The organism is Loktanella sp. M215 (assembly GCF_021735925.1).
Taxonomy (GTDB): Bacteria; Pseudomonadota; Alphaproteobacteria; order Rhodobacterales; family Rhodobacteraceae; genus Loktanella.
Genome location: NZ_WMEA01000001.1, coordinates 3,130,735 through 3,188,174, shown reverse-complemented (window position 1 = coordinate 3,188,174; position 57,440 = coordinate 3,130,735). Strand labels below are relative to the sequence as shown.

The window sequence follows — 57,440 nt, the reverse complement described above, 5'->3', positions numbered from 1 at the left end:
GCAGCACACCTCCGTCGCAAAATCGCAGCGGGGGTTGAAGGCGCAGCCCTGCGGGATCGCGGTCAAGCCCGGTGGCGTGCCGTCGATGGACAGGAGCATGCTGCGTTCCGTCCCGGCCTGCGGGATCGAGCCGAGCAAGCCGCGCGTATAGGCGTGGCGCGGCTGGGCGAAGACCTCTCGCACATCGCCTTCCTCCACGATCCGGCCCGCGTACATCACGGCCATGCGGTCGCAGGTGGCGGCCACGACGCCAAGGTCGTGGGTTACCAGAACGACGCTCATCGCCAACTCGTCCCGCAAATCAAGGATCAGGTTCAGGATCTGGTCCTGAATGGTCACGTCCAGCGCCGTCGTCGGTTCGTCCGCCAGCAAAAGCTTGGGGTCAGAGGCGAGGGCGATGGCGATCATCACCCGCTGGCGCATCCCGCCCGAAAACTGGTGCGGGAATTCGTCCAGCCGCCGGGCGGCGTCGGGGATGCCGACAAGGTCCATTAGCTCTTTCGCGCGGGCATTGCGGCCTTTGCGGTCAAGGTCAGTGTGCGCGCGCAGGTTTTCCTCGATCTGCACGCGGACCGGCAGGACGGGGTTCAGCGCCGTCATCGGTTCCTGAAAGATCATCGAGATCTGGCCGCCCCGCACGGCCCGCAGATCGGTGTCGTTCATGTGCACGATGTCACGGCCGTGCCACAGCACAGAGCCGCCGACATAGCCGCCCACAGGCAGCAGCCGCAAAAGCGACCGCAGGGTGACGGACTTGCCGGACCCGCTTTCGCCGACCAGCCCAAGCACCTCGCCAGGCATGACGTCGAAGGAGACCTCGTTCACGGCCCGCAACGCGCTTGCCCCTTGTCCGAAGGTCGCCGTCAGGTCGCGCACGCTCAGGATCGGATCGGTCATTTGCGCCCCCGCAGGATTTCGGCCAGCCCGTCGCCCAGCAGCGAAAACCCTAGGCCGGTGATGACGATGGCGATGCCGGGAAACACGGAAATCCACCACGCTGTCGCCATGAAGTTCTTGCCATCCGCGATCTGCACGCCCCATTCGGCTGCTGGCGGCTGCGCGCCCAAGCCCAGATACCCCAGCGATGACCCCAGCAGGATCGCCAGCGCCATGTCGGTCATCCAGTAGACGACGGCGGGGGTGATCGCGTTGGGCAGCAGATGGCGGAACACGATCCGCGTGTGTGTATAGCCCATCGCGCGTCCCGCATCGGCGTAGTCGAGGCGCTTCTGCACCTTCACCTCTGCCGCGATGATGCGGGCATAGAACACCCAGCCCACGACGCCGATGGCGATATACATGTTGATCAGCCCCGGCCCCAGCACCGACACGATGGCGATGACCAGCACGAGGAAGGGAAAGGTGATGACCGCATCGACGACGCGGCCAAAGATGCTCTCGGTCACGCCGCCGACGTAGCCGACGATGGCCCCGACGATGGTGCCAAAGATGAACGGAAACAGCGTCGCAAACAGTGCGATCTGCATGTCGATGGTATAGGCATGGATCACCCGGCTCAGCACGTCGCGGCCAAAGTTATCGGTGCCGAAGGGATGTGCCGCACTCGGCGGCGCCAACAAGTTCACGTAGTCCATCAACAACGGATCGTAAGGTGCGAAGACCGCAGGAAAAGTCGCGATGACCACCGAGGTGAGCAGGATCGCCGCGCCGAACAGAAAGGCACGCGGCAGGCGGCGCAGGCGGGACATGGGAACGACGGTCATTTCGTCACCCGCGGGTCAAGCCAGGCTTGCAGGATGTCGGTCAGCAGGAAGGTGACCGACACCAGCACCGCAAGTGCGATCGTCAGCCCCTGCACGACCGGGTAGTCGCGGCCATAGATGCTGTCGACCATCAGGCGGCCGGCACCGGGGACGGCAAAGACCGTCTCGGTGATGACGGCTCCGCCCAGCAGGGTGCCGATCGACAGGCCGAACAGCGCCAGCGTTGAAATCAGCGCGTTGCGCAGGATGTGGCGGAACAGGATCAGGTTGGACCGCAGCCCCTTGGCCCGGGCAAAGGTCACGTATTCCGCGTCCACAACCCCGATAATCGCCGACCGCAGGTTGCGCATCAGGATGGCGCTCAGCGACAGGGCAAGCGTCACGGCGGGCAGGAACAGGTGATAGATGTGGTCAAGAAATCCGTCTCCGTAACCGCCCACGGGGAACCAGCGCAGCTTGGCCCCGAAGACGGTCAGCAGGATCAGGCCGACGTAAAAAACTGGCATCGACAGGCCGACCTGAAACGCACCGCGGATGGCGCTGTCGGGCAGGCGGTCCCGCTTGAGCGCCGCGACGAAGGCCAGCGGCACAGCAAAGACGATGGCAATCACCGCTGCCATGAACGTCAGCAGCATCGTGATCGGCAGCCGGTCCCGGATCAGTTGGGTCACGGGGATCTTCATCGCGATGGAATTGCCGAGGTTGCCGGTGAAGACCTGTTTGGCGAAGGCCACGAACTGCACCGGCAGCGACCGGTCAAGGCCCAGTTCCCGGTTGATCCTCTCTACATCCGCGTCGAGCGCCCGGTCGCCCAGAACGGCACTCGCGGGATCGCCGGGCAGAAGCCGCACCAGCACGAAGACGACGATCAGGATGAAGATCAGCGTCGGCACGAGTTGCAGCAGGCGACGGCCAAGAAACGCGGTCATCGACATCAGGAGGCCTTTGATGGGGGGAGGGTCAGTCGGGAGGTGCGGGGGCGGATGCCGCCCCCGCAGGTCAGCGTCACTCTTTTTCGAGGTAGGCTTCGCGGAAGATGTTGTTGCCCAGCGGGATCTGGTTGAACCCCTTCACATTGTCCTGCAACGCGACCGGATAGGGGGTCTCGTACAGTAGCACGGTCGGGCCGTCCTGGTTGAAGATCTCCTGGATGCGGGCGTATTGCTCGGCCCGCTTGGTCGTGTCCAGTTCGGATTGGGAGGCTTCGAACAGGCTGTCGACCTCTTCGCTTTTCCAGCCCGAATGCAGCGCGTCGATGGTCGGCGAATAGGCAAAGTAGGACGTGATCTGGTTCGGGTCGGCGATGTCGTTGGTCCATGCACCTGCACGCATGTCGAACGTGCCTGCGCGGTACTGGTCCGTACGAGTCGCGTTGTCGACCTGCTGGATTTCCAGCGTGATGCCGATCTGGCTCCACATCTGCTGCAGCGCCGTGGCGATGCCCAACTCGTCCTGGTTGCCGGCCAGCGTCAGGATGCTGGCGCTGAACCCGTCCGGGTAGCCGGATTCGGACATCAACTGCTTGGCCTTCTCCAGATCGTAGGGGAAGACCGCGCCTTCGCCGGTATGCAGCGGCGTGGTGGAGGACATGAAGGACGACGTTGGCGTGCCGACGCCGAAGGTCACGACCTGAATGATCGCGTCCTTGTTGGCGGCATAGTTCATCGCCTGACGCACCTTCACGTCGGACAGCGGGTTCGCCTCGCCGGCCAGTTCGGGGCGGACGTTGATGATGATGTCGGCGACACGGGTCGACGGGAACAGCTCCATGTTGATGTTCGGATCGTCCTGCAGTTCCTTGACGCGGGCGAAGGGGATCAATTCGGCCCCGTCGAGTTCACCTGACTGAACGCGCAGGATGCGGGTGGCGTCGTCGGGGATGACCTCGAATGTTACGCCGTCAAGGTAGGGTAGCTTCTCGCCGTCTTCACCGTCGGCCCAGTAATGCGCGTTCTTCACCAGCTTCAGGGTCGATCCCCGTTCCCAGCTGTCAAAGACGAAGGGGCCGGAGCCGATGGGTTTTTCCGCAAAGGCGGTGGCCTTTTCAAGGTCGGTCTCGCCGGGCATCGCTTCGAACGCGGCCTTGGGCATGATCGCTGCGTTGAACACCGACAGAGCGGGCAGGATCGCGGGATCGGGTTGCGCCAGCTTGATCTCGATCGTCTTGTCGTCGGGTGCTGTCACTTCGGACACGGCGGCCAGCAGGAAGTTCCAGATGCCGTTGTCGGGGTTGCGGGCGCGGTCCAGCGACCAGATCACGTCATCGGTCGTGATCGGTGTACCGTCAGAGAACATGATCCCGTCGCGCATCGTCAGCGTGACCATCAGGCCGTCGTCGGACACGGACCAGTCGGTCGCCAGACCCGCCTGCACCGACTGGCCGTCATCGGTCGGCAGCAGCAGGGTGTCGTACATGTTCGACAGGATCCAGATGTCGACGTTGGCGTCGTTCAGGACCGGATCAAGGAACATCGAATCGGCGTAACGACCGTAGGTCATGATGCCGCCACGCTCTTGCGCCTGCACCAGTGCCGTCGTCGACAACAGCACGGCGGCCGTGGTCGCAATCAGTGAAAGTCGGGTCATGGGTTATCCCTCTGCTGTTGATAGACTGTTATATTTTTGGAAAGACTTTCACCAAGCCCGTTACAAGTCAACAATACAATTTTTCGAAATTATACTGGGCAAAGCGCAAAGCGTGCTGCAATATGAGGCATAATCAGTAACAACCGTCCCTAATTCATAGCACACTTGTCGGACAGATCATGGACGTAGAGATTGACCGAGACAGTTCGGTTTCCGCCCGCCAGCAAATTCGCGCGACCATCGTCGCCCAGATTGCCTCCGGCGCGCTCCGGACCGGAGAGCCCTTGCCGTCGGTCCGCGATCTGGCCGACCGGTCGGGCCTTGCGCCGATGACGGTCACGCGGGTCTATGCGGACCTTAAGCAAGGCGGGCTGATCGAGGCGCGGGCCGGGTCCGGCACTTTTGTCGCCGAAAGCGCGTTGACACGGCTGGGTGCGGGCGGGGCTGCGGCGGGGATCTGGCAGGCCATCGACGATCTTGTCGCGGACGCGACAAGGCGTGGTATCAGCGTGGGCGATCTGTTGTCGCTGGTCGCATCCCGCGACCGTGCCGCGACGGCCACGGTCAACGTCGTCATGGTCGGCCTGTTCATCGCGGCGACCCGCAGCTATGCGGCCCGGGTCACGGCGCAGACCGGCGTAGCCGTCGCCGCCGTGGCGCTGCTGGACGAGGAGCCGTCCGACGCCGATCTGACGGCGCGGCTGGCGGGTGCGGACCTGATCCTGACCTTCGACAACCTGCACCCGCGGCTGGCGGCGCTGGCGCCGCAGGCGCGGATCGTCTCCCTGCGGTTCATCCCGGCCGAGGCGACGCGCCTCGCCCTTGCGGGCCTTGATCCATTGGCCAAGGTCGTCGCCGTGTCGCGATTCGAGGATTTTTTGCCAGTGCTGACCGCCGGCATGCGCCGCTTTGCAGCCCATGTGCCGACGGTCAGCGCGCGAGTCATGGGCGACGCCGATCTGTCGGATCTGCTGGCCGGTGCGGACGTCGTCGTCATGTCCACCGGTGCCGAACGCGCCGCCGATCAGGCGCCCGCGGGGGCCACCCTGATCGAATACCGCCACGTGCCGGACCCCGGCGACATCGACCGACAGGTCGCGCCGCTGCTCGGTCTTCTCCCTCCCTCTGCGCGAAAGGAAGCGTCTTGAAAATCTCTGACATGAGTTGGCAACAGGTCGAGGACTACCTGAAGACCGATGACCTCTGTGTCCTGCCGCTGGGCAGCACCGAACAGCACGCGGGCCTGTCCCTGTCCGTCGATTCGATCCTGGCTGAAAAGATGGCGCTGGATGCGGCAGAGCCGCTGGGTCTGCCGGTGTTCCCGGTGCTGGCCTATGGCGTAACACCCTACTTCATGGCCTATCCCGGCACGATCAGCCTGCGGGTAGAGACCTACGTCGCAGTCGTGCGCGACATCCTCGACGGTCTTTACCATCAGGGCTTCCGCCGCATCTTTATCGTCAACGGCCACGGCGGCAACGCCCCCGCCGGGTCGCTCGCGATCGAGTGGATGGCCGATCATCCCGGCACCTCCGTAAAGTTCCATAACTGGTGGAACGCGCCGCAGACCTTTGCCAAGGTGCAGGACATCGACCCGGTGGCGAGCCACGCCTCCTGGATGGAAAACTTCCTCTGGACCCGTCTGCCCGGTGATTTACCGACGCAGCAGAAACCGATGACCGACCTCGTCGCCATGCGCGCGATGGACCCGGCCCAGACGCGGGCCTTGCTGGGCGACGGCAACTTCGGCGGCTATTACCAGCGCGACGATGCGGAGATGCAGGACCTTTGGGAGACCGGCGTGGCCGAGACCCGCGCGCTGATGGAAGGCCCCTGGCCGCAGGTGAAGAAGTGAGCACGCAGATCCTGATCTGGGGTGCGGGGGCCATCGGCGCCTCGCTTGGGGCCGCATTCCAGCGCGCGGGCGAGGATGTGCTTTACGTCGATGCCGACGCGACGCATGTCGCGGCGATGAATGACGCGGGGCTGACCATCGAAGGCCCCGTTCATCCCGACCACAGGGCGGCCCGCGCCGTCACGCCCGCCGATCTGACCGGCACGTTTGATCGCATCTTTCTTTGCGTGAAGGCACTGCACACGGAAGATGCGGTCGCCGCACTGGCCCCGCATCTGGCAGCGGACGGCTACGTCGTCTCGGCCCAGAACGGTCTGAACGAGGTTGGCATCGCACAGGTCGTGGGGGCAAATCGGACCATCGGCTGTTTTGTCAACTTCGGCGCCGACTACCTGTCGCCGGGCGTCGTCCATTATTCCGGGCGCGGTGCGGTCGTGGTCGGAGAGTTGGACGGTCAGGATACGGACCGCATCCGCGACCTGCACCGTTTGATGCTGACATTCGACGACCGGGCGGTCACGACCGACAACATCTGGGGCTACCTCTGGGGCAAGATGACCTATGGCGCGCTGCTGTTCGGCACGGCGCTCACGGACGATTCCATCGTCGATGTGCTGGACGGCGCAGACTGCCGCGCGGTGCTGACAGCACTGGGACAGGAAACCGGGGCTGTCGCCGCGTCCCAAGGTGTCACGCCTGTCGGTTTCAACGGCTTCCACCCCGAGGCCTTCGCGCCCGGCGCGCCGCAGGCGGCGCTGGATCGCACGTTTGATGAGATGGTGGCCCATAACCGCACCTCGACTAAGACCCACTCCGGCATCTGGCGTGATCTGGCGGTGCGCAAGCGCAAGACAGAATGCGAGGCGCAGCTGGGCCCCATCGTGGCGACCGGGCGGGCCAATGGCGTCCCGACGCCGCTGACGGAACGCCTCATGGCGATGATCGCGCAGATCGAACGGGGCGAACGCCCGCTGGCGCGCGAAAACCTGAAGGAACTGGCAGAGGTCATGGCATGAAGATCGCATTTGACGGCAAGACCGTGATCGTTACGGGGGCGGCCCAAGGCATCGGGCGCGCCATAGCACTGGCCTTTGCTGACCTTGGTGCGACGGTCCACGCGGTGGACGTGGACGCGAACGGGCTGGCGCAGACGGCCGCGCATGACGCAATCACTGCCCATACCCTCGACATCGGCGACCGCGACGCGGTGCAGGCGCTGATCCCCGGCCTCGACGCCGATGTGCTGGTCAACTGTGCCGGTGGCGTGCGCGGTCAGGTGGGCCGACCGATCGAGGACATTTCCGCCGCCGACTGGCAGACGATCTTTGACGTGAACCTCTCTGGCACCTTCTTCATGGCGCAGGCCGTGGCGCCGGGGATGAAGGCCAAGGTCCGCGGGCGGATCGTCAACATTTCCTCCGGTGCCGGGCGCACGATCAGCCTGACCGGCATTCAGGCCTACGCCAGCGCCAAGGCGGGCCAGATCGGCCTGACGCGTCAATTGGGACACGAACTCGGCCAGTTCGGCATCACCGTCAACTGCGTGGCCCCCGGTTTCGTCCGGTCCAACCCCACGACAGAGCGTCAGTGGGAGGCGATGGGCGAGGCGGGGCAGACCGCCCTTCTGAACAACATCGCGATGCGCACGTTGGGCAAGCCCGCGGATATCGCCAACGCGGTGCTGTTCTTTGCCTCTGACCACGCAGGTTGGATCACCGGCGAAACCCTTGGCGTGGATGGTGGCAAATGACGAAGGACGTCGAAAACTGGCTGGCGGCACAGGATGCTGCCACCATCGAAACGCTGAAGGATTTCTGCCGCATCCCCAGCGTCAGCACCGATCCGGCCTTTGCCGCGGACGTGCGCCGTGCGGCACAGTTCGTCGTGGACCGGCTGACAGACGCGCAGTTGCCCACCGTCGAACTGGTCGAAACCGACGGCCACCCCTGCATCTTTGCGGAATGGATCGTCGATCCGGCGAAGCCCACGATCCTGATCTATGGCCACTACGACGTGCAGCCGCCCGATCCGCTGGGCAAATGGCAGACGCCGCCGTTCGAGCCGGATATCCGCAACGACCGCCTCTATGCCCGTGGCGCATCCGACGACAAAGGCTCGCTGCTGATCCCGCTGATGGTCGCGCGCGCCTACGCCGCCGTGCATGGCGCGCCGCCGCTGAACCTCAAGTTCCTGATCGAGGGCGAAGAGGAAAGCGGCTCGCCGCATTTTGCCCCCACGGTCGCCGCGATGGCAGACCGTCTGGCCTGCGACCTCGTCGTCTCGGCCGACGGAGCGATGTGGCGCGCCGACCTGCCGTCGATCACCGTGGCCAGCCGCGGCATGCTCGCGATGGAACTGACGGTCAGGGGGGCGTCGAAGGACCTGCACTCTGGCCGCCACGGCGGGTCGGCGCCCAATCCGGTGCGCGCACTGGCGCGCATGATGGCTAGCCTGCACGACGACGATGGCCGCGTGACGGTGCCCGGTTTTGCGGATGCCGCAACGCCGCCGGACCCCGCGATTATTGACGCGATCAACGATGTTGCCTTTGACGTTGCCGATTATTTCGACAGCATCGGTGCGCCACGACCCGATCCGCTGCCGGACGGACCGGCGCTGCTGACCCGCCAATGGCTGGTCCCGACGCTGGAGTTCAACGGGATTTCCGGCGGCTACGCGGGGCAGGGAACCAAGACGGTCATCCCGTCAGAGGCCGCGGTCAAGATCACCTGTCGCCTTGTCGCGGGGCAGGACCCGGATGCGGTCTTTGCCGCGATCCGCGATCACCTGACCGCCGTACGGCCTGCCGGATACACCATGGACCTGCACCGCCACGGACCGGGGTCGAAGGCCTTCGCGCTGGACCCCGACATGCCCGGCCTCGCCGTGGCCGAGGAGATCCTGACGGACATCATGGGCACGCGCCCCCTGCGGGTTGCGATGGGGGCTACGATCCCGATCGGTGCGGTCTTCGCGGCGCATCTGGACGTCGGCACGATCTTCTTTTCCTTCTCGACCTCGGACGAGGATTATCACGCGCCGAACGAGTTCTACCGCCTGTCCTCCTTACGCAGCGGCCAGATCGCCTGGGCGCGGCTCTTCGACCGGCTGGCGCTATGACCATCGCCGACATGGCTGCGGCCTATCGCCGGGGCAGCCTCGGCCCGGTGCAGGTCGTGGCCGAGGCGCAAGCGCGCATCGCGGCCCGCAACCCGGTGCTGAACGCCTTCGCCGATCCGATGGTGGCCGCCAGCCAAGCGGCGGCAGAAGCAGCAGAACGCGCCCTGGCGCGCGGTGCCGACCTTGGCCCGCTGCACGGGATCCCCGTCGCGATCAAGGATATCATCGACGTCGCGGGCGCCCCGACAGCTTGGGGAACGCGCGCGGAATCGCCCCGGATCGCGGCAGCGGATGCGGTCCTTGTCGCGCGCCTGCGCGCCGCTGGGGCCATCATCCTGGGCAAGACCGAATGCCTTGAATACGCCTACGGCGTGGCCCATCCGGAGGTCGGCCAGACGAACAATCCGCTGGACCCCGCACGCACCGCCGGCGGGTCCAGCGGCGGCTCCGCCGCTGCGGTGGCCGACGGCATCGTGCCAGCCGCCATCGGCACCGATACCGGCGGGTCGATCCGGATTCCCGCCGCCTATTGCGGCATCGTGGGGATGAAGCCCAGCTTTGGCCGCGTGCCGCTGGAGGGCGTCTTTCCCCTGTCGCCCGCTCTTGACCATGCCGGGCCGCTTACCCGCACCGTGGCTGACGCAGCCTTGGTGCTGGCCTGCATCGCGGGCAGCCAGATGTCGTGCGATCACACCGGGCCGCTGCGCATCGGCATCCTGCGGCAGCACTTTCCCACCGATCCAGCCAACCGCCCCGTCGCGGATGAGATCGAGGCCGCGCTAGCCTGCCTGACCGACATGACCTTGCGCGACGTGACCTTGCCTGCGCTCGACGACGCCAACGCCGTCCTGATGGATCTGCTGCTGCCAGAGGCGGCCTTGATCCATCAGGCTCTGTCCCACCGCAATCCCGCCGGATACGCCCCCGCCACGCTGGCGCAGATCCGCGCCGGGGCCGTCGTGCCTGCCATCCGCTACATCAGGGCAAAGGAACGCCAGACCGCGATCCGCGAGGCCGTCGATATGATGTTCGACACCTGCGACGTGTTGCTCTCACCGACTGTGCCATTCACCGCACCCTTCGAGGATCCGCTGATCGAAGACGGCGGCGACAGCGAGATCAGCGCCACGGGCTTTGCCAATCTGACCGGGCACCCGTCGATCGCGCTGCCCTGCGGCCGGGTGGATGGCCTTCCGGTGAGCCTGCAGGTAACGGGTCCGCGGGCGGGCGACGCGTTTCTGCTGTCTGCCGCGCAGCGGATCGAGACCGCGCTTTCAGTCAGGCTTGGCCTGCACTGAGATTTGACCGTCGGGTGTCTGGCACAAGGGCGAACGTTCAGACGGGTCCAGTCCGCTCATCTCAGGCGCAAGGCCATGACCCGGCAGTGACGCATCGACCGGTGCGCAGGGACTGACCTTGCCGCCAATATGGTGGCGCGATCAGTACCGGCTGCCCTGATCTTTACGCGCCCTATTCTTTGGCGTTCACGAACGAAATGACGGGCCATTCCTGTTGCCGCACGACAGATTTTGCCATCCAGCCGGTTTTCCCGCCGAAATCCGCCCGGCACCAGATGCCGTCGGACGTGGTTAGGCAAAGATTCACGACCACATTGGAGTCCTTGGGGACGGTGCCGATCAGCGGCGCCGCCCGGCGCGGCTGGCTGCGCACATTGAGCGTGACAAGCACCTGAACGGCCGCCTCTCCATCCGACAGATCTGGTGCGGCCGTTGCGTCCGGTGCGGCGCAGACACTTTGATATCCAAGGTAATAGCATTTGTGTTTCGTGATGGCGGCCACAAGCATGGCTTTCGCTCCGCTGCCTTCATTCCGCTCCAGCACGATTGCGCCAGGAGGGGCTGCAAAGTCTCCGGTCAGGCGGTTCGGATCACCACCCAATTTTGCGATATCCGCACCACTTTCGGCGCGCAGATAGATCATCCCATCGAGAATGCGCCAGACGACGGGATCCTGAAGCGGTGCCTTGCAATTTTCGGATATGTCGGCCTTGCGCCAGTCCGTCGACCCTTCTGTGGCGAAGTCCTTGGCAAGCGACAGGGCAGGCAGGTTCAGCCCGACAATATTGCCGTTACCCGAAATGGTAATGCTAGCCGAATTGGTCCTTTTGAACTGAGCGGTAGGTAAGCCAGAATTGATGATATAGGCTGTGCGCGGGGGACGGCTTTCGACGTCCTGTGTCTACACGGCCTGATCCGGTTCTGCAACCGCAACCATTGAATTGCTGGCGGCATTTTTATCGACGACCAGCGTATTGCCGGTGGCACCGATGATCGGATTGCCCTGATTAATCACGATCCTGTTGTTTGGCGCGATGGCAGGCCCGTCACCTGCAAAGGACACCAGAAGTGCGCTTGGCAAGACCAAAACATCTCGCACAAACGTTATCAACCCTCCTCCTAGCAGACTGAAATTGAAGTCACCATTAGTGCTTGGAAATGACGACCATGTTCTGCAAACCGGACTGCGTGACGCTCGCCGAATTGAATTGCGCGAGCAGACCGGAGCGTTCAACCGTGTCGCGCTGATCGACCAGCTTGCCAACAACAACGCCTATGACGCGGACAACCAGATAACCCTGCGCATGACGGGGGGCCGCAATGGGCAGATCGGGTTGTCGGGCGCTGCGGCTGAAACCATTGTGACCGACAATGGCATCGTCCAAGAGGCCGGAAACGGCGACATCCGCAGCAACGGCAACCGCGTAGATCTGCTGATCACCGGCGATTTCAACCGTTTCGGAATCCGGCAGGGCGGGCGCATGAATGACGTGGGCTTCATCACCATAAACGGCAACGAAAACCAGCTGGGTCTGCGTCAGGATGGCACGGAAAACGATATCGTCATTGCGGCACCGATCGAATGCGCTTTCAATATTATCGGTATCGACCAGCTGGGGACGAATGCGGCCATACTTTCTTTGGACATGGCATCTGCGGGTGATGGGGGCGCGCAAAGCGACCGTAACAGTGTTTTCATCCGTCAGGACGGCACCAATGGCGTGACGTTCGATCTGAAAGGCGATGACAACGATTTTCGGATTGACCAGGATTATGACAGCGTTGGGCGTGGCGGAAACAATGTGGCCGCAATCTCGGTCTTTGGGAATGGCAATATTGGCCTGGTCCGGCAATACGGCGGCAATTTGGCGACGGTAGAGATTTTCGGCGATAACAATAACAATCTTGCCGCCAGCGCGACCGCGATTTTGCCTGTTGCCTCTGTCGGCGAATTTGTGCAGGACGGCAAGGGAAATGAAGCATCGGTCTTTGTGTTCGGTGATACGAATATCATGGGGACGTTTCAATCCGGCGACGATCACCGCCTTTTCATGACTATTATCGGATCTGGAAATTAGTCCGCGATATCTCAGTCAGGGGCAGCCAATATCGGCAATCTTGTCCAGAATGGAAAAGGAAACGCCGCGTCTATTTTGCAGCAGTAATTGCGTTCTGCGGCTCGTTTACGCAAATGGACATACTTTGACTGGATCGGCCCATGCCGGCTGTGTCGGCATTCCGGTAGGGGGCGGAATAGATCACAGGATGTCATGCAGCACAGGTACACCTGCGGTGTTGCATGACAGGGCTTGGCTGTTCTTTGCGTGGCGTCCGTGCTGCAAGTTTTGTCGTGAACCCGCCGGTGCCTGGACCGCCGTGTCAGTGAAATCTGAAAGACATGTCGCGCATGGCGATCCGGAACGTTTGGCACCGGATCGCCCCCCTCTTTCAGCGTTCTCTGAAGGCGTGTGCGAATCTGTCGGTGATGGGTTTGATGAGGTATGATGCGACGGTGCGGTCTTGTGTTGTGACGAAGACTTCGACGGGCATGCCGGGGATGAGGTGGCTGTCGTGGAGTTTTGCGATCTCTCCGGGGGCGATGTCGACGGTGGCCTGGTAGTAGGACTGGCCGGTCGTGCGGTCGGTCGTGGTGGCAGGAGAGATGTGGACGATGGCGCCGCGCAGTTCGGGGGTGACGCGCTGGTTGAAGGCGGGAAAGCGCAGGCGGGCGACCTGGTTCAGGCTGACCTGCTCGATCGCGGTGGGCGGCAGCTTGATGTCGACGCGCAGCGGGCTGTCCCGGGGGACGAGGGTGACCAGCACCTCGGCGGGGGTGACGACGCCGCCTAGGGTGTGGATGTTCAGCTCGTTGACGACGCCGTCGATGGGGGCGCGGATCTCGGTGCGGCTCAGCCGGTCGCGGATCGCGATCTCGCGTTCGGTCAGTTCGGCCAGCCGGGTGACGACGGTGCTCAGCTCGCGCTGCGCCTCGGTGCGGGCGGTGTCGTCGATGGCGAGGATCTGCAGGCGGATCTCGCTGGTGCGGGCGGCGGCGCGGGCGATCGCGGCCTCGATCTCGCCCATCTCGCCGGCGAGGCGGACGCGCTCGCGCTCGACCCCGTAGAGCCGCGAGACCTCGATCAGCTTGCGTTCGGTCATGGACCGGGTGCGGTCGTATTCGGCCTCGACCAGCGTGGCATCGGCGGCCTTGGCGGTGCGCTGGCCCTGCAGGCCCGCGATTTCCTCGGTAATCTGCGAGATGCCCAGTTCCAGCTGCTGGCGCTGGCTGTCGCGGGTCTGGCGCTGACCGTCGAAAAGCTTCGTCTCGCCGGCGATCATCTCGGCGGCCTCGGGGTGGGCGGCGATCCAGTCGGGGTCCAGCGCCAGCCGGTCGCGGCCGTCGCGTTCCGCCGTCAGCCGGGCGCTGCGCACTTCCAGTTCGGTCGTCTGGCCCTGCACGATGGCCAGTTCCGACGTCGTCTGCGCGTCGTCGAGGCGGATCAGCAGCTGCCCCTTGGTCACCACGTCGCCTTCGCGCACGGCGATGGCCGAGACGATGCCGCCGTCGCGGTGCTGGATCGACTGGACGTTCGCCTCGACCACGACCACGCCCTGCGAGATGACGGCACCGCCGAGTTCGGCCGTGGCGATCCAGCCGCCGACGCCGCCGATCAGCGCCGTGGCCAGCACGAGGCCGGTCAGCATCCGGGGCCAGAGGCGCAGGGCGTCCTTGTCTGCCGAGAGGGCCATCGGGGCCGTGCCGGGATAGGTCATCGTCATCGTGTCTCTCCGTTGGTCAGATCAAAGGGCATCGTGCAGGATCAGGACGTGGTGGCCCGTCAGGGTGATGAAGGCGTCGAACATGTCATCCTCGTGGATGTCGATCCGGGTGGTGTCGCCATCGGTGCCGGTCTCGTAGCTGAAGCTGAGGTTGAGCGGCCGCAGCGTGTCGGGCGGTGCTGCGCCATCGAGGCGCAGGCCGCCGTGATCGTCGCGCCCGTCGTCCTCGAAGAAGCGCCAGATCCGCGTCTCGATCGCATCGCCGATGCCGAAGTCGGTGATCGTCGCGGTATTCTGCGCGATGCCATCGACCGTGTTGAAGCAATAGACGTCGTCGCCAGCACCGCCGGTCAGGGTCACGGACCCGTCGCCGATGATGAACCGGTCGCCGCCTGTGGTGCCGATGATGACCTCGAAGCTGTCAAAGCTGTCCGCGGGGCCGGTGACGCCTGCGACGCGCCCGGTGCTGAGGTCGGCCACGACGGGGCCCTCGATCTGCGACAGATCCAGCGTATCCTGACCCGCACCGCCGTCGAAGCTGTCCGCCGACATGTCCTGCGTGACGACCATCCGGTCGCGGCCCTCCGCCAGCGTGACGGTATCGCGGCCCGCGCCGTCCACGACGGTCTCGTCTGCCGCACTGCCGCGGATGACGTCGTCGCCGCGACCCGCGATCAGGACCTCGAACCCGGCAAAACTGTCGTGCCCGCTGTCGGTGCTGTCGGCCACACCTGTGGTCATGTCGATGGACAGGGGGGCGGTCACGGCGCTGAAGTCGAGCGTATCGACGGCGCCTGTGTCCGGTGCGACGCCCGGTTCGGGTGCGTCGCCCTGGAAGGTGTCGTCGGCGCGGTCCGCGCTGACGATGACGGTGTCCGACCCCGCACCGCCGGTCACGATATCGGACCCGGCCCCGTCGGACAGGACATCGTCGCCGGTGCCGCCGAACAGCGCGTCATCGCCGGCCCCGCCGGTGATCGCATCGGCGCCGTCTGCACCGTATATCACCTCGTCCGCCGCACTGCCGCGGATGACGTCGTCGCCACGGCCCGCGATCACGACCTCGAACCCGGCAAAACTGTCGTGCCCGCTGTCGGTGCTCTCGGCCACACCTGTGGTCATGTCGATGGACAGGGGGGCGGTCACGGCGCTGAAGTCGAGCGTATCGACGGCGCCTGTGTCCGGTGCGACGCCCGGTTCGGGTGCGTCGCCCTGGAAGGTGTCGTCGGCGCGGTCTGCGCTGACGATGACGGTGTCCGACCCCGCACCGCCGGTCACGATATCGGACCCGGCCCCGTCGGACAGGACATCGTCACCGGTGCCGCCGTCCATCATGTCGGAGCCCGCGCCGCCGAACAGCGCGTCGTCGCCCGCGCCGCCGGTCAGGACGTCGGACCCGTCGCCACCGTAGATCATGTCGTGGCCCGCGCCGCCGTCGATCCGGTCGTGCCCGGCCTCGCCATAGATGATGTCGTCGCCCGCCCCGCCATAGATCAGATCGTCGCCGGCCCCGCCAAGGATGCGGTCGGCCCCGTCGCCGCCGTAGATGACATCGTCGCCGCCCTGTGCCGCGATCTGGTCATCGCCGCGGCCCCCGGCGATCACGTCCACGCCATCGGTCCCTGTCAGGACGTCGGCTGCATCCGTGCCGTCCTTGCACACGGGGCGGATGTTCAGGTGCGCCATCTGCGCGACCGCGGCCTGACCGTCGCTGACCTGATAGGCAAGTTGCACGACACCGGCATAGCCGGGGTCCGGCGTATAGAGGAACCCGCCCGCAACCGGGATGAGCGTGCCTGCGGAGGCGGTGATGTCCACGACCCGCAGGACGTCGCCGTCCGGATCGCTGACATGTTCCAGCAGGTGTGCGGTGCCGATCAGGATCGCGCCGGTGCCCAGAATGTCGTCAAGGGTCACGGACCGCAGCCGCACCGGCGCCCGGTTGGGCCGGGCCGGCGGGACCGCCGGCGGTGCCGGCGTGTCGGTCACGGGGTCCCTGGGGGTCCGGGGTCTGGATGTGTGGTGTCTGGGCGTGTGGTGTCTGGGCGTGTGGCGTCTGCGGGGCAGGGGCCGGACGTGGCGCCTCATGCCCGCCGGGTCCTGCGACGTCAGCGCCGCGGTGCAGGCTGTTCGCGTGCGGCGCAGTGCCGCCGTGGAAGGTCTGGACCCCTGCGGCCTGCGGGACGGTCCCGCCGTGCAGCGCGCCCGGACCCGCCCGGTCCAGCGCCACCGTGTTGTGGAACAGTGACACGACATTGCGGCCGGTGCTGATCGACAGGGTCGCGATGAAGGCCGTGGCATCGGGGTCGACGAAGGGGGCCTGCGCCGGTGCCGCATCGGCCTCGGCCGCCACGGGTTCCGCGCCGACCTGCGGATCCTCTGGCGCCGCGGGGCGCGGCTGGTCCGGCCTTGCGTCGGTCTGGGGCCGGGCGGCTTCGGTGTGCCCGCTCACCATTGAGCGCAGGTAGAAGGCGACCGACAGGACCGCCATGGCGATCGCCTGCGGCAACCCGCCCTTCGGTGCGCCGTCGTCAAAGCCGTAGGGCTGCGACGGGTCTTTCTGATCCGCATCGGACCGTGTCTTCTTGACCTTGATCATGCCGTCACCCGGTGTGCCGGTTGCAGGACCATCGGCTGCGGCTCTGCCGCCGCGGGCCTGTCTGTGGCGGGCCTGTCTGCTGCGGGTCGGTCTGCTGCGGGTTGCGGGACGGGCTTGGGCCCGATGATGTCGTCCTTCGGGCCGAAGGCGGTCAGACGCCCGCCCTGCACGACGGCGACCATGTTGACCGCGGCCAGCGCCGTAGGGCGGTGCGCGATGACGACGACGATGCCGCCGCGCGCGCGCACCTTGGCCACCGCTTCGGTCAGGGCCGCCTCGCCCTCGGTGTCGAGGTTGGAGTTCGGCTCGTCCAGCACCACCAGGAACGGGTCGCCGTAAAGCGCGCGGGCCAGTGCGATCCGCTGCCGCTGACCGCCCGACAGGGCGATGCCGCCCGCCCCCAGACGCGTCTGGTAGCCGTCGGGCATCTTCACGATCATCTCGTGCACGCCCGCGGCCAGCGCTGCCGCGACGATCGCCGTCATGTCCAGATGTTCGGCAAAGCGCGCGATGTTCTCGGCAATCGTGGCGTCCATCAGGCTGACGTCCTGCGGCAGATAGCCTGTGTAGCGGCCCAGTTCGGCCTCGGGCCACTGGGGCAGGTCGGCGCCGTCAAGGCGGACCGCCCCGCGCAGCACCGGCATGATGCCGGTCATCGCCTTGACCAGCGTCGTCTTGCCGCTGCCCGACGGCCCGATGATCCCCAGCGCCTGACCGGCCACCAGTTCCATCGTGACATCCGCCAGCAGCACCCGGCCCGATCCGGGGGCGGCCACGGTGATCGCGTCCAGCCGCAGGGATCCGACCGGTGTGGGCAGAGACAGCGGGGCGGGGGGCGCTGGCCGTGGCGATGGCCGTCTCCTTCAGGCGGGCAAAGGCGGCGCGGGCGCCCACGACCTGCTTCCAGTTGCCGATCGCCATGTCGATGGGCGCCAGCGCCCGCGACGAGGCGACGGACGAGGCGATGATCGCCCCCGCCGACAGATCGCCGGTGATGGTCAGATAGGCGCCCAGACCCAGCAGCGCGGACTGCAGGATCATCCGCAGCACCCGCGACAGCGCGCCGAAGGTGCCCGAGATGTCGTTGGCCTTGGTATGCAGGTCCAGATGGTCGCGGTTGGCCGCGGTGAACCGCTCCACCGCGCGGCCGGCAAAGCCCATCGCCTTGATGACATCGGCGTTGCGGGCGTTGGATTCCGCGATGGCATTGCGCGCGATCACGGCCGCCTGCGTGGCCCCGGTCAGGCGGCGGGTCAGCAGTTCGGTGACGACGGCGATCATCGCCAGCACGACCATGCCGCCCAGCGTCAGCGCGCCCAGAAGCGGGTGCAGCATGTAGACGAAGATCAGAAAGACCGGCATCCAGGGAATGTCGAAGATCGCGACCGGCCCCTGACTGCCGAGGAAGGCGCGCACCGTATCGACGTCGCGGCCCCGCTCCAGCGCCTCGGCGGTGCTGTAGCCAAAGCGCGGCATGTCGACGACGACGCGGTGGGCGAGGGGGGCGATCTGCCGGTCCAGCCGCGCCCCGACCCGCACCAGCAGCTGCGAGCGCAGGATGTCGAAGAGCCCCTGGAACAGGTAGAGCCCGATCGCCAGCGCCGACAGCGTCAGCAGTGTCGGAATGCTGCCGCTGCCCAGCGCGCGGTCATAGATCTGCAGCATGTAGATCGACCCGGTCAGGGCCAGGATGTTGATGATCCCCGACAGACCGAAGATATAGACCAGCACGGACTTCAGCCCGGCGGTGATCTTCTGCACCTGCTTCATCTTGATGTGGTCTTTGGTGTCCCCTGCGCGCATGACGCTTCCCCTCAGGTGATGTGACTGACGTGTGGGGGGCCCCGGGCGGCGTGACGCCGCCCGGGGCCTGCGGGATCACAGGCTGAAGTCGCCCGCGGTCAGGTGATGCGATCCGCGGATCGCGATGGTGAAGTCGGCCTCTGCGTCATCGTCCGCCGTGCCCTGCACCAAGGTGAAGGTCTGGCCGTCGCGCACCTCCTCCGAGATCAGGAGTTGCCCCGCACCGGTCAGCGCGCCGCTGGTGATGGTGAAGGCCTGATCCCCGGCCTGTCCGGCCATCGCGTCGATCTGCGACAGATCGATGGTGTCGCCGGGCTGGAAACTCGACAATGTGTCGCCGTCCGCCGCCGCCGCACTGGTAAAGCGGAAGATATCCATGCCCGCCCCGCCGTCGATCACGTTGACGGCCGTGCTTGCGGTGATGACATCGTCGCCGGACCCGGTCACGACATTCTCGATGTCGTAAAGGATATCGGTCCCGGTCCAGCCGCTGTAGGCACTGCCGCGGCTGTTGCCGTCGGTCCCCAGATCGACCGTGACGGCCAGCTTGATCGCCGCCATGTCCAGCGTGTCCGACCCGCTGTCACCCCCCAAACCGTCGCCATGATAGATGTCATCGCCGTCGCTATAAGTCGCCACGAAGGTATCGTCGCCGGCCCCGCCGAAGACCAGATCCGTTCCGGCCCCGCCGGTGACGTAATCCGCCCCGTCGCCGGCAAAGATCCGGTCACTCCCGCCGTCGCCAAAGACCATGTCCGCCCCAGCACCCGTGATGATGTTGTCATCGCCGCCGCCGCCAAACACATGATCCGCCCCGGTCTCGGTCACCAGAGTCTCCCCCGCATCCGTCCCCGTCAAAACCATGTCCACAACCGCAGGAACCAAAACAACAGGATCCGAAGACACAGGCTCAGACGTCGCGTCGTCACCCCCGTCGTCGTCAACGGACCCCTCATCGTCCGACCCGCTGCCGGTTGCACTGCCGTCATCGGATCCGTCTGATCCGTTGTCAGCTCCGTCATTGCCGGAATTGTCCGCGCCATCGTCACTGCCGCTTTCACCGCTGTCGTCGTCATCCTGATCGGTGTCATCGGTCGTGCTGGTCGGAACCCCGACGGGCGCATCGGGCAACGGGGTGTCACCCATGTCGATCACGTCCTGCGGGCGCGGCGTTCCGATCACCGTGTCGTGGCCGCCGTTCGACTTGAAGACGATCCGGTGGGCCGAGGTCAGGGCCGAGATATCGACCGTATCGTCTCCCGAGCCACCGTCGATGTGGATCGTGTTCGGGCGCAGGCTGGTACCGGTAAAGTCGCCGATCACCTCGATCCGGCTGCCGTTGATGACGCCGTTCGGCGTCAGCGGCGTCACGCGGGCCAGATTGACCACGATCTCCTCGATGTTATCGAGTTCCGCGATGATGCGGACATCGAAGGATAGGTTGTTGCCGCGTGTCACGACGATCTCGGTGCCCGGTGCCAGACTGGCTTCCGTCGCACCGGCCGCGATGGCCTCTGCGCGTGTGTAGATGCGGTAGAGTTCCGAGATGTCGGACCGCCCGTTCAGCACGAAGGTATCGCCACCCGCATCGTTCGCGCCACCGTCGATGACGTCGTGACCATCGATGCCGCCGCCGTTGCGCGACGTCCAGACGATCCGGTCGTCACCGTTGCCACCGAAGATCGCGTCGTTGGCCTCGTCACCCATCAGAGTATCGTTGCCGTCGCCGCCAAAGAGGTCATCGACCCCGCGACCACCGTAGAGGCTGTCGTTGCCCAGACCGCCGAACAGTTGGTCGCGCGCAACCTGACCGAACAGGGCATCGTTGCCCACGTTGCCGACGATGACATCCGCACCGTTGCCGCCATAGCCCACGGCATCGCTGGCCGTAGTGAAGACGATGGCATTGTTGCCGTTGTCGCCGGTGGTCAGCACGAAGGTCTCGGTCCGGGTCAGACCATCGGGGGCCGTCACCCGGATATCAAGGGTATAGGTCGTGCCTGCGTCCAGCGGTGTGTCGAGCCGCGACACCTCACCGCTCGGCGAGACCGCGAACCCGACGCTGCCACCCACCAGTTGGTAGGTAAAGCCGGTGATCGCATTGTCGTCCGTGGTGGACAGCGTGCCCAGAAGGCCGACATCGGGCAGGGTATCGCCTGCGGCCACGACATTCAGTTGAATGTCGGTCGGTGCGACGTTCACCTCTGCCACGTCGTTCAGCAGCACCGTCAGCTGGCGCGTGTCGATGATGGTGCCGTCGCGGATATCGGTGCTTTGGACCACGATCTGATACTGGTTGTCGACCGTCTGGAAGGCATCCTGCATCTCGTAATCCATGACCGGCGCCGGGTCCGCGACCACGATGGAATAGCGCGGTGCGCCGTTGGGATCGAGGCCGTTCGTCACGATGGCAAAGCGCCCACCGGCATCCTGACCCGGCACGATGGCGTGACTGATGTACTGGCTGGGAACGAGGGCACCCGCGGTGTCGAAGGGAACGCGGTCGATGACCACGGTGCCGGCTGGCGATTCCTCGTTCACGAACAGGGGGCGTTCGACCAGATCCGTGGCCGGACCGCCGATCCGCTCGGTGATGCCGCCCGCAGTCTCGAACACTGCGACCGCCCGCATCAGCTGCCCAGCAGTGCCGGGCTGGACCACATAGGTCAGGCCGGTGCCGATGGTCTGCCAGCCGGTGTTTCCGTTTTCCAGCTTCTGCTGCCATTCGAAGGTCAGCCCGACCGGGTTGCCGTTCGCATCCAGCGGCGCGGAAATCGAGGGGTCGAGGGTCAGGGTCGCCGTCAGTTCCTGCCCGACATAGGGCGTGACCAGAATGGTCGTGCCGTCGTCAAAGGGTGTGGGATCGTTGATCGCCACTGTCCCGATCCCAAGGATCTGGTCAGAGCCGACGACAAGGGTGCGGTCCGTGAATTCAAGATGTTCGATGTTGCGCAGCTTGTCGGTATCGTCGACCACCAGACTGCGGCTGATCAGCGGGGTGCCGTTGACCGTGGCGCCGGTGATCCCGTCGTCGAGGTCCATTATCGAGATGAAGCCATCGTTGTTGGCGTCGAAGGCATAGCCAAAGAAGCCCTGCACCTCCAGACCGTCGATGATCATCGTGTCGGCGCCCTCGATCAGATATTCCGCGCGGGTGCCGCGATAGATGGCGGTGTCGATATTGTCGTCCGGCGTTTCGTCATACAGGATTTCCCGCACGATGCTGATCTGGCTAGGCTTGATCGTGCCGTTCAGCATGTAGGGGACCAGTTCTGCCAGGCTTTCCGCCGTGGTGACCGGAGCCTCCACCCCGTTGGCATCCGGGCCGATGGCCAGACGCACGTTCATCCAGGCGTCGCCGTCGAGGATGTCGTAACCGCCATTGCCCTGCAGCCGGTCGTTGCCGTCACCGCCCAGCAGGATGTTGCCGTCGCGGAAGGACGCGCCCGCCACGCCTACGACATTTAGCAACTCGGCCAGACCTTCGATCCGGTCGATGCCCGCCTGGTCCAGCTGGTGCTTTTCCCACACCGCATCGATACCGAAGTCGACACGGGTGTTGCCGCGGTCGTCGCCGGCGATCACGTCGTCGTATTTCCAGCCGGATCCGCCTTCGACCAGATCGAAGCGGTCGCGCAGGATGAAGCCGGGGTCGTTCACGAAGAGCGGGATGCCGAAGTCGAAATCGACGCCCTGCGTGTCGTGCTTGGCGATGGCCCAGTCGAAGCCGAACATCCCGTTGAAACGCTGGATGCCGGGGCCCGACAGCATGATGTCGTCGCCGCTTTCACCGTCGTAATCGGTGTCGTTGCCCTGGCCCCACATCACGTCGTGACCGACGATGGTGGAGTTGAAGAACAGCTGAGAGTTGTCGCCGGCCAGCGTGTCGAAACCGTCGCCGCCTTCCAGCCAGTCGTCGCCTTCGCCGCCCTGCACCAGCTCGTTCCCGGTGCCGCCCAGCATGAAGTCGTTGTCCTCGCCGCCGAAGCCTTCCTTGTCGTCCATCCCCATGATGATGAAGTCGCTGCCCTCGTCGCCGAAGATCAGGTCAAGGCCGGAGCCGGCGCTGATGACGTCGTCACCTTCGCCGCCGCGCAGCACGTCGTCGCCGAAGGGATCCTCGATGATGTCGTTGCCGGCACCACCAAAGACGTTGTCGGATTCCATGCCCGCGTTCAGATAGTCGTCGTCGCCGTCACCCCACAGGGTGTCGATGCCCTTGTCGCCGTAGAGGCTGTCGCGGCCTTCGGTGCCGCCCAGCACGACATGCTCGCCGCCAGAGAACCGGATCGTGCCGCCGTAATCGTGGCCGTCGATGGTGACCGTATTGGAATAGTCGCGCTCGACCTTGGGATCGATCATCTGAAGGAAGGGATCATCATGCGTCGGATCGACGGTGCCGTGCCGCTGTGCGATGCCGCGGTCCAGTTCGAAGACGAAGTCCGGCGTGACGAAAAGCGACCCGTTCAGGTGCGTCGCATGAGGATCGGACAGGTCAGAGTTGCGCATCACCAGATCGGTGAAGGTGTTGGGTTCCAGCTGGTTGAGCAGGTTGGTGCCCTGCGTGCGGCTCAGATAATAGAAGCGGTCGCCGGTCTGCAGATGCTCCATCTGGTATTCGAAGATGAAGTTGAAGGTCGATCCCAGCATGCCGCCGAATTCGTTCAGCTCTTCGGCCAGACCGCCGATCCACAGGTCGACGTTGTTCATGCCGCCGAGGGCAGCGGTGGCGTAGGTCCCACGGGCATTGAGGAAATCGAGTCGATCGGCGATGAGGGGATTGGCCGAAGGAACGCCATCCAGCGTTGTGCCGGTGATCAACTCCCAAGCTGCGGCGCGCTTCTCCTCCAGCGTGGTGGCGCCGGTGATGGCGGCGTGGGTGCCGTAGGCCGCCACGAAGTTCACCAGCGACTGCGGATGCTTCATGTGCTGGGCGAAGTCGATCCAGCTGGTGTAGGGCTTGAGGTCCGCGTGGCCATAGTCGTTGTAGAGCTCCTTGCGAATCTCGTTCAGGGACTTGATGCCGGTCTCGCGGCCGCGGGCGATGTTGATCGCAGCGAGGTCCAGCGGCAGGCCCAGCAGGTTCGACTGCAGGGCAGGGACCACGAATTCGTCGATCTCGTTGCCGACGTCACCGACAGCACCGCGCACCACGTTGGCGATGATCTCGCCCACGTCCGCACCGGAGGCCGCGAACATCTGCGGGTTCAGGAAAGCCTCGATCAGCGTGGCATGGTCGCCACCCAGCGGGTTCAGGTCATTGTCCAGCCGGTCGACCGTGTCGTTCAGCATCGAATGGCCGAACCGGTAAACCGTATGCGCGAACTCCGCGATGATCGACGGGTCCATGTCTGGTGTGTTGGTGAACACGAAGGGATCGACGTTGGGCTGGATGCGGCGGGCGAACTCTTCGAAGACAAGGTGCTGATACTGCATTTCGGTCACGAAGCGCGCGGCCTGGAACATGCGCTCGCCGTCCCACACCAAGGTAGAGGTGTCGGCGGGCACCTCGGTCACGTCGGCCAGCAGCCATTCGTTCAGGAAGGTCACGTCGCCACCGGCGGCGGACTCGAGGATCGTCAGCTTGTTTTCCTCGACCAGCCGGTTGTGCTCGGCGTGAAAGACCGAGTGCACGGCGGTCAGCGCGATGTTCTCGTTGCCGCGGCCGTCGCCGGACAGGTAGTGGGCGTCCAGCATCTCGTCGTCATACGTCAGCGGGTTGTGGTCGTCGGCGACCAGATCGGCGGCGTCGATGACACCGTCAAGGTTGACGTCCGCCAGATCGGCCACGTCGATCACGCCGTCTCCTGTCACATCGGTCAGCCTGCCAGCCAGCAACGTGACATCGGCCGCGTCAGACACGCCGTCGCCATTGGCGTCGATCATGTCGAAGTCGGCAATCTGCGCCACGGAATTGTCCGTGCCCGGATTATGGTCGGGGTCCACGATCCCCGGACCCGCATGGTGCGCGATATCGACCAGGAACTGGTGGCCGGTTGCCACCGCACCCGCGGTGGTGATCGGTGCGGCGGGGTTGCCTTCCTTCAGTGATCCGTCGGTCATCACCATCATGGGATAGCCATTCGGCCCGCGGACGAATTCGCCGTATTCATCGGTGACCAGCAGCGGTGCGTTGTGCACGTCGAAATCGTTCAACGCGATGCCCAGCATGCTGGCCGCCTGCGCCTTCACGTCGGCCCAGGTGGCGATCGTGCCGGGCTGCTGGCCGTCGAGCAGGTGACCGGTGGCCAAGGGGCGCTCGCCCTTGCCGTCCATGGCGTTGCCCATGACGTATTCCCGCAGAAACACGTGGTGCGACGGATGAGAGGTATAGGTCTGGTTCTGGTCGATGAAGGGCGTCGTCGTGTTCTCGGCGTTGCCGTTGGCATCGACCTTAGCGCGTGTGACGGCCATGAACTGCAGGTGCGGCGGCAGATCGTCCGCCGTGCCAAGGATTCCGTCATCGCCCTTGATCAGCGGATCGTCGGGGTTCAGCGGGATATAGACCGTGCCGTTGTCCGCCTTTGTCACCAGATCCAGACCGTGGTCAAAGAACTGCCCAAAGAACGTCATCCAGGAGTTGAACCCCGGCGACAGGCCGATGTCCGGCGACTGGTTCGGAATGGTGGCAATATCCGCGTTGTCCAACGGCACCTCGTTCGCGCCCAGCGCCGTGGCCGCCACGTTGTCGATCAGGAACTGGTTTCCGCCGGTGTTCACGATTTCCAGCCGTACGCCCAGACCGTTCGAGGTCGCAGGCACCGGACCGCTGTCGAGGGTGACGCTCGACCACTGACCGTCGGCGGGTTCCGGCAGGATGGCGGTGGCCAGCACGACGCCATTGGCGTCCACAAGGCGCACCTCGCCACCGGTCCACGCGATGTCCGTCCGGTCGCCGACATTCAGGCTCAGTGACACGGATCCGCCGGTCTGCAATACGACGCCCGACAGGTTCTGCGACAGGCTGCCGCCGCCCTGCAGATAAGCGACGTTGCCGCCTGTGTGGCCCGCGGCGCTGGTCGTCGTGGCAGCGGGGGCGAACAGGCCACCACCCCCTGTCAGCGTCCAGCCCGCCGGTGCGGCTGTGGTAAAGTTGCCCAACGGGTTCGATATGACCCCCGCCTGACCATCGGCCAGGGACGTCGCCTCGAAGCTGGGATCGGTGATGGCGACGATCGCATCCTTGGGATCAATGGGTTTGGCATTGGGGCCGTAGCGTTCGTGGAACGCGTCCAGCGCCAGCGGATTGGAAAACCACGCTGCGATCGCTGCCGGATTGTCGATGGTCTGGTTGACGATCAGGTTTGAAATCGTGCGCGGGTCCGCGTCCACCACGTTGCCTGGTATGCCGTAGTTGCCCTGCACGGTCGCGGGCTGGCCACCGGGTCCGTCAAAGTCAATAGAATCCCCGTCTGGGTCGTTCACGAAGGCCGGGTCGGTGATCCGCGGAAAGGGCGTATCCGCCGCACCAAGCATCTCCTTGCCGGGGGCGAGGTTGTTGTAGACCCCCGTGACGGTCCGCAGGCCCGCGGGCAGCAGATTGGCATCGTTCGCGTCCACCCCGTAAGCCGCCTGAATGGCCGCCGTCAGGGTCATGCCGCCGGAATGCGCCTCGGCGACTTTGATGTTGCGCAGGATAAAGGCGAGGTCGTCTTGGTTCACGTTGAAATCGGTGGTGGCCATGTCGGTGTCCCCTTGGCTTATGCGTGGCCCTGTCGGCCACCGTGAATTGGTCTGTTGCGGAACATGGCCAGCGTGCAGCCCCTGCGGCTGACAGCACCTTGTTCCCTCGGTACTGCAAGCAGGCTACGGCAGGCGCGCCCGTCCGGGCAGGACGAGAGGGGCAGCGATTTCCTGCGACATTCTGACCGGGTCGGACTGGGACCAAGGTCTGATGATTGTGCGGCGCGCCACAGGCAAAACTTGACCGGTCTGGAAACGCGCCATAGCGTGATGTCATGCGAAATATCTTATAATAAAGGCTTTTCACCGACCGGATGGCCCGGATTACACGCTACGGCCATTGGTCCGACACGCAGGACGCTTTCGATGACGCCACTGCCTCTCCGTCGACCCCTTGGTCTGAACTTCGATCTGCGCCGGAACCTGCGGCGCAGTTCCGTGGGGCTGATCTTGGGCGTCGCGCTCAGCATGGCGATCCCGCTTGCGCTCGCCCTCTACGTCACCCGCGAATTCCGTCAGGCCCAGCTTTTGGATGCGCAGGCCGCCGGTGAGTTGCTGACAGAAGGGTTCCTCGCCCCCCATGCGCGGCGCGCCCTGCGCAACGGCGCGATCAGCCCCTTTGAGGCCAAGCAGATGAACGCTGATTTCGACCGGATCGCAGAGTCGAGTGCGATGCTCGGGGTCGTGCTGTGGGACCTGCAGGGCCAGCCGATCTACAGTTCCATCGGCTACATCACCGAAGACATGTTTCCCCAAAGCGACTTCCAGACCGCGGTGCTGGGCGGCAGCTCTCATTCAGAGGTCACGTCGCTGGATGCCTTCGGCCGTCACGATACCGTGCCGTTGCCCTATCTGGAGCTCTATGCACCGATCCGCAGGGCCGACACCGGCGAGCTGATCGGTGTGGGCGAGACGCTGATCGACATCTCGCACATGCTGGTGACCCGGCGCCACGCCGCACGCTCGGTCATCATCGCCAGCGCCCTCGCCAGTCTGGGGCTTGGCACGCTGGTCGTGCTGACCCTGCTGCAACGCCAGCGTCTGTTACGCCATCTGGCCGACGCCCGGCACCTCGTCCTGCAGAACAACCGGCTGCGGCAGGCCGCAGACAGGGCCCGTGTCGCCGCCAGTCAATCAAACGAGGCGCTGCTGAACCAGTTGGGCGCCGAGATTCATGACGGCCCGGTACAGGTCCTCAGCCTGCTGATGCTGTCCAACGATCTGGACGAGCAGCAGACGATCAAGAGCGCGGGGATGGATCGCAAGTCGCTGATCTCTTCCGTGATGACGGAACTGCGGGCGATCTCGGACGGGTTGATCCTGCCGGACATGGACCCGTCGTCACTGGAAAACAGCATACAGCTGGCCATCGGGCGCCACGAGATGCTGACCGGGCACCGCGTCGCCGCCGATCTGTCGGAACTGCCGCAGACTGTCGATCCGGAACTGGCCGTCTGTCTTTTCCGTTTCGTGCAGGAAGGTCTGACCAACGCGTTCCGCCATGCCGGGACCCCGACCGAACAGGTGACCGGCAGGCTGGAGGGCGACCAGATCGTCCTGACTGTCAGTGACCGCGGAAAGGGGGCCGGGGCCCGCAAGGCTCCGGTCACGTCCCATCGCGGTCTGGGACTTCAGGGGATCCGGAACCGGCTGAAGGTTTTCGCCGGAGAGATCACCCTGTCCCCCAATGCCAGCGGCGGCATGGACCTGACGCTGCGCGTCACCGCGCGTCAGGGGACCGGCCGCTGACCGCGCCCGAAGGCGCGGATCAGTTTATCGCACCCCGCTGTGCCGCGGTTTCGACCAGACCCAGCTTTTGCGCGCCGATCACGACCTCGATCCGGCTGCGCACGTTCATCTTCTGCATGATGATCGTCATGTAGTGCTTGACCGTCTTGTCGCTGATCGTCAGGGCCTCGGCGATTTCACGGTTCGTCAGCCCGGTCATCAAAAGCCGCACCACCTGTTCCTCGCGGACGCTGAACCGGCAGTTCTCGCGCGCGGCGCGGCGCAGCTTTTCGGTCCGCAATCCCGTCAGCACCTTGTTGGCAAAGGCCGGAGAGATGAACGTATCCCCCCTGTGGACGGCCAGGATGGCCTGCTTCAACTCGGCGATGGTGCTGCCCTTGAGGATATAGCCGGCAGCACCGGCCTCCAGCGCCGCGATGGCATAGTCGACGCCCGCCACGGCCGTGAAGGCCAGCACGCGGGTCTTGCCCTCGTTCATCTGCGCGATGTCGGTAAAGGCCTTGATCACGTTGCCGGGCATGTTCACGTCCATCACGATCACCGAAGGCACGTGCGTGCGGACAAGCTTGACGGCCTCTTCCGCCGAACCACCGGTGGCCATGATGCTGAATTCGGAATCCGAGTCGAGAAGCGCCTGAATCCCGCCCAACAGAACGGGATGGTCGTCAATTAATATAATATTAATAGTTGTCATATTATCGTGTCCTTAAACGTTCGTTTAATCCGGAGTGAGGACTGGTCGTGTGATTATAAAAATAACAGCTAAGACCCCTTAATCGGGGCGCTGTGGAAAAAAACGACATCACTACAACAAAAGGGCAAACACTAAAATTGGACGTCGTGCAGACGCAGCAAATTCCAGTCCCGACAGGCAGCACGATCGAAAAATACGCGTGCGGTGCGCCACAGCCGGAAAAGCGGTTGTACGGATCGGCAGAAACTCGCCGTCCATACAGATTCTTACCATACTAAAGCAGGTCAGGAGAATAAATTTCGTTCTACACTTTCTGGTAGAGCGCCACGGGCCGCGTCAAGACGCTGCAAACCGTACGATCTTCAAACGATTCGCATTGCAGCCGCGCGGCATCATCTTGTGAATTCATGAATTTTTAGATTTTGTGCGGTTGGCGCAACGATTGGCCCACTTTGCAATATTCAACCGGAACGTCTTGCAAGGATACAACACCCATCGTTGGGTCATTGATGCGATGCAATTCAAGGTTGTAAAATGCGCCAGACTGCGACCTCCGCCGTCAGGCCACTTGCGACATCCTGCGCATCCAACAGGCGGGATTTGGCTTGGATTGATTCGGGGGCCATTGCCGGATTGATCTGTCCCGTGCGCGCCGATTGTGTGACCAATGGGGCGAGGGTCAGTCGCGATGCCCGGTCGAACCCGAACCGTACCAGCGTCTGGTCGACGGTCAGGAACCGCTCTCCCGCCGTCAGCGACGCCAGGGCGACCTCGCGCATCTGCACGACCTGCTCTGCGGGAAACGGCAGCAGCCCCAGAACCTCTGGTGGCGCCAGATACAGGTCCACCAGACCTTCGACATCCGTCAGGCGCACTCCGTAAGTCCGCCCAGCAAACACGTCCTGCGTGACCGTGCCGTTCAGGGGCGGCGGTCTGGTGCTGTCCAGCCGTGCCGCCAGCCGTGCCCGGATGGCGGTTTCAGCCATGGCATCGACGTGAAGGCTCTCCAGCCGGGCGAGGACCTTCACACTCGCCAGTGTCCGCACCTGCAAGGTCACAACCATGCCAGACAGTAGAATCAACCCGACGAGTGTCGTGATCAGCACGATCCCGTGCCGGGTCTCGCGCCTTGGCATGGCACCAATTGCGATCCCTGGTCTGTCATGGCCGGTCGGCATGTGACACATCCTGAAAAGGGCCGTCATTGAACGCAGCGCGTGGCGGCACGCCCTGATCGACACTGCACTCCGGCATTCCCATCGCGCCGCGTTTGCGTTATGAAACCTGTATTGTATTTATATTTCAAGCTTTAGGTGAGTGATGGCCATTTCCGCTTCACGTCCCCCCCGCAAGCCCACCGCCGGGCTGACCCTGCTCGAGATGATGGTCGTGCTTGCGATCATCGCCCTGGTCGTGGGCCTTGGCGCGCCGCGACTGATGGAGAATTTCGGCCGCGCCAAGGGACAGGCCGCTGCCGCTGCCATGGCCAACGTCAAAGCCGCGGTGCAACTCTATTACATCGACACCGGCCGCTACCCGTCAGAGGCAGAGGGGCTGTCGGCCCTGATGACGCAGCCGTCTGGCGTGACCGGCTGGGGTGGCCCCTATCTGGACGACGCCACCGCGACGGTGGACCCTTGGGGGCGTGATTACCTCTACCGGTTTCCCGGCGCCGACGGCACCTTCGATCTGCTGACGCTGGGTCGCGACGGTCAGCCGGGCGGTGCGCGCGAAGACAGCGACATCACGCTGTAACGCGCGGTCCGCGCCGGCACGACGATCAGCGGCGGCGCCATGCGGCCGTCGATGGCGTATGTGATCCGCAGCAGGTCCGGCAGCACCGGCCCCATCGCCCAGTCCGGCACCCAATCGGCAGATCCGCCGTCAAGCGGTGCCAGAAACCCAAGGTCCACGTCCGACGCATTGGTGGACAGGGTGATGCGCTGGGTGTGGCCCGGATGTTCGCCGACGTCCGGTGTCGCGGCCGTGGCGACCAGCGCGTCGCCGTCCTGCGCCACCGTCACCGTGGCCAGCACGCCGGGCCAGAACAGCCCGTCGTCGATCAGCGTCTGAAACGTCAGGCTGTCGCCATCCGCCTGCAAGGCCGCCTCCAAGGGCATGTCCTCGATCCAGCGGCGTAGGGTCGCGCGGTCCAACAGCAGCGCCATCTCCGTCTGTGCAGGGTCCAGCCGGGCCAGCGCGCGGCCGATGACCCCGAAACTTGACGCAAGGATCAGCGCCAGTGCCGCCATCATCGCCAGCGACACCAGCAGTTCCAGCAGGGTCACCCCGGCCGTGCGGCGGCGGCGGGGCATCATCGCAGGGTCGACAGCGAAACGACAAGGTCCGGACGCCTGTCCGACCACCCTTCGACAGTAACCTCGCGCAGGCCGGTGGTGCCGTCACCTTGGGTCACAGGCACGTCGCTGATGCGCCAGCGCCAGTCGGACGGCGCCGATCCGCTGCGGGCGGCGGGGTCGGGTCTGCGCAGATAATCCTCCAGCACGGACCGGTTTAGCTCTGCCAGCCAGGCCCGTTCCAGACGCAGGGTCTGCGTCCGCATCGACCAGCCCAGCGTCCCCATGACGCCGCCCAGCACCATGGCCAGCACCGCCACGGCCACCAGCGTTTCCAGCAGCGTAAAGCCTGCGTCGCGCCGCCGGGCAGGCGGGCGGTCAAAAGGCAAGGTCGTTGACCGAGAAAACGGCCCCCATGATCGTGGTGATCAGCAGCCCGATGACCCCGCCGATGATCAGCGTCAGCGCCGGCGTCAGGGCAGCCAGCAGGCGCTGCGTCCGCCGCGCGGTCCGGTCGGCCAGTGACCGCGACACGGCGGCCAGCACCTCTGGCAGGGTGTTCGTCTCTTCTCCGATCCGGAACAGATCAAGGAACAGCGACGGCATGCCGCCGGCCAGCGCCAGTGCGCCATGGGCGCGCCCCCCCTTTTCCAGCGCCTCTGACGCCGCACGCAGGGCGGGGGCAAAGGGGTCGCGCGGCGCCAGCGTCGCACAGGTTTGCAGCGCATCGTTCAGCGGCCAGCCCGCGCGCAGCAGCAGGACCAGCGCCCGGTTCAGCCGCAGCAGGGCGGTGTCGCGCATGATCGGGCCGATCAGCGGCAGCCGCAGCGCAAGCCGCGACCCCACGCGTCGCAGCAACAGGTACAGCGCCAGACCCGCCAGCACCGCCCCGATGCCCAGCGCGGCCCCATGAGCCTTCAGCACCGTGCCGATCGTCAGAAAGGCCGCAAGCCCGCCGGGCATGGGGCGGTCCTGTCCGGCAAAGATCGGCGCGAGCGCCGGGGCCAGCGACAGCGTCACGATCAGCAGCAGCCCGAAGGTCGCCACGATCAGAACGGCCGGATACAGCAGCGCGCCGAGGATCTTGCCCTGCAGTTTTTCCTGTTCGCGCAGATAATCCGCCAGATCCGCCATCAGCGCGGGCATGGCATCGGACCGGTGGCCCATCTGCAGCAGCGTCAGAAACACTGTCGAGACCCGCGGCCCCGCCTGCGCAAAGGCATCGGGAAAGGTCACGCCTTCCGACACCAGCCACCGGATCCGGGCAAAGCGGGCGCGGGTGTCGCGATGATCGGCCCCATCATGCAGGATGCCGAGGATATCGAGCAGCGGCAGCCGCACGCGGAACAGCACCGCCATCTGTTCCGCCAGCGCCGCCTGTTCCGCCAGGGGCAGGGTGCCGGATGTCAGCCTGACCTCGCGCCTGTACCACGGCTCTGGCCGCGACTGGGCCCCGTCGCGCAGATCGACCACCGCCAGCCCCATCGCGCGCAGCGTGTCATAGGCCGCGGCCTCGGACAGGGTGTCAAGCTGGCCGTTCTCGACCCGGCCTTCGGCGGTATAGCCCTTGTAGGTAAAGACGGGCATCCGGTCCTTTCCGCGCGCGGCGCTAGTCGAACATTTCAAAGGTGGCGGTCCGCTCGCCAAGGCGCAGATCAAGCCTGCGCGACCCGATCGCCATGACCTGCCATCCGGCCAGATCATCGCCTTCCTGGACCCACAGCTCCTCAGCGCCGTCCCGCGTGATCACCAGCGCGCGCCGGGCGTCACCGCGGCCGATGACGGCCTTCAGGTGCAGACCAAGGTCCGCGTCACCTGCCTGCGGTGCGGGGGCGCCTGCCTCGGGCGCGGGTTGGGCGATCCCGCTCGGGGTCGCCAGCCGCCGCCCTGCGCTGAACAGCGGGCGCGCGTCCATTGAGGGCAGCGCGTCGTCGTAAAGGCCGACCTCTGGCAGGGGCAGAAAGGGACTGTCTTCTGCGGCCTGAACGACGGCAAGGGCAGGGGGCGCATCCAGATCCGGCAGGGTCGGCATCTGCCCCACCCGGACCGCGCAGACAGCACCCAGCGCCAGCAGGATCGCCAGATGCGCGGGCGGCGGCGCCCAGATCAACAGGCCCATGCTCAGCCCTCCCCACCGGGGTAAAGGCCCCAGACCACGACCCGCAGGGACACCGGTGCGCCCGGACCTTGCTGGGCCGCACCGGGCAGGGCGCGCAGGGTCAGGTTGGCCACGGCCACGCGGGGGGTCAGCGCCTCGACCGCCGCAAGGAACCGGATCGCATCGGACCATTCGCCCTGCGCCTCCAGCTCGACCGCGACGGTGGGCGTCGCCAGATCATAGGGCGTCCGCCCCGCGCCGAAGGTCAGCAGCGTCAGACGGTGCGTCGTCCCCAGATCCACGATCCGCTGTTGCAGGGACAGGGTGGCGGCGGCGGCCGTCTCGCCCGTATGGGTCAATGCCGCGGGAAGGGCCTGCTCGCTTGTGTCGCTTGGAACCTCTCCAAAGCGGACGCGCAGCGCGGCGGCCCGCGTCGACAGGACCGCGTGCTGCGCCAGGGCCGCATCCAGGCGCCGTGCGCCGATGCCCGTCAGCACGAAAGCCAGGCCTGCGACCACGGCGGCCAGCGCCACCGCCTGTCCCGCGATGCGCAGCCCGTTCACTGCGGCACCGCGTCGGGGCGCAGGGTGACCCGCAGTTGAAACCGGTTTTCCCGCCGCACCGGATCGACCACGACCGGCCCGTCGATCGCGACCTCGGCCGCCCAAGGCGTGGCCTGCACCACCTGCACGGTATCCGACAGCGCGGCGCGCGAAAATCCCGCCAGCCGCAGCACGTCGCCGTCAAGCGACAGGGACGAAATCCACACGCCGTCATCAAGCCCGTCCGTCAGATCGGCGATGATCGGAAAGCGGCGATAATCCGCGTTGAACCGCTGCACGTCCGTCACCAGACCGCTGCGGGCGGCCTCCGTTTCCACCGCGCGCGCCTTTGCAAGGGCGGCCTGATCCAGCAGGTCCGTGATCTCGTCCGCCAAGGCGGCGGTGCGCGCGTTCAGCGCCGCCGTGGCCCGCACCTGCACCGCCAGTACGGTCCCCAGCGCCAGCACGGCCAGCCCCACAGCCACGCCGTGCCAGACGTGGGTGATGCGGTCGCTGCGGGTCAGCCTGTGAAAGAAAGGCGCCGCCGCCGCAGAACCGGCGATCTGCACGCGGCCGACCTCTGCCCCGGTCTGCGCGGCCCCTTGTAGCAGATCCGTCAGGTCCTGCTGGCGCAGGATGTGAACGCTGTAATCCTGCGTCTGGCCCCGCCGCCCAACCGGTGCTGCACGCCAGATCAGTCCCGCGGCGCGCGCCGGCATCTGCTGGCGCATCTGCAGGTCGATGGCCGCGGTCGCGGCGCGCCGGGCGGCCCGGGGCAGGCTGATTTGCTTGGTCAGATACAACGTCGGTGACAGCATCAGATCGACCGGCCGCTGCCGCGCGGCGTGACCGCGCAGAATGCTCAGCACCGACTCGCTCAGCGGCAGTTGCGCCACATCCACGCGTGCAGCGCGCCGGGGCGGCAGCCCCGCGGCAAAGATTGCGGCAGACGTCCCGCGCCGCAAACCTGCAGACCAAAAGATGTGTCGGACTTGCATTGGGACACCAAACGCAGATGATGAAATAAGTTAAGAAATTTTTAATCTTGCTGACGTGGTCAATTGAAACATGGAAAAGGCCCTGTCGCTATGAAAAAGTCTTGGGCGACCATCGCAGAGGTCAACGCAGCCCTCGCCCGGCGGCTGCGCGAAACGGACGCGGTGTCGCAGGAAAAGCTCGACCGCGCACTGGACCGTGCGCAGGGGCAGGGCACGACACTGGACCGCGCACTGCTGGAACAGGGCCAGCTGGAGGAGGACGTGCTGCTGTCCCATGTCTGCGCCCTGACGGGGCTGTCGTTCTGCGCCGACCCCGTGGCCGACGGCCTGATGGCCGACCCCGCCGCCGTCGCGCGCCTGTCGCCGGGGTACCTCTCGGCCAAGGCCGCGGTCCCGGTCCTGGGCTTCGAGGACTCGGGCTGCACGGTCCTGATGGCCACACCCCTCGACACCGACCTGCGGGCGGAACTGGCCTTTCATCTGGGCCAGCCCATCGTCGTCATCGCGGCCACGGCCCGGTCCGTGCGCCTGATGCTGTCGCGGGTGGATGCACCGGAAGATGTCAGCGCAAAGCCCGCCGCCGCGCCTTCGACGACACCGCAGACGGGACCGGATATCGACGGGCCGGTGATCCGTTTCGTCGCCTCGAAACTGGCGGATGCGGTCGCCCTCGGCGCCTCTGATCTGCACTTCGAGGCGACGGCCAGCGACCTTGTCGTGCGTTTGCGGGTGAACGGCATCCTGGCGGCCCAGCCCGTCGACCGCAGCCTGTCGCCGGATGCGGTTCTGGCGCGGCTGAAGGTCATGGCCAATGCCAACGTGACAGAGCGGCGGATGCCGCAAGATGCCCGTATGACTGCGAATATTGCCGGCCGCCCCATCGATTTCCGGTTCTCCTCGATCCCGACGCGGACGGGGGAAAGCATCGTGCTGCGGGTGCTTGATCCGCGTGCGCTGCGACTGGGCTGGGACCGGCTCGGCTTTGATGAGGCAATGGTGAAACGCATCCAGCACATCGTCGAACGGCCCAGCGGCCTGTTCCTCGTGACGGGGCCGACCGGGTCCGGCAAGTCCACGACCCTTTATACTGCGCTGTCCCACCTGAACCGGACGGGCGTCAAGATCATCACGGTCGAGGATCCGGTCGAATACAACCTGCCCGGCATCAGCCAGGTGCAGGTGCAAGAGGCGGTCGGCCTGACTTTCGCCCGCGTCCTGCGTGCGATCCTGCGCCACGATCCGAACGTCATTCTGGTTGGCGAAATCCGCGATCAGGAAACCGCCGAGATCGCCTGCCGCGCGGCCCAGGTCGGGCGCATGGTGCTGTCGACGCTGCACACGAATGCCCCCGCCGGTGCCGCCCCGCGCTTGACTGATCTGGGCGTGCCGGATTTCATCGTGCGCGACGTGCTGCGCGGCGTGCTGGGGCAGGAGCTGGTCATCCGCGACTGCCCGTCGTGCCAAGGCGCAGGGTGCCAGACCTGCGGCTTCACCGGCACCGCGCCGCGGACCCTCAAGGCAGAGCTGCTGGACCTGACCTAGCCCAAGACGCCCCCCAGCCGCCACAGTCTCACGACCAAAGGTTACCGAAAGGTTAAGACCTTTGTCGCAAATGATCGTTCTACCTCCGCATGACCGATCAGGTGGCAGCGATGTTAACCTCCTTGCATCGGATTATGGGTCAAGCGTCCTCCCTTTTTGCCGGAGCGGACGCCATGTCACGCACTGGCGTGATGTCTCGCACCCCTGAAACCGATCGGGATAGTCCGCGCCAGTCCTTGGCGCGTCAGACATTAGAATACGGGGAATAAAGCCATGTATCTGCCGCACAATGCCTCCAAGCGCCGCCAGCGCGAGGCGCAGAATGCCCGCGACAACCGGGCGGAAATCGTCAAGGCGCTGTCGACCGGCGAGGTGAGCCGGCGCGAGCTGATGAGATGGGGCATCTTCACAGCGACGGGCGCGCTGGCCAATATCAACGGCCTCAGCCCTTTTGCCAGCAGCGCCTATGCGCAGACGGAAGATACCGGCGTGCCGATCAGCCCGACCTTCGGCGTCATGCCCTTCAGCCAGCCGCTGAAACGGCTGGACCTGCAGGAGCCGATTCCGCTGACCCCGATCCTGCGCGGCGGCGAGATCGACGTGGCCTTTCCCGCAGGAAGTGGAGAGTTGGCCGGTCGCCGCATGTCCTATCATACCGATTACCTGATGTCGGGCCGCCAGATGTACGGCAACCCTCTGAACGGTCGCGGTCCGCTCGAGGGGCGCCCGCCGGGGGCCTATTTCGCGCACCAGCGGTGGGCCGAATTCCTGCCCCAAAAGGGCTACGTCATGTCGCTGGTGCCGACGGCGCCTTCCTGGGGTTTTCATCCGGACCTGCCCAAGCAGAATGCCAACCAGGTCTGGACCTTCTGCAAGGGTCGCAACACCGAGGCCACGACCAAGCCACCGCTGATCAAGGTGCGCTACGGCGAGCCGGTCCTGTTCCGCCACTACAACGGCCTGCCAGAGGATCACGCCCAGAACGGCGGCTTCGGCTCCAACAGTCAGGCGACGCACAACCACAACGCCCACAACGCTTCCGCCAGCGACGGCGCATCAAATGCCCACTTCTTTCCCGGCCAATTCTACGACTATCACTGGAGCACCACACTCGCCCGGGCCGACACGATCAACAAGAACATGACGGACAGGCGCGCCTCGGGTCCCGATGGCAACGGCGGACTGGTCCACGTGAAGGGCGACTACCGCGAGCTGCAGTCGAGCCTGTGGTTCCACGATCACAGGTTCTTCTACACGGCCGAGAACGTTTACAAGGGCCATTTGGGCGCAATCAACTACTACAGCGGACCCGACCGCGGCAACGAGGTGCTGAATGACGGCGTGAACAAGCGTCTGCCCAGCGGATCGCTGCTGGATTGGGGCAACATCGACTTCGACGTGAACCTTGTCATCTCGGACGGCGGGACCGACGAAGATGGTCAGTATTTCTTCGACATCTTTGACACCGACGGCTTCCTCGGCGACCTGATGCTGGTCAACTTCGCCTACAAGCCCTTCATGGAGGTGCTGCCGCGCAAGTACCGGTTCCGCCTGTTGAACGCCTGCATGTCGCGGTTCATCCGGTTGCAGCTGCGCACGGCCTTTGGTGACGCGGTGCCGATGACCGTGATCGCGACCGACGGCAACCTCGTGCCACGGCCCTTCGACGTCAATCTGCTGGACACACAGGGTGTGGCGGAACGCTTCGATATCGTCGTTGACTTCAGCAATTTCGCGGTCGGTCAGACGATCAACATGACCAACCTGATCACCCATACCAGCGGCCGTGGACCTAAAGGTCAGGTGGGTTACCGGATGGCGGACAGTGGTCGCTCCGGGGACCCCGCCACGGGTTCGCTGCTGCAGTTCCGCATCGTCGACCAGGTCGAAAGCGTGGACGTGCCGGGTGTGACGCATTACGCCTCGCAGCCCGATCTCAGCAAGGTCCCCGGGCGCCTGACAGACCAAATTCAGGTCGTCGAACCCACCCGCGTGCGCCTGATCGAACTGCGCCGTGGGCAGGAAAATCCCATCGATCCCGCGACGGGCGACTGCAATCCATCCTGCCTGCGGCGCGAGATCTATCCATGGTCGATGCGGGTGAACGGCGACATCCTCGGCGGCTTCAACGCCAACCACATCTCGGCGCTGATCCCGAAACCGGGCGAGGTCGAACACTGGGTGCTGCGCAACCCGTCTGGCGGGTGGGACCATCCGGTACACCTGCACTTCGAGGAGGGCATCACCATCGACCGCGGTGGCAAGCCGACGTCGCGGTCAGAGAGGCTTGCCCGCAAGGACGTCTGGCGTCTGGGCGAGATCGGAGAGGTGCGGATTCAGGTCCAGTTTGGCGAATACGGCGGCGCCTACGTCAGCCATTGCCACAACACCGTCCACGAGGACTCGGCGATGATCATGCGGTTCGACATCCTGACGGACCCGAACAATCCCTATTCCTCGCGCACGCATTCGGCTGTTATGCCGACCCCGAACCCGACGCCCGAGGGCGTGACCTACACCACGCCGGAGTTCCTGCCCGAAGGCAATCCGTTCGATCCCAAGTTCGAGCCTTTCCCGATCATCCCGCCCTTGCCGTGACACAGGCCAATGCCAGACAGACAAAGGACGGGTAATCTCATGATGCATTTCACACCGATCCGGACACTTGCGGCGGCGGCGGGGCTTCTGGCCCTGACGCTGCCCGCCTCAGCCGGGCCGAAACGCGACGCGGGCTACTTCACCAACCTGCCGCTGGTCACGCAGGACGGACAGACCGTCGCGCTCTACGACGATCTGATCGCGGGCAAGATCGTGGTGTTCAACTTCATCTATACCGACTGCAACGACCTGTGTTCCTTCACCACGGCCCGCATGGTGCAGATCGCCGACTGGCTGGGCGACCGGGTCGGGCGTGACATCTTCATCTACTCGATCTCGCTCGACCCCGTGAACGACACGCCAGAAAAGCTGCGCGCCTTCGCCGCCGGCTTCGGGATTGAACCGGGGTTGGGCTGGACCTTTCTGACAGGCGATCCTGCGGATATCGACGTGATCCGCAGGAAACTGGGCGAGCGTGGCGACAATCTGTATGACCATCGCAGCGACATGCTGATCGGCAACGCGGACCGGGATTTCTGGCGCCGCACCTCGGTGATGGGCAGCCTCAAGCTCGCGACCCAGACGATCCTCGAAATGGACCCGGACTGGCGGGCGCCTGCAGTCTCTCCCGCGCTGATTGAAACCGGCGACCGCCCGGCCACAGACTTCATCATCTCCGACCGGCGGGGCGAGGCGATGTTCATCAAGATCTGTTCCGCCTGCCACACCATCGGGGCAGGGGTGAAATTCGGCCCCGACCTCGCCGGCGTCACCCTGCGCCGCGATCACGACTGGCTGACCCGCTACCTGCAGGCGCCCGACATCCTGCTGCGGGACGGCGATCCCACCGCCGTCGCCCTGAACGCCCGGTTCCCCAATGTTAAAATGCCCTTCATGGGCCTGACCCAAACGGATGCAAAGGACCTGATCTTCTATCTGGGAAAGCAACTCGACGGCTTGGACAGCACCCTCACCAGCGCCGAGGCGGACCAACCAGCCGCATCCCACGACCACGCGTCCCACGAGCACACCGCTCACGACCACTAGGTTGAGAGCAACGACGCTATTGGAGAGCAAAATCCCCGCGCTCTGCAAAGAACGCGGTCGCACCTTATAATGACATCGGGAATAAATTGCGGAGAGACAGGATTCGAACCCTGGGAACCCTTGCAGGCTCAACGGTTTTCGAGACCGTTTTTCAGTCAAAGCGGCGTCCCAGAGTTCATATTTTATTGGGTTTTGCTGCTGCAAGATCAGCAGTTTCGGCTGCCTGAGCGGGGCAGGGCGGCATAGTCGGACGGCATAGTGCTGGCGCTCGCTCTACGACGCTGAGAAATGAACCACGCGCCCAATTGAAGTGGCTTTCCTGCGACGACGCACGGGCAGCATATCGCGGAAGCGGTGAAGTTCCTGGACGGCAAGGGAGATGAGGTCGAGCTCGTATGGACTTCGGATGTCAGGGGCTCCAAGGCCGATCCTGAGGGACTACACGACTACATCAAGGCAAAGGTGGCGATTGGCGATGCGGTAACTCTTGGTGGTTGAGGGATGGGAAGCGGACGTGGCGTCTTCCCCGATCGCGGCGGTGCAAATCGCCAGATCGGTTTTCTCGCTGCAAAGATTGATGTCGACGGCCGGTATGCCGACCTCAGGGTCTCCGATGTCGTGCGTTTATCTCCATGCACGCCCCCTGCATGGTGAGGTGCCCCCCGAAAACTGGACACTGACGTAAGCTCCGATTTGCTGTCTGTTGATCTTCACCACGAAGGAGATCGAAGATGTCGAAACGAAAGCAGCACGCCCCTGAGTTCAAGGCGAAGGTGGCGCTTGAGGCGCTGAAAGGTGAGGCGACGGTGTCGGAGCTGGCGAGCCGGTTCGGCGTGCATCCGACGATGATCAACCAATGGAAACGTGCGCTGCTGGATGGCGCGTCCGGTGTCTTTGAACGCGGCGGCCGCAAGACGCCGGTCATCGATGAAGACCAGGTCAGGGATCTGCATGCCAAGATCGGGGAGCTGGCGGTGGCCAACTCTTTTTTGGAAAGAAAGCTCAAACCTTGGGGCGGGAAGTGAGGCGCAGCATGGTCGAGCGCGACCATCCGGACCTGTCGATTGGCCAGCAGTGCGCGCTGCTACAGGTTTCTCGGTCGTCGTTTTACTATACGCCGCAGGGTGAGACGGAGCAGAACCTCGCGCTGATGCGGCTGATCGACGTGCAATTCATGGAGACGCCCTTCTTCGGCGTGCGCCAGATGACGTGGCACCTGCGCAACGAGGGACACGCGGTGAACGAAAAGCGCATCCGTCGGCTTATGCGCCTGATTGGTTTGATTCCAATCTACCAGAAACCCAACACCAGCAAGCCGGCGAAGGGGCACAAGACCTATCCCTACCTCTTGCGCGGGCTGCGCGTAGAGCGGCCCAATCAGGTTTGGTGCGTGGACATCACCTACCTGCCGATGCGCAGAGGGTTTCTCTATCTGGTGGCGATCATGGACTGGCACACCCGAAGGGTTCTGGCCTGGCGGATCTCGAACACGCTGGACGCCGACTTCTGCGTCGACGCGCTGAACGAGGCAATCTATCGGTTCGGGCCACCTGACATCATGAACAGCGATCAGGGATCGCAGTTCACATCGTTTGCTTGGACAGACCGCCTGCGGCGGTCGGGCGTCCGTATATCGATGGATGGCAAGGGCCGCTACTTGGACAACATCTTCATCGAGCGCCTGTGGCGCACGCTGAAATACGAGTGCGTCTATCTGCATGTCTGGGAGACCGGGTCTCAGGCCCGCGCGGGTGTCCGGACATGGATGGGGTTCTACAATCACCGCCGCCCGCACAAAGCCCTTGGCGGCCAACCACCGGCCGTAGTCTACTCGCTGAAAGTCGAAGCAACGCAACCCGATCAGCAGGAGCAGATCAGAGCTTAGAAAGCGCCAGATCCTGTCCAAGGGAAGGGGAGCACCTCAGAGTGTCCACTACCAGGGTGCGGGGGAGATCCGAATAGTCGTCAGTCTCCACCCCAAAAAGCGGTGCTCTGTTTACCACCCGATTCTGTCGCGGTATGCGATCATGATGCGATCTTCCTCGCTGCGACTTTCGAAAATATACTGAGTGTAAAATCCCCAACCAGCAGCTTTTCGAACTTCAGCCCATTCATTTGCAGCCTCGCGTTCCTTAGCCATCCAACATTCGCACTGTTTCAAAAATTCAGTGTTGCGCGATCTGGCGTCAAGGTGCTCATGATGAGACTCTTTTTCGCGGCAAGCAATCTCATGCTCCGCGAGGCGGGCCCGAAAGACTTCACTTACCGTGCCGCAGTCGTGAGAATACCTTAAGGTCTCAGTAGCGGTCCGATTGCCCATGTGTGCAGCATCCTGAAGCTCGTTCTCGGACCACTTTATCAGCTCTCGAAGGCCGAGAGATTTCCGGCGTTCAATTTCACGGTATACTTTATATTCTGCCAGAATGGGCATGACATTGCGAACGGCCGTGCTTGTCCGCCCAAAGAGTGCAACCTGAGCCTCGAAGCCATATCGCGTAAATTTATCGCCAACCTTCGGCAGCAAATGAGCTTCAAAAGCCTTGACGGCACCTTTCTGGCTTAGATTCATGCGGAAGAACGCGGGATGTGAGCCGTCTTGGCCCTCCCATCCTCGCGCGCGCTTGCGGAAATCCGCAATGGTGAAATGCTCGGCATCGCGACGTATGGCGGCGACTGCGGATGCCAGTTTCTTCTGAACGGCAGCGGGGATGTTAATTCCTGTGGTAATCATGACTAATCCATTGTTTGAACCATCTCGGTAATCAGAATCTCGTATCGTTCCGCGCAGTGCCAAAACACTTGGAAGAAAAAAATTGCTGAGCGTCTCCGGCGGGGGAAAGGGGTGTCCCCTCTCCACTCCCCACTGCCACTTCTGAAAGTGGCGAAGGAGAAGGGCACCGCGGCGTTGTCCGGTTCCTTGGGCAAGAACCGGACAACGCCGCGGTGCAACCAGTAAAATCGAACGCCAGATGACAGCTCTCTCGTCTTCAAATTCAATATTGATCGTATCGAACCTCGCTAACCGCAATCTGGAAGCCTGGCTCGGCGCGACGCATCTCTGGTCGACTGCGCCCACCGAACCAGGAAGCGCCGACGAGGTTGCCGAATTCTTCACGACCACATTGATCCGACTTCTGGAGGCTGTGGCAGTTATGTCTGCCCATGAGCGAATGTGGTTGCTCTCGCAGGCCCGGTCTTCACCCGGATCATCTGACGATGATCGGGTCGACCTGCTCGGAGTCTATCCTGCCAATGCCTGTCGCTGAAAAGAGAGCCACAGCACTGACGCGGATCGGCCGTGACGTAGAAGCGAGATTGACGATGGTGAAGCCGCGGACATCAACCGGCATCGGCTCTTTGCGGAGAGCCGATGCCGGAAGCTGCACCGGGGCTTCAGATGGCGAAGAACCGGGTGGTCGAACACCTGCTTGACCCGGACACCGATCCGGAAACCCGACACGGGAAATTACCATGTTCGACACCATTTCAAGTAATGAAACTATCGATCTCGCGCCGTTGACAACCTTCGGCGACTTGCGTTCGTTCGCGGGCGTCCATCGGGATGCCCTGCTGGATGCGGCCGGCCTGCTCGGCGCAAGCCCAGGCATTCGACTCGCCCAGAGGGCCATCGACGGATTGGCTGAGCCGGGGACGCCATCACGCCGCACGATGCGGGCGTTCGGCGAGCTTCTCGACCTGCTGATGCTCGAACACGTGCACGATCCTTTCCGTATCGAGGCCGGGCTCTTCGCTACGCTCGATCCGGCGAGCGCCAGCGCCGAGGAAATCTGCCTACTCGCGGATCAGCTGGGCGATCTGCTCGCCGCCTGCGAGGAGACGGAGACCGAGGCCTGCAAGAGCTCCAGCCCGAGGGTTGCGGCATGAGGGCGGGACATCGCGCAATGCTCCGCCTGTCCGACCTTGCGAAATCGGTCGAGATGACCCCCGACATGGTCTCACAGTTTGCAACCCTTGCATTCATGCAAGCGCACATTGTCGCTGCGATGATCCACGAGGTCGTGATCCCGTCACTGCCTCCGGCCAAGAGAACCTTCGCAGAAAGCATCGCCCGCCGCATCGAACGCGGCGCGTTCCTCGAGGAAGACGCCCTACGCGACTTCGAGACGTTTCTCGACCTCTTGGAACGCCAGATCGAAGGCGGGACGCATCTCTACTGGCACGGCGACGAAAACCACGTCCGCGGTGGATACGAGGCTGTTTACCGTGAGCGCGAGGCCAGCAACTTGGCCAGCGCGGCCACTGAGCTGGCGCTGCTCGGTGATATCATCCTCGCAACACTCTCCGCCGCACGCGCGGTTCGGGAGACGGGATCGCTGATCGACAGCTGAAAAGAAGTGGCGCCAGGTTCGGCCGGCGCCACTCGCTTGAGGGTCGCAAGACCCGCCCGCGGCTGGATCACCGTGGGCAGGCGTGCCGGAATTGCTCCGTCTGCTGCCAGATCGGCACGCCATTGACCGCGGTTACTCACCTCTGATCGAAAAATGAATCAATTTCCGTCAGTGGCTTACGAGAAAACATCGCAAAAAGTTGCCGGTTTTCCGCTCGTTCAGCGACTCGGCCGAATGATGTGAACCCAGTCTTCTTCTTGTCACCAGCATGGTGGCGAAAACCCGGCCACTCGACCCAGAAAATAAGCAGATACATGACACACGCAATACCGAGCGCTTTCGACAATTCATCGCCCGCACTGGCGGACCTGAAGCCGAGAGTGCGCGCCAAATTGGCTGCTGAACTTTCGGGACTCGAGCGTCGCACCATCACCGACCTCGCATCAAAGAACAAGATCCCTGGGGCTCAGAAGCACGGTGGGCTTTGGACCTTTGATCAGGATCTTCTCGCCCTCTGGCTTAAGAAAGGCAACAAATGGCAAGAAATGTCTACATCCCCCGCAACAGCAAGTATTACCACCTCCGCGTCACAATCGACGGAAAAGAATACCGAGAGTCCCTTCAAACAACGTCTAAACGGGTCGCGGAAAAGAAAGCGCGTCACCGAATCGAGGAACTGAAGGGCAAGGCCGAGCGCGGTGAGGCTGACTGGCTCTTTCACGCCGGTTTTACATCTTTCTTCGACAGTTTGGATGAGCACGACGAAGACCATGGGTGGTCACAAAAGACCCGTGCGCGTTACCAAACCAGCCTGCGTCAGATTGGTCTGACACTTTCCGAGATCCTCGAAGAGAGGGGTGAGGATATCGAGATGATTGGCGCCTGGGAAATCGAGTTAAGACTGGTCACGGAGTTCGTCGCAATGCGGAAGGACGAAGGGGTCTCGATCGCCACGATCAATCGCGATCTCACGGCGTTCAACCACCTCATGTCGCATATAAAGAACAAGGGGTGGATCGAAATGAACCCTGTGCTGCAATTCGAGAAGACGGGTATGAAGGAGAAGCTGCCGGACATCGTCCTCCCGACTGATCAGGCAATTCAGGAGCTCGGTCAGCGTGCACCGGGGACGCTGGTTTTCTTTCCGGCGTTCCTCGACGAGACGGGCGGTCGGGTCACCGAGATGTCGATGATCAAGTGGAAGGATGTGAGCGGTCTGGATCAGCCGATCGAGGGTCACGTCACTCTGACCTTGCGACACACGAAGGGGCGGAAGATTCGGACCATTACATTGCGTCAGGCGGCGATCGATATCCTTTTGCAGATCTCACGTTCCAACCGGTCACCCTACATCTTCTGGAACAGGACGGAGGAAGGTTACTACCGTTCTGCTGCCAACTTATTCTGGGGCTATGCACAGGAGACGTGTTTCGGAGCCCGCCTTCATGACATTCGACACAAGTTCGCGATCGAGCGACTGAAGGAAGGCTGGTCGGTTTACCGGGTGCAGCGCTACATCGGACACGGCTCGGTAAAGACGACCGAGCGGTATTACTTCCGCTATTTGTCGCAGGAGCAGCAGGAGGTCGCCAACGCCGATGGCAACGTCGGCCTCTGAGACAATCTACCGTGGCAGATGACAGGCCCCGCCAGAAATGGCGGGGCTTTGTCGTTTGGAACCGTTCGAACCCGTAGCCACCAGTCATTATTCCGCGCCCTGACGGCATTGTCGGCGCGTGCGGAGACGCAGAAAGACGGCATACTATGCCGTGTCTGCTCCTGACCGAGGCCAGGCGCCCGTCATAGCGTTGGCGGCATAATCACGTGATTTCAGAGGCTTGTGGCGGAGAGACAGGGATTCGAACCCTGGGAACCCTTGCAGGCTCAACGGTTTTCGAGACCGCCACGTTCGACCACTCCGTCACCTCTCCGCGCGGGGGCCGTCTTGGCAGGGGATTTAGAACGGCACTGACCAAACCGCAACCCCCCGTGATGACACAAGGTGACTTTGTCGTGCGCGCACGACGCGGTGCTTGGATTATTCATCTTATCACCCTATCAAGTTGTGACCCCGTTGATCCAAGGACGCCCCATGCTGCACGCCGCCCGCACGTTGTTTCTGGCCCCCCTCGCACTGATCGCCACGCTGACTGGCGCGCATGCGCAGGCAGTCGATGCGGAAAAGGGCGCGGCGCTGTTCGATGCCCTCGGCCTGCCCGAGATGATCGAGATCATGCGCGAGGAAGGGCTGGCCTACGGTCAGGACATCAACGACGGGCTGCTCTCTGGCGCCGCGAGCGCCGCCTGGGACAAGACGGTCAGCGACATCTATGACGTCGACCGGATGCGCGGCGGGGCCGCGGCGGCGCTGAACACGGCGCTGTCGGGCAAGGACGTGGATGCCATGCTGGCCTTCTTCACCTCGGATCTGGGGCAAGAGATCATCGGGCTGGAAACCTCTGCCCGCCGGGCGCTGCTGGATGATGCCGTCGACACCGCCGCGAAAGAGGCCGCGGCCATCGCCTTGGCGGACGACACGCCGCGATCGCGGATGATCACGACCTTCGCGCAGACCAACGACCTGATCGACACCAATGTGGTCGGCGCGATGAACGCCAATTTCGCCTTCTACATGGGCCTGCAGGACGGCGGCGCCTACGACAGCGCCCTGACCGAGGATCAGGTGCTGGCCGATGTCTACAATCAGGAACCCGAGATTCGCAATAACACCACTGAATGGGTCTACGGCTTCCTCAGCATGGCCTACCAGCCGCTTAGCGATGACGACCTGCAGGCCTACATCGACTTTTCCAGAACCAAGCCCGGTCAGGACCTCAACGTCGCCATGTTCGAGGCGTTCGACCAGATGTTCGTCACGATCAGCCGCGATCTGGGCCGCGCCTCGGCCCTGACGATGGCCGGTCAGGACATCTGACCGCCACCCCAGATCAGCAGGGCAGAGGTCAGCGCGGCCGGGTTCGCCTCGTAAAGCCCGCGGTCGTTCTGCAACTGGATGATCCGGGCCGGACGATCCTCTGACGGCACGCCTGCGGCATCGAACGCCGCCGTCAGCGCCGGACCGCCGCCCGCGTCGATCTGTGCGTTGATGGCCGGAAACTCCGACTTGACCGCCAGTTCCACCGCACCGCGCTGCTGGTCCGGCGCGGTAAACGCGCCGGTGACACCGGTAAAGGGATTGCGGATGCCTTCACCGGGGGCGCAGGCGGTCAGCAGGATCAGGCAGGGCAGGGCGATACGCATGGTGTGGACCTCTTCTTCGGGGTTGACTTGAACGCCCATAGGTCAGATAAGCCGCCATCCCGGCAAGACCCTTGTCGGGACTGATACGTGAATTCGCCCAAGGGCGCGCTGTTGACGGGTGGCTTAGGCCGCAAATGCCCTTAGGGGAACCTGACCGACGCGAAAGACAAAAGGAAAGACATATGTTTGCGGTTCTCAAGACCGGTGGCAAGCAATACCGCGTCCAGTCGGGCGATGTGCTGCGGGTCGAAAAGCTGGATGCACAAGCCGGCGACGAAATCCAGTTCAACGACGTGCTGATGGTCGGCGACACGATCGGCGCACCGCTGGTCGAAGGCGCTGGCGTCAAGGCCACTGTGATCGACCAGATCAAGGGCCCCAAGACGATCAACTTCGTCAAGCGTCGGCGTAAGCACGGCTCTCAGCGCAAGAAGGGTCACCGTCAGCAGCTGACGCTGGTCCGCATCGGCGACATCCTGGAATCGGGCGCGTCTGATTCCGGCATCCGCGCTGCCCTGTCGGGCCGTGGCATTGCCTTCGCAACCGGTGCCGTGGCCATGGCCGCAGCCGGTGCCGCCGCAGCCTACGCCGCGACCCGCAAGGACGATACCGCTGACGCGAAGCCCGCCAAGAAAGCCGCTGCTCCCAAGGCCGCCAAGACTGCCGCACCCGCCGGTGCCGACGATCTGAAGCAGCTGTCGGGCGTGGGCCCCGCGCTGGAAAAGAAACTGCACGCCGAAGGCATCACCACCTTCGCACAGATCGCCGCCTGGTCTGACGCAGATGTCGAAGAGTTCGGCGAAAAGCTGAACTTCAAGGGCCGGATCGAGCGTGAAGGCTGGATCGAGCAAGCCAAAGAACTTTCGAAGTAAGGAGACCGACACATGGCACACAAAAAAGCAGGCGGTTCATCCCGTAACGGACGCGACTCAGCCGGTCGTCGTCTTGGCGTCAAGAAGTTCGGTGGCGAAGTCGTCATTCCGGGCAACATCATCATGCGTCAGCGCGGCACCAAGATGTGGCCGGGCAATGGCGTCGGCATGGGCAAGGATCACACGATCTTCGCCAAGGTCGAAGGCAACGTGCAGTTCCACAAGGGCCTGAAGGGTCGCACCTTCATTTCCGTCCTGCCGGTGGCCGAGGCCGCCGAGTAAGCCGAGACACCTGACAAGATGAGGGGGATCGGTGCAGACCGGTCCCCCTTTTTGTATTTAAGCGCCCGTCATATTTAGGGCGCACCATAGGTTTTGAGGAGGAGCGAAACCCATGATCCTTGCCCCGGTCACGACGCAGGCCACCTATGTGTCAGATCGTTTCACGCTGCGCCCCCTGCGCGCGTCCGACGTCGGCCTGATTTCCATGTACGCCGCCGACCGCAAGCTCGCCCGCGCCACCCGTGCCATTCCGCACCCGCTGCCGCCCGGCGTGATCGAGGCGATGATCGCGCGCGCGTCCCACCCCGACCGGGCCGAGGATATCTGGGTCATGGACGGCACCTGCACCGGCCACGCCGAGGTGCTGGGCCTGATCTCGCTCGCCCCCATGGACCGCGCGCAGTCAGAGCTGTTCTACTGGGTCGCGCCCGCCTTCTGGAACGTCGGCTTCGCGACCGAGGCCGTGCGCACCCTGCTGGCCCACAACCCGCATCAGGCGCGCCAGTATTTCGCCGAAGCCTTTCAGGACAGCCCCGGCTCTGCCCGCGTGCTGACGAACTGCGGCTTCGATTATCTGGGCGACGCCGAGGCTTTCTCGGTCGCGCGCAATGCATTGGTGCCGACATGGACCTACATGCTGAAAACGGGGCTCTGATCCGGCGACCTGCCGGGCGTGTGCTCTCTTGAGAAACACCGCCAAGTGGCGTAACAGCGCCGCTTAACAGTCCGAAAGCCGCCTCCCCATGAAATTCCTCGATCTTTGCAAAGTTTACATCCGGTCCGGCGGCGGCGGTGCGGGCTGCGTGTCCTTCCGGCGCGAGAAGTTCATCGAATACGGTGGGCCGAACGGCGGCGACGGCGGCAATGGCGGCTCGGTCACGGCGGTCGCCGTGGACGGGCTGAACACGCTGATCGACTTCCGCTATCAGCAGCACTTCTTTGCACAATCCGGCCAGCACGGCATGGGGCAGGGCATGACCGGCAAGACCGGCGAAGACATCATCCTGCGCCTGCCGGTGGGCACCGAGATCATCGACGAGGACGAGGAAACCGTCATCGCCGACCTGACCGAGGTGGGCCAGGAGGTAGTTCTTGCCCGTGGCGGCAACGGCGGCTGGGGCAACCTGCACTTCAAATCCGCGACCAATCAGGCGCCGCGACGCGCCAATCCGGGGCAAGAGGGGGTCGAGCGTACGATCTGGCTGCGCCTCAAGCTGATCGCCGACGCGGGCCTTCTGGGCATGCCGAACGCCGGCAAATCCACCTTCCTCGCCGCAACCTCCAACGCGCGGCCCAAGATCGCCGACTATCCCTTCACGACCCTCGTGCCGAACCTCGGCGTCGTGGGCGTGGACAACGTCGAATTCGTCGTGGCCGACATTCCCGGCCTGATCGAAGGCGCCTCCGAAGGGCGCGGTCTGGGCGACATGTTCCTTGGCCACGTCGAACGCTGCAACGTGCTGCTGCACCTCGTCGACGGCACCTCCGGCGATCCGATGCAGGACTGCCAGACCATCATCGACGAACTCGAGGCCTACGGTGGCGACCTCGCGTCCAAGCCCCGCATCACCGTGCTGAACAAGATCGACGCGCTCGATGCCGAAGAGCGGGAATTTCTCAAGGACGAGATGGAATCCTCCACCGGCGGCCCCGTCATGCTGATGTCCGGCGTCACCGGCGAAGGCGTGACCGACGTGCTGCGCGCCCTGCGGGCCGAGATCGACGAGGGCCGCCTGCGGGCCCGCATCGCGACCGAGGCGCCCGTCGAGGACGAGCAATGGCAACCCTGACCGACGCGCGTCGTCTGGTCGTCAAGATCGGCTCCGCCCTGCTGGTGGACCGCGACACCGGGGCCTTGCGGTCCGACTGGTTGGCGTCATTGGCGCAGGACGTTGCCCGCATCCGGGCGCGCGGCACGGATGTGATCCTCGTCTCCTCCGGCTCCATCGCGCTGGGGCGCGGCGTGCTGGGCTTGGGGCGTGGTGAACTCCCCCTCGAACAAAGCCAGGCCGCCGCCGCCGTGGGGCAGATCCAGCTTGCGCGGGCCTATCAGGACGTGCTCGAACCGCACGGCATCGTCACCGCGCAAGTGCTTGTCACCCTTGACGATTCCACCGACCGCCGCCGTTATCTGAACTCCCGCGCCACGATGGAGACTCTGTTGGGCCTCGGCGTCGTGCCGATCGTGAACGAAAACGACACCATCGCCACCGACGAAATCCGCTACGGCGACAACGACCGCCTTGCCGCACAGGTCGCCGTGACCGTGGGCGCCGACCAGCTGGTCCTGCTCTCCGACGTCGACGGCCTCTACACCGCCAACCCGCAAAGCGATCCGACGGCGGAGTTCATTCCAAACGTCCCCCAGATCAACCCCGCGATCATGGCGATGGCCGGCGATGCCGTATCGGGCCTGTCCAAGGGTGGGATGAAGACCAAAGTGATGGCCGCCCGCGTCGCGACAGAGGCAGGCTGCGCTTTGTGCATCACTTTAGGATCACCCGCCAACCCCTTGCTTGCGCTTGAAAACGGCGCACGGGTCACTTGGTTCGCGGCACAGACCACACCGCAGGCCGCCCGCAAGCGCTGGATCGCCGCCATGAAGCCGCGCGGCACGTTTACCGTCGACGCCGGTGCCGACGCCGCCCTGCATGACGGCAAAAGCCTGCTGCCAGCTGGAGTCTCCACCGTCTCCGGCACCTTCGATCGCGGCGATCCCGTCGCCATCGTGACCACGACCGGCGCCACACTCGGCCTCGGCCTCACGAACTACAGCAGCGTCGAATCCGCCCAGATCAGGGGCCACCGCAGCGCAGAGGTCGAGGCGCTGCTGGGCTACAAGGGCCGCGCCGCCCTGATTCACCGCGACGACATGGTTCTCCAGGACAAGGGCACCCCATGACCGAGATGATGACCCGTATGGGGCAGGCCGCCCGCGCCGCCGCCCGCGACCTTGCGACCGCCGACAGCGACACGAAAAACCGCGCCCTTCTGGCCGCAGCCGACGCCATCCTCGCCACCCGCGACACCATCTTGGCCGCGAACGCGCTGGACATGGACTATGGCCGCGAAAAGGGCTTGTCCGACGCCATGATGGACCGCCTGCTGCTGACCGAAGATCGCATTCAGGGCATGGTCGACGGGTTGCGTGCCATCGCCGCCCAGACCGACCCCGTGGGGGCCGAGATCGACGCCTGGACCCGGCCCAATGGCCTGCACATCCGCCGCATCCGCACCCCCATCGGCGTGATCGGTGTGATTTACGAAAGCCGTCCCAACGTGACCGCAGACGCAGGCGCCCTGTGCCTGAAATCCGGCAACGCCGTCATCCTGCGCGGCGGCTCCGAAGGCTTCAATTCCTCCACGGCGATCCATGCGGCCCTCGTCACCGGGTTGCGCACAGCCGGTCTGCCAGAGGCCGCGATCCAGCTTGTGCCCACCCGCGACCGGGCCGAGGTCACGGCCATGCTGCAGGCCACGGATTACATCGACGTCATCGTGCCCCGTGGCGGCAAGGGCCTTGTAGGTCTGGTGCAGAAAGAGGCGCGTGTGCCGGTCTTTGCCCACCTCGAAGGCATCTGCCACGTCTACGTCGATGGCGCCGCCGATCTGGACAAGGCCCGCGCCGTCGTCGTCAACGCCAAGACGCGCCGCACCGGGATCTGCGGATCAGCCGAATGTCTGCTGATCGACCGCGCCTTCTGGGACCGCCACGGCGACGTCCTGATCCGCGACCTGCTGGCCGCAGGGGTAGAGGTGCGCGCCGACGGCGCGACCCGGATCGACGGCACCGTGCCCGCCAAGCCGGACGATTTCGGCCACGAATTCCTCGACATGATCATCGCCGCCCGGATCGTCGACGGCGTCGATGCCGCCATCGAACACATCCGGCGCTACGGCTCTCAACACACCGAGGCGATCCTGACCGAGGATGACGCCACCGCCGACCACTTCTTCCGCCACCTTGATTCGGCGATCCTGCTGCGCAACGCCTCCACCCAGTTCGCCGATGGTGGAGAGTTCGGGATGGGCGCAGAGATCGGCATCGCGACGGGCAAGCTACATGCCCGCGGCCCGGTGGGGGCAGAGCAATTGACCAGCTTCAAGTATCTGGTCACGGGCGACGGGACGATCCGCGCCTGACGCGCCGCTAATGCGGTGCAAACGTCGCGGTCAACGCCGTCTCGTCATGGACAATCTCCAGCCGGCACCCGCATTCGGCCATCACCTGCGGCAGCAGCGCAAACTGCACCTGAGAGGCCGCATCAACGACCTGCACGCCCGGCTGCGTCAACCCGGACCAAAGGTCGGGTTCAATCCGGAACCGTTCCGCCCGCGCGGTCAGGGTCCATGTCGGCCCCGCGCGGCTGATGGTGATATCGCCGCCGTGGGTCATCGCGGACTCGAAGCACTGGAACAGCAGAAAGGCGCTGCGCACGTCGGTCCGGTCACAGTCGCCCTCGATCTGCCAGTCATAGCTGATGCGCCCGCCGCGGGCGATATCGGCAAGGATCTTGATCACCTCGCGCCGGGGAAAGGTCTGGCCGGGCGTCGCCGCCCCGAAGGCTACCCGAAAGAACCGGATCCTGGCAGAGGCATTTTCGACGGAATCCGCGATCAGCGCCATTTCCGCGCTGCTGTCGCCGCCGCCGGTCAACGACATCAGCTCGACCCCGTTGCCGATCGCGCCGATCGGGCTGATAAGGTCATGGCAGATGCGGGACCCGACGAGGGTGGCCAGATCGTTGGTCATCACGTCAGCCCCCGCCCGTAAAGGATAGACCCTATGCCAGACGACCTGAACGCCATGCTGGAACCCGGAATGCTGGTGCAGAACCCGGCCGCGCCCGACTGGGGCACCGGACAGGTCCAGTCCAATATCGACGGCCGCATCACGGTCAATTTCCGAGAGCAGGGCAAGGTCGTCATCGACGGATCGCAGGTCATGTTGGTCCCCGTATTCAAGCCATGATCAACCCACGGTAGCAACCCTGCCGCACCTGTCAATCCGATGAAGTGAGCGTGACTTCAAATGGTTGCCAAAAACTTAATGACCTGCCTTTATCCTGACCGAAGCGGACGACGCCCGAGATGATGGATTCCACCATGACCCACGCGCTGCCGCAGTTTCGCACGCGTCTGGCCAGCACCGCCGCCGATCTGCGCGCGGCGCAGCACCTGCGCTACCGCGTCTTCGTCGACGAGTTGGGCGCCAGTGGCACCTGCGTCGACCACCGCACCGCGACCGAGGCCGACGCCTTCGACGCCCACAGCGATCACCTGATGCTGGAGGATCTGTCGCGCCCGCACGATCCCGTCGTCGGCGTCTACCGCGTGATGACCGCCGCACAGGCGGTTGCCGCAGGCGGCTTTTCGGCGGCGGCAGAGTTCGATCTGACCCCTTTGCTGACCAGTGGCCGCCCGCTGCTGGAACTCGGGCGGTCCTGCCTGCTGCCGGATTATCGCGGCGGGCCGGGCATGATGCACCTCTTTGCGGGCCTCGCACGGCACGTGGCGCCGATGCCGGGCGTGCTGCTCTTCGGGCTGGCCTCGTTTCATGGCACCGATGCCGCGGCCCTGACGGCACCGCTTGCTTATCTGGGGCATACCCATCTGGCGCCGCCGCACCTGCGGACCCGTCCCATCGGTCCGGGTGCGCTGCCCTTGCCGCGCGCCGAGGCACCCGACCGCAAGGCCGCCCTGCGCGCCGTGCCGCCGCTGATCAAGACCTACCTGCGTCTGGGGGGCGTCGTCGGGGACGGCGCCTGTATCGACGCAGGCTTCAACACCACGGATGTCTGCATGATCCTCGACACCGCCGCGATGACGGAAGGCCAGCGCGCCCGCTTTGCACCGGGATCCCGCGCATGACCTGGGCCAGCGACCCCGCACCGGCGACACCCGCCTTTGGCCCGCGCGTCATGCTGCGCGTGTTGCGCCGTGCTGTCCCGATGGCGCTGCTGGTGTTCGGCGGGTTGGGACTGCTGCTGATCCTGCGCCTGCCAGAGCGGGCGTTTCACGGCCACGCCCGCCCCTGGACACCCTACCTGACCCGGACGGTCTGTCGTGGCGCCCTGCGTCTGATGGGCCTGCCGCGCCACGTGCGGGGCGTGGCCATGACGGGGCCGGGGGCGATGGTGTCGAACCACGTCAGCTGGCTCGACATCTTTGTGCTGAATGCGGGCGGCTGCATCGTCTTCGTCTCCAAGGCTGAAGTCGCCCGCTGGCCCGGCATCGGCTGGCTGGCGCGCGCCACGGGGACGGTGTTCGTCACGCGCGACCGCCGCAATGCCGCCCGCGACATCGCCACCTTGCGCGACAGGCTGGCGCGCGGGCAGACGCTGGTCTTCTTTCCCGAAGGCACGTCAAGCGACGGGCTGCGCGTCCTGCCGTTCAAGCCGACGCTCTTCGCGCCGCTGATCGAAATGGGTCTGGCCGTGCAGCCGGTGACGCTGTCCTACGCGGCCCCGCGCGGTGCCGACCCCCGCGTTTATGGCTGGTGGGGCGACATGGCCTTCGGGCCGCACTTGGCGGCGACGCTGGCCCTGCCGCAGCAGGGCCATGTCACGCTGACTTACCACGCGGTCCGGCACCTGACGCCTGACACCGCACGCAAACCGCTGGCGGCGATGTTGGAGCGTGATGTGAGGAACGCGCTGTAAGCGCCTGTCCTGTCAGGACATTGCGCCGATCATGTCGCGCAGGGTGGCCGCCGGATCATCGGTGCGCCAGATCTCCTCGCCGATGCCGAAGAAATCGACGTACGGGCTGACGGCGCGGATCAACTCGATGTCCAGCGCGCCTTCGGCCACCACGGGCACCTCGATCATCTGGGACCACCAGTCGAACAATTCGAGCGTGGCCCGGCTGCCGTCGTCCAGCGCCGTCTCGCCCACCGGGCCAAAGCTGACGTAATCGGCATTCAGCTCTCCGGCGGTCATGCCGTCGTGGCGCGACTGGCCGCAGAAGGTGCCCACGATCGCATCCTCGCCCAGTTCCTTGCGGGTGGCGCGCACGGACCGCGCCCCGTCCAGCAGATGCACGCCGTCCAGACCGTGCCGTGCGACCATCTGCACATGCCGCTCGATCACCAGCGCCACGTCCCGTTCCGACGTCACGGCGCGCACCGCATCGGCGGCGCGCCCGATCAGATCCTCGTCGCGGGTCGCCAGCGACAGCCGCACGCAGGCGATCTGCGCCGCGTCCAGCACGGCCGCCAGACGGTCGGGATAGGTCGCGAGGTCAAGCGCTGTCGGCGTGATCAGGTAAAGTTGCGGCAGATCGTCGGTATCGGTCATGGCGGGCATCCGGTGTGAAATTTCATGCGTTCTATCGCGGTTTCGCGGGCTTGGCTACGGCGCGAGCGGCTTGTCACCGGGCGGGCCTGCGCCTATCAGACGCTCACCTCACCGGATACGCCCATGCCCAGCACCACGCCACAACCCGCCTTTGTCCTGATTCGTCCCCAGATGGGCGAAAATATCGGTGCCGCCGCCCGCGCGATGTGGAACTTCGGCCTCGACCGGATGCGGATCACGGCGCCGCGCGACGGCTGGCCCAACAGCCGCGCGGTCGCTATGGCGTCAGGAGCCGGCCGCCTGCTGGACGAGGCGATGCTGTTCGACACCACGGCCGATGCGCTGGCCGACTGCCACTATACCTATGCCACGACCGCGCGCCCGCGCGAACTGACCAAGCCGGTCCTGACGCCGGAAGAGGCGATGCAGGACGCCGCCTCGCGCATTGCCGCGGGCGAGCGGGTCGCCGTCCTGTTCGGTCCTGAGCGTGCGGGGCTGGAGAATGACGACGTGGCGCAGGCCAACGCCATCATTTCGGTCCCCGTGAACCCGCAGTTCGCGTCGCTGAACCTGGGTCAATGCGTGCTGCTGACGGCCTACGAGTGGCAGCGCCAACAGGGCAGTGCGCTGCGCGAGGCCTTCGTGCAACCGGACATGGCCGAGACCATCGAGATCCAGAAGCTGGCCGAACACTACGAGGACACGTTGGGGCAGGCGGGGTTCTTCTATCCCGATCACAAGGCCGACAGCATGAAGCTGAACCTGCGCAACCTGTGGTCCCGCATGCCCCTGACCAGCCACGACGTGCGGATGCTGCACGGCATGATGCGGCAGATGGTGCGCTGGCGGGACAGGGATTGATTTGGCCCGTGCCGGCCCAAGCCTTACAGGTGAATTTGGCTTTGCCAAAATCACCGAGGCGAGAGTATTTGGAAAAAAGCGAGGCCGGGTCGTGATCCGTCACAGCGATATTTTCGTCGCAGGCACGGGGCGGGGCCTTGCGCTTTGGCATGCGCCTGCGTAGCTGACCGCCATGGCACGCGCACCCCTTCTTCAGCTCTCCGAGATCTCGCTTACCTTTGGCGGCGATCCCATTTTCGACAACCTTTCACTGGTGGTCCAGCCCGGTGACCGGGTGGCCCTTGTGGGCCGCAACGGGTCTGGCAAGTCGACCCTGATGAAGGTCATGGCCGGTCTGGTGGAGGCTGACAAAGGTCAGCGCACCGCTGCCCCCGGCGTGACCGTCGGTTACATGGAACAGGACCCCACGATGGAGGGGTTCGAGACGCTGGGCGCCTATGCGGCCTCGGGTCTGGACCCGGACGAAACCTACCGCGTCGACATGGTCGCGGAGGGGTTGAAGTT

52 protein-coding genes and 1 tRNA gene (2 of these 53 only partly in view) are annotated in these 57,440 nt (G+C 64.6%); 28 read left to right on the top strand and 25 right to left on the bottom strand.

The features are described 5' to 3' along the window. The 4 genes from GLR48_RS15810 to GLR48_RS15795 form a co-directional block, all read right to left on the bottom strand. Window positions 1-897: the 5' portion of an ABC transporter ATP-binding protein gene (locus GLR48_RS15810; protein WP_237062847.1), read on the bottom strand. It extends 108 nt beyond the left edge of the window; the window shows 897 of its 1,005 coding nt (coding positions 1-897); its start codon is at window positions 895-897; the stop codon falls past the left edge of the window. Further along, window positions 894-1,724 carry an ABC transporter permease gene (locus GLR48_RS15805; RefSeq protein ID WP_237062846.1) on the bottom strand — a complete coding sequence of 277 codons (831 nt, stop codon included), beginning with the start codon at window positions 1,722-1,724 and terminating at the stop codon, window positions 894-896. The genes GLR48_RS15810 and GLR48_RS15805 overlap by 4 nt, the downstream gene beginning before the upstream one ends. Further along, entirely contained in the window at window positions 1,721-2,659 is a 939-nt protein-coding gene (locus tag GLR48_RS15800; RefSeq protein ID WP_237062845.1) for an ABC transporter permease, read from the bottom strand. The genes GLR48_RS15805 and GLR48_RS15800 overlap by 4 nt, the downstream gene beginning before the upstream one ends. Window positions 2,660-2,729: 70 nt before the next feature. Further along, window positions 2,730-4,310: an ABC transporter substrate-binding protein gene (locus tag GLR48_RS15795; RefSeq protein ID WP_237062843.1), complete on the bottom strand. Its 1,581-nt coding sequence runs from the start codon at window positions 4,308-4,310 to the stop codon at window positions 2,730-2,732. Between the two features lie 179 nt (window positions 4,311-4,489). Between GLR48_RS15795 and GLR48_RS15790 the strand changes: the two genes are divergently transcribed. The 6 genes from GLR48_RS15790 to GLR48_RS15765 are packed head-to-tail and all read left to right on the top strand — an operon-like array spanning window position 4,490 to window position 10,583. Next, a complete protein-coding gene (locus GLR48_RS15790; protein WP_237062841.1) occupies window positions 4,490-5,458 on the top strand; it encodes a GntR family transcriptional regulator in 969 nt (322 codons plus the stop codon). Beyond that, window positions 5,455-6,165, top strand: coding sequence for a creatininase family protein (locus GLR48_RS15785; protein ID WP_237062840.1), 711 nt, complete (start codon window positions 5,455-5,457; stop codon window positions 6,163-6,165). The genes GLR48_RS15790 and GLR48_RS15785 overlap by 4 nt, the downstream gene beginning before the upstream one ends. Then, window positions 6,162-7,181, top strand: coding sequence for a ketopantoate reductase family protein (locus tag GLR48_RS15780; protein ID WP_237062839.1), 1,020 nt, complete (start codon window positions 6,162-6,164; stop codon window positions 7,179-7,181). Before GLR48_RS15785 ends, GLR48_RS15780 begins: the two co-directional genes overlap by 4 nt. Then, window positions 7,178-7,915, top strand: coding sequence for an SDR family NAD(P)-dependent oxidoreductase (locus tag GLR48_RS15775; protein ID WP_237062838.1), 738 nt, complete (start codon window positions 7,178-7,180; stop codon window positions 7,913-7,915). The genes GLR48_RS15780 and GLR48_RS15775 overlap by 4 nt, the downstream gene beginning before the upstream one ends. Further along, window positions 7,912-9,285 carry a M20/M25/M40 family metallo-hydrolase gene (locus tag GLR48_RS15770; RefSeq protein WP_237062837.1) on the top strand — a complete coding sequence of 458 codons (1,374 nt, stop codon included), beginning with the start codon at window positions 7,912-7,914 and terminating at the stop codon, window positions 9,283-9,285. The genes GLR48_RS15775 and GLR48_RS15770 overlap by 4 nt, the downstream gene beginning before the upstream one ends. After that, the gene (locus GLR48_RS15765; protein WP_237062836.1) at window positions 9,282-10,583 is read left to right on the top strand and encodes an amidase; all 1,302 of its coding nucleotides are present in this window, start codon (window positions 9,282-9,284) and stop codon (window positions 10,581-10,583) included. Before GLR48_RS15770 ends, GLR48_RS15765 begins: the two co-directional genes overlap by 4 nt. Window positions 10,584-10,755: 172 nt before the next feature. Here the strand turns inward: GLR48_RS15765 and GLR48_RS15760 are convergent, their stop codons facing one another. Together GLR48_RS15760 and GLR48_RS15755 are read right to left on the bottom strand one after the other, a co-directional pair. After that, window positions 10,756-11,226, bottom strand: a complete 471-nt coding sequence (locus GLR48_RS15760) for an SH3 domain-containing protein (RefSeq protein WP_237062835.1) — start codon at window positions 11,224-11,226, stop codon at window positions 10,756-10,758. 258 nt (window positions 11,227-11,484) lie between these two features. Continuing rightward, window positions 11,485-11,664: a hypothetical protein gene (locus GLR48_RS15755; protein WP_237062834.1), complete on the bottom strand. Its 180-nt coding sequence runs from the start codon at window positions 11,662-11,664 to the stop codon at window positions 11,485-11,487. 67 nt (window positions 11,665-11,731) lie between these two features. Between GLR48_RS15755 and GLR48_RS15750 the strand changes: the two genes are divergently transcribed. Continuing rightward, window positions 11,732-12,661 carry a hypothetical protein gene (locus GLR48_RS15750; protein ID WP_237062833.1) on the top strand — a complete coding sequence of 310 codons (930 nt, stop codon included), beginning with the start codon at window positions 11,732-11,734 and terminating at the stop codon, window positions 12,659-12,661. A gap of 370 nt (window positions 12,662-13,031) precedes the next feature. Here the strand turns inward: GLR48_RS15750 and GLR48_RS15745 are convergent, their stop codons facing one another. From GLR48_RS15745 to GLR48_RS15720, 6 genes are all read right to left on the bottom strand, one after another. Further along, window positions 13,032-14,363 carry an HlyD family type I secretion periplasmic adaptor subunit gene (locus GLR48_RS15745; RefSeq protein ID WP_237062832.1) on the bottom strand — a complete coding sequence of 444 codons (1,332 nt, stop codon included), beginning with the start codon at window positions 14,361-14,363 and terminating at the stop codon, window positions 13,032-13,034. A 21-nt stretch (window positions 14,364-14,384) separates the two neighbouring features. After that, on the bottom strand, window positions 14,385-16,352 hold the full coding sequence (locus GLR48_RS15740; protein ID WP_237062830.1) for a calcium-binding protein: 1,968 nt from the start codon (window positions 16,350-16,352) through the stop codon (window positions 14,385-14,387). Next, the gene (locus GLR48_RS15735) at window positions 16,270-16,962 is read right to left on the bottom strand and encodes a hypothetical protein (protein WP_237062828.1); all 693 of its coding nucleotides are present in this window, start codon (window positions 16,960-16,962) and stop codon (window positions 16,270-16,272) included. Before GLR48_RS15735 ends, GLR48_RS15740 begins: the two co-directional genes overlap by 83 nt. After that, on the bottom strand, window positions 16,959-17,693 hold the full coding sequence (locus GLR48_RS15730) for an ATP-binding cassette domain-containing protein (protein ID WP_237062826.1): 735 nt from the start codon (window positions 17,691-17,693) through the stop codon (window positions 16,959-16,961). Before GLR48_RS15730 ends, GLR48_RS15735 begins: the two co-directional genes overlap by 4 nt. After that, window positions 17,575-18,765, bottom strand: coding sequence for an ABC transporter transmembrane domain-containing protein (locus GLR48_RS15725; RefSeq protein WP_237062824.1), 1,191 nt, complete (start codon window positions 18,763-18,765; stop codon window positions 17,575-17,577). Before GLR48_RS15725 ends, GLR48_RS15730 begins: the two co-directional genes overlap by 119 nt. A gap of 75 nt (window positions 18,766-18,840) precedes the next feature. After that, window positions 18,841-26,448: a peroxidase family protein gene (locus GLR48_RS15720; RefSeq protein ID WP_237062822.1), complete on the bottom strand. Its 7,608-nt coding sequence runs from the start codon at window positions 26,446-26,448 to the stop codon at window positions 18,841-18,843. A gap of 366 nt (window positions 26,449-26,814) precedes the next feature. On the opposite strand from GLR48_RS15720, the gene GLR48_RS15715 reads away from it, so the two are divergent. After that, a complete protein-coding gene (locus GLR48_RS15715) occupies window positions 26,815-28,197 on the top strand; it encodes a sensor histidine kinase (protein ID WP_237062820.1) in 1,383 nt (460 codons plus the stop codon). Window positions 28,198-28,216: 19 nt separating this feature from the next. Here the strand turns inward: GLR48_RS15715 and GLR48_RS15710 are convergent, their stop codons facing one another. Together GLR48_RS15710 and GLR48_RS15705 are read right to left on the bottom strand one after the other, a co-directional pair. Continuing rightward, entirely contained in the window at window positions 28,217-28,891 is a 675-nt protein-coding gene (locus GLR48_RS15710) for a response regulator (protein WP_237062818.1), read from the bottom strand. 521 nt (window positions 28,892-29,412) lie between these two features. Next, window positions 29,413-30,069 (bottom strand): hypothetical protein, encoded by a 657-nt coding sequence (locus GLR48_RS15705; RefSeq protein ID WP_237062816.1) that lies wholly within the window; start codon window positions 30,067-30,069, stop codon window positions 29,413-29,415. 142 nt (window positions 30,070-30,211) lie between these two features. Here GLR48_RS15705 and gspG point away from each other — a divergent pair, with 142 nt between their 5' ends. Beyond that, window positions 30,212-30,646: a type II secretion system major pseudopilin GspG gene (gene gspG / locus GLR48_RS15700; protein ID WP_237062814.1), complete on the top strand. Its 435-nt coding sequence runs from the start codon at window positions 30,212-30,214 to the stop codon at window positions 30,644-30,646. Here gspG and GLR48_RS15695 read toward each other — a convergent pair. Genes GLR48_RS15695 through GLR48_RS15670 form a run of 6 tightly spaced genes read right to left on the bottom strand, consistent with a single transcriptional unit; the run spans window position 30,604 to window position 34,793 of the window. Continuing rightward, window positions 30,604-31,209 (bottom strand): PulJ/GspJ family protein, encoded by a 606-nt coding sequence (locus tag GLR48_RS15695; RefSeq protein ID WP_237062812.1) that lies wholly within the window; start codon window positions 31,207-31,209, stop codon window positions 30,604-30,606. The genes gspG and GLR48_RS15695 overlap by 43 nt on opposite strands. Then, complete coding sequence (locus GLR48_RS15690) at window positions 31,206-31,577, bottom strand: type IV pilus modification PilV family protein (RefSeq protein WP_237062810.1); 372 nt, start codon at window positions 31,575-31,577, stop codon at window positions 31,206-31,208. Before GLR48_RS15690 ends, GLR48_RS15695 begins: the two co-directional genes overlap by 4 nt. Continuing rightward, entirely contained in the window at window positions 31,567-32,775 is a 1,209-nt protein-coding gene (locus GLR48_RS15685) for a type II secretion system F family protein (protein ID WP_237062808.1), read from the bottom strand. Before GLR48_RS15685 ends, GLR48_RS15690 begins: the two co-directional genes overlap by 11 nt. Before the next feature lie 22 nt (window positions 32,776-32,797). Then, window positions 32,798-33,307 carry a hypothetical protein gene (locus tag GLR48_RS15680; RefSeq protein WP_237062806.1) on the bottom strand — a complete coding sequence of 170 codons (510 nt, stop codon included), beginning with the start codon at window positions 33,305-33,307 and terminating at the stop codon, window positions 32,798-32,800. Window positions 33,308-33,309: 2 nt separating this feature from the next. Beyond that, entirely contained in the window at window positions 33,310-33,849 is a 540-nt protein-coding gene (locus tag GLR48_RS15675) for a GspMb/PilO family protein (protein ID WP_237062804.1), read from the bottom strand. Next, window positions 33,846-34,793 carry a PilN domain-containing protein gene (locus GLR48_RS15670; protein WP_237062802.1) on the bottom strand — a complete coding sequence of 316 codons (948 nt, stop codon included), beginning with the start codon at window positions 34,791-34,793 and terminating at the stop codon, window positions 33,846-33,848. The genes GLR48_RS15675 and GLR48_RS15670 overlap by 4 nt, the downstream gene beginning before the upstream one ends. Window positions 34,794-34,916: 123 nt before the next feature. Between GLR48_RS15670 and GLR48_RS15665 the strand changes: the two genes are divergently transcribed. From GLR48_RS15665 to GLR48_RS15650, 4 genes are all read left to right on the top strand, one after another. Next, window positions 34,917-36,368, top strand: a complete 1,452-nt coding sequence (locus GLR48_RS15665; RefSeq protein ID WP_237062801.1) for a GspE/PulE family protein — start codon at window positions 34,917-34,919, stop codon at window positions 36,366-36,368. A gap of 273 nt (window positions 36,369-36,641) precedes the next feature. After that, window positions 36,642-38,966 carry a multicopper oxidase family protein gene (locus tag GLR48_RS15660; protein ID WP_237062799.1) on the top strand — a complete coding sequence of 775 codons (2,325 nt, stop codon included), beginning with the start codon at window positions 36,642-36,644 and terminating at the stop codon, window positions 38,964-38,966. A gap of 39 nt (window positions 38,967-39,005) precedes the next feature. Beyond that, on the top strand, window positions 39,006-40,013 hold the full coding sequence (locus GLR48_RS15655; protein WP_237062798.1) for an SCO family protein: 1,008 nt from the start codon (window positions 39,006-39,008) through the stop codon (window positions 40,011-40,013). Window positions 40,014-40,744: 731 nt separating this feature from the next. Beyond that, window positions 40,745-41,898, top strand: a protein-coding gene (locus tag GLR48_RS15650) for an IS3 family transposase (RefSeq protein WP_237062796.1) whose coding sequence is annotated in 2 segments (ribosomal slippage) — window positions 40,745-40,997 and window positions 40,997-41,898 — 1,155 coding nt in all. Because the reading frame shifts where the segments join, the coding sequence is not laid out codon by codon here. 111 nt (window positions 41,899-42,009) lie between these two features. Here GLR48_RS15650 and GLR48_RS15645 read toward each other — a convergent pair. Beyond that, window positions 42,010-43,134 (bottom strand): hypothetical protein, encoded by a 1,125-nt coding sequence (locus GLR48_RS15645; RefSeq protein ID WP_237062794.1) that lies wholly within the window; start codon window positions 43,132-43,134, stop codon window positions 42,010-42,012. 350 nt (window positions 43,135-43,484) lie between these two features. Here GLR48_RS15645 and GLR48_RS15640 point away from each other — a divergent pair, with 350 nt between their 5' ends. The 3 genes from GLR48_RS15640 to GLR48_RS15630 all read left to right on the top strand — a co-directional run bounded on the left by GLR48_RS15640 (window position 43,485) and on the right by GLR48_RS15630 (window position 45,980). Further along, window positions 43,485-43,898 (top strand): hypothetical protein, encoded by a 414-nt coding sequence (locus tag GLR48_RS15640; RefSeq protein WP_237062792.1) that lies wholly within the window; start codon window positions 43,485-43,487, stop codon window positions 43,896-43,898. 17 nt (window positions 43,899-43,915) lie between these two features. Continuing rightward, entirely contained in the window at window positions 43,916-44,362 is a 447-nt protein-coding gene (locus GLR48_RS15635) for a hypothetical protein (RefSeq protein ID WP_237062790.1), read from the top strand. A 535-nt stretch (window positions 44,363-44,897) separates the two neighbouring features. Further along, the gene (locus GLR48_RS15630) at window positions 44,898-45,980 is read left to right on the top strand and encodes a tyrosine-type recombinase/integrase (protein WP_237062788.1); all 1,083 of its coding nucleotides are present in this window, start codon (window positions 44,898-44,900) and stop codon (window positions 45,978-45,980) included. A gap of 223 nt (window positions 45,981-46,203) precedes the next feature. Here the strand turns inward: GLR48_RS15630 and GLR48_RS15625 are convergent. Continuing rightward, window positions 46,204-46,293 (bottom strand) — tRNA-Ser (locus GLR48_RS15625). A gap of 161 nt (window positions 46,294-46,454) precedes the next feature. On the opposite strand from GLR48_RS15625, the gene GLR48_RS15620 reads away from it, so the two are divergent. Next, complete coding sequence (locus GLR48_RS15620; RefSeq protein ID WP_237062786.1) at window positions 46,455-47,297, top strand: DUF2059 domain-containing protein; 843 nt, start codon at window positions 46,455-46,457, stop codon at window positions 47,295-47,297. On the opposite strand, the gene GLR48_RS15615 is transcribed toward GLR48_RS15620, so the two are convergent. Further along, window positions 47,285-47,623, bottom strand: coding sequence for a hypothetical protein (locus GLR48_RS15615; protein ID WP_237062784.1), 339 nt, complete (start codon window positions 47,621-47,623; stop codon window positions 47,285-47,287). The genes GLR48_RS15620 and GLR48_RS15615 overlap by 13 nt on opposite strands. Before the next feature lie 182 nt (window positions 47,624-47,805). On the opposite strand from GLR48_RS15615, the gene GLR48_RS15610 reads away from it, so the two are divergent. The 6 genes from GLR48_RS15610 to GLR48_RS15585 all read left to right on the top strand — a co-directional run bounded on the left by GLR48_RS15610 (window position 47,806) and on the right by GLR48_RS15585 (window position 52,920). Next, window positions 47,806-48,495, top strand: a complete 690-nt coding sequence (locus GLR48_RS15610; RefSeq protein ID WP_237062783.1) for a 50S ribosomal protein L21 — start codon at window positions 47,806-47,808, stop codon at window positions 48,493-48,495. A 12-nt stretch (window positions 48,496-48,507) separates the two neighbouring features. Then, window positions 48,508-48,777, top strand: coding sequence for a 50S ribosomal protein L27 (rpmA, locus tag GLR48_RS15605; protein ID WP_237062782.1), 270 nt, complete (start codon window positions 48,508-48,510; stop codon window positions 48,775-48,777). A gap of 112 nt (window positions 48,778-48,889) precedes the next feature. After that, window positions 48,890-49,432, top strand: coding sequence for a GNAT family N-acetyltransferase (locus tag GLR48_RS15600; protein WP_237062781.1), 543 nt, complete (start codon window positions 48,890-48,892; stop codon window positions 49,430-49,432). An 88-nt stretch (window positions 49,433-49,520) separates the two neighbouring features. Continuing rightward, on the top strand, window positions 49,521-50,567 hold the full coding sequence (gene obgE / locus GLR48_RS15595; protein WP_237062780.1) for a GTPase ObgE: 1,047 nt from the start codon (window positions 49,521-49,523) through the stop codon (window positions 50,565-50,567). Beyond that, window positions 50,555-51,679 (top strand): glutamate 5-kinase, encoded by a 1,125-nt coding sequence (gene proB / locus GLR48_RS15590; protein ID WP_237062779.1) that lies wholly within the window; start codon window positions 50,555-50,557, stop codon window positions 51,677-51,679. Before obgE ends, proB begins: the two co-directional genes overlap by 13 nt. Continuing rightward, complete coding sequence (locus GLR48_RS15585; protein WP_237062778.1) at window positions 51,676-52,920, top strand: glutamate-5-semialdehyde dehydrogenase; 1,245 nt, start codon at window positions 51,676-51,678, stop codon at window positions 52,918-52,920. Before proB ends, GLR48_RS15585 begins: the two co-directional genes overlap by 4 nt. A 7-nt stretch (window positions 52,921-52,927) precedes the next feature. On the opposite strand, the gene GLR48_RS15580 is transcribed toward GLR48_RS15585, so the two are convergent. Continuing rightward, a complete protein-coding gene (locus tag GLR48_RS15580; protein ID WP_237062776.1) occupies window positions 52,928-53,530 on the bottom strand; it encodes a histidine phosphotransferase family protein in 603 nt (200 codons plus the stop codon). Window positions 53,531-53,563: 33 nt separating this feature from the next. On the opposite strand from GLR48_RS15580, the gene GLR48_RS15575 reads away from it, so the two are divergent. From GLR48_RS15575 to GLR48_RS15565, 3 genes are all read left to right on the top strand, one after another. Then, on the top strand, window positions 53,564-53,749 hold the full coding sequence (locus GLR48_RS15575; RefSeq protein WP_237062774.1) for a DUF3553 domain-containing protein: 186 nt from the start codon (window positions 53,564-53,566) through the stop codon (window positions 53,747-53,749). Window positions 53,750-53,883: 134 nt separating this feature from the next. Further along, entirely contained in the window at window positions 53,884-54,648 is a 765-nt protein-coding gene (locus GLR48_RS15570; RefSeq protein ID WP_237062772.1) for a GNAT family N-acetyltransferase, read from the top strand. Beyond that, a complete protein-coding gene (locus tag GLR48_RS15565) occupies window positions 54,645-55,439 on the top strand; it encodes a lysophospholipid acyltransferase family protein (protein ID WP_237062770.1) in 795 nt (264 codons plus the stop codon). Before GLR48_RS15570 ends, GLR48_RS15565 begins: the two co-directional genes overlap by 4 nt. A gap of 12 nt (window positions 55,440-55,451) precedes the next feature. Here GLR48_RS15565 and GLR48_RS15560 read toward each other — a convergent pair whose 3' ends face one another. After that, the gene (locus tag GLR48_RS15560; RefSeq protein WP_237062768.1) at window positions 55,452-56,075 is read right to left on the bottom strand and encodes a thiamine phosphate synthase; all 624 of its coding nucleotides are present in this window, start codon (window positions 56,073-56,075) and stop codon (window positions 55,452-55,454) included. Window positions 56,076-56,198: 123 nt separating this feature from the next. On the opposite strand from GLR48_RS15560, the gene GLR48_RS15555 reads away from it, so the two are divergent. Then, window positions 56,199-56,936 carry an RNA methyltransferase gene (locus tag GLR48_RS15555; RefSeq protein WP_237062767.1) on the top strand — a complete coding sequence of 246 codons (738 nt, stop codon included), beginning with the start codon at window positions 56,199-56,201 and terminating at the stop codon, window positions 56,934-56,936. 172 nt (window positions 56,937-57,108) lie between these two features. After that, window positions 57,109-57,440, top strand: the 5' end (the start) of a protein-coding gene (locus GLR48_RS15550) for an ATP-binding cassette domain-containing protein (protein ID WP_237062766.1). 1,480 nt of this gene lie beyond the right edge of the window; the window shows 332 of its 1,812 coding nt (coding positions 1-332); the start codon lies at window positions 57,109-57,111; the stop codon falls past the right edge of the window.

Coding starts and splice junctions, on each gene's coding strand:
- GLR48_RS15805 (WP_237062846.1), bottom strand. CDS start 1,724: ATGACCGTCGTTCCCATGTCCCGCCTGCGCCGCCTGCCGCGTGCCTTT.
- GLR48_RS15800 (WP_237062845.1), bottom strand. CDS start 2,659: ATGTCGATGACCGCGTTTCTTGGCCGTCGCCTGCTGCAACTCGTGCCG.
- GLR48_RS15795 (WP_237062843.1), bottom strand. CDS start 4,310: ATGACCCGACTTTCACTGATTGCGACCACGGCCGCCGTGCTGTTGTCG.
- GLR48_RS15790 (WP_237062841.1), top strand. CDS start 4,490: ATGGACGTAGAGATTGACCGAGACAGTTCGGTTTCCGCCCGCCAGCAA.
- GLR48_RS15775 (WP_237062838.1), top strand. CDS start 7,178: ATGAAGATCGCATTTGACGGCAAGACCGTGATCGTTACGGGGGCGGCC.
- GLR48_RS15770 (WP_237062837.1), top strand. CDS start 7,912: ATGACGAAGGACGTCGAAAACTGGCTGGCGGCACAGGATGCTGCCACC.
- GLR48_RS15765 (WP_237062836.1), top strand. CDS start 9,282: ATGACCATCGCCGACATGGCTGCGGCCTATCGCCGGGGCAGCCTCGGC.
- GLR48_RS15760 (WP_237062835.1), bottom strand. CDS start 11,226: ATGATCTATCTGCGCGCCGAAAGTGGTGCGGATATCGCAAAATTGGGT.
- GLR48_RS15745 (WP_237062832.1), bottom strand. CDS start 14,363: ATGACGATGACCTATCCCGGCACGGCCCCGATGGCCCTCTCGGCAGAC.
- GLR48_RS15735 (WP_237062828.1), bottom strand. CDS start 16,962: ATGATCAAGGTCAAGAAGACACGGTCCGATGCGGATCAGAAAGACCCG.
- GLR48_RS15730 (WP_237062826.1), bottom strand. CDS start 17,693: ATGGAACTGGTGGCCGGTCAGGCGCTGGGGATCATCGGGCCGTCGGGC.
- GLR48_RS15725 (WP_237062824.1), bottom strand. CDS start 18,765: ATGCGCGCAGGGGACACCAAAGACCACATCAAGATGAAGCAGGTGCAG.
- GLR48_RS15720 (WP_237062822.1), bottom strand. CDS start 26,448: ATGGCCACCACCGATTTCAACGTGAACCAAGACGACCTCGCCTTTATC.
- GLR48_RS15715 (WP_237062820.1), top strand. CDS start 26,815: ATGACGCCACTGCCTCTCCGTCGACCCCTTGGTCTGAACTTCGATCTG.
- GLR48_RS15710 (WP_237062818.1), bottom strand. CDS start 28,891: ATGACAACTATTAATATTATATTAATTGACGACCATCCCGTTCTGTTG.
- GLR48_RS15705 (WP_237062816.1), bottom strand. CDS start 30,069: ATGCCGACCGGCCATGACAGACCAGGGATCGCAATTGGTGCCATGCCA.
- gspG (WP_237062814.1), top strand. CDS start 30,212: ATGGCCATTTCCGCTTCACGTCCCCCCCGCAAGCCCACCGCCGGGCTG.
- GLR48_RS15695 (WP_237062812.1), bottom strand. CDS start 31,209: ATGATGCCCCGCCGCCGCCGCACGGCCGGGGTGACCCTGCTGGAACTG.
- GLR48_RS15685 (WP_237062808.1), bottom strand. CDS start 32,775: ATGCCCGTCTTTACCTACAAGGGCTATACCGCCGAAGGCCGGGTCGAG.
- GLR48_RS15680 (WP_237062806.1), bottom strand. CDS start 33,307: ATGGGCCTGTTGATCTGGGCGCCGCCGCCCGCGCATCTGGCGATCCTG.
- GLR48_RS15665 (WP_237062801.1), top strand. CDS start 34,917: ATGAAAAAGTCTTGGGCGACCATCGCAGAGGTCAACGCAGCCCTCGCC.
- GLR48_RS15660 (WP_237062799.1), top strand. CDS start 36,642: ATGTATCTGCCGCACAATGCCTCCAAGCGCCGCCAGCGCGAGGCGCAG.
- GLR48_RS15655 (WP_237062798.1), top strand. CDS start 39,006: ATGATGCATTTCACACCGATCCGGACACTTGCGGCGGCGGCGGGGCTT.
- GLR48_RS15640 (WP_237062792.1), top strand. CDS start 43,485: ATGTTCGACACCATTTCAAGTAATGAAACTATCGATCTCGCGCCGTTG.
- GLR48_RS15635 (WP_237062790.1), top strand. CDS start 43,916: ATGCTCCGCCTGTCCGACCTTGCGAAATCGGTCGAGATGACCCCCGAC.
- GLR48_RS15630 (WP_237062788.1), top strand. CDS start 44,898: ATGGCAAGAAATGTCTACATCCCCCGCAACAGCAAGTATTACCACCTC.
- GLR48_RS15620 (WP_237062786.1), top strand. CDS start 46,455: ATGCTGCACGCCGCCCGCACGTTGTTTCTGGCCCCCCTCGCACTGATC.
- GLR48_RS15615 (WP_237062784.1), bottom strand. CDS start 47,623: ATGCGTATCGCCCTGCCCTGCCTGATCCTGCTGACCGCCTGCGCCCCC.
- GLR48_RS15610 (WP_237062783.1), top strand. CDS start 47,806: ATGTTTGCGGTTCTCAAGACCGGTGGCAAGCAATACCGCGTCCAGTCG.
- rpmA (WP_237062782.1), top strand. CDS start 48,508: ATGGCACACAAAAAAGCAGGCGGTTCATCCCGTAACGGACGCGACTCA.
- GLR48_RS15600 (WP_237062781.1), top strand. CDS start 48,890: ATGATCCTTGCCCCGGTCACGACGCAGGCCACCTATGTGTCAGATCGT.
- obgE (WP_237062780.1), top strand. CDS start 49,521: ATGAAATTCCTCGATCTTTGCAAAGTTTACATCCGGTCCGGCGGCGGC.
- proB (WP_237062779.1), top strand. CDS start 50,555: ATGGCAACCCTGACCGACGCGCGTCGTCTGGTCGTCAAGATCGGCTCC.
- GLR48_RS15585 (WP_237062778.1), top strand. CDS start 51,676: ATGACCGAGATGATGACCCGTATGGGGCAGGCCGCCCGCGCCGCCGCC.
- GLR48_RS15580 (WP_237062776.1), bottom strand. CDS start 53,530: ATGACCAACGATCTGGCCACCCTCGTCGGGTCCCGCATCTGCCATGAC.
- GLR48_RS15575 (WP_237062774.1), top strand. CDS start 53,564: ATGCCAGACGACCTGAACGCCATGCTGGAACCCGGAATGCTGGTGCAG.
- GLR48_RS15570 (WP_237062772.1), top strand. CDS start 53,884: ATGACCCACGCGCTGCCGCAGTTTCGCACGCGTCTGGCCAGCACCGCC.
- GLR48_RS15565 (WP_237062770.1), top strand. CDS start 54,645: ATGACCTGGGCCAGCGACCCCGCACCGGCGACACCCGCCTTTGGCCCG.
- GLR48_RS15560 (WP_237062768.1), bottom strand. CDS start 56,075: ATGACCGATACCGACGATCTGCCGCAACTTTACCTGATCACGCCGACA.
- GLR48_RS15555 (WP_237062767.1), top strand. CDS start 56,199: ATGCCCAGCACCACGCCACAACCCGCCTTTGTCCTGATTCGTCCCCAG.